Source organism: Paenibacillus sp. LHD-117 (genome assembly GCF_030929555.1).
In the GTDB taxonomy this organism is placed as follows: domain Bacteria; phylum Bacillota; class Bacilli; order Paenibacillales; family Paenibacillaceae; genus Pristimantibacillus.
The window spans coordinates 1-57,671 of record NZ_JAVFVT010000010.1; the positions used below are offsets into that span (position 1 = coordinate 1).

At 49.6% G+C, this 57,671-nt stretch carries 31 protein-coding genes and 2 pseudogenes; 3 read left to right on the forward strand and 30 right to left on the reverse strand.

Annotated features, from left to right (window positions below):
• Positions 1 to 380: 380 nt before the first annotated feature.
• From RB620_RS09505 to RB620_RS09570, 13 genes and pseudogenes are all read right to left on the reverse strand, one after another.
• Positions 381 to 3,455 (reverse strand): CBM35 domain-containing protein, encoded by a 3,075-nt coding sequence (locus tag RB620_RS09505; protein ID WP_308093785.1) that lies wholly within the window; start codon positions 3,453 to 3,455, stop codon positions 381 to 383.
• Positions 3,456 to 3,661: 206 nt separating this feature from the next.
• On the reverse strand, positions 3,662 to 4,927 hold the full coding sequence (locus RB620_RS09510) for an ABC transporter substrate-binding protein (RefSeq protein WP_308093787.1): 1,266 nt from the start codon (positions 4,925 to 4,927) through the stop codon (positions 3,662 to 3,664).
• A 29-nt stretch (positions 4,928 to 4,956) separates the two neighbouring features.
• A complete protein-coding gene (locus RB620_RS09515) occupies positions 4,957 to 6,534 on the reverse strand; it encodes a response regulator (protein WP_308093789.1) in 1,578 nt (525 codons plus the stop codon).
• Positions 6,509 to 7,993 (reverse strand): sensor histidine kinase, encoded by a 1,485-nt coding sequence (locus tag RB620_RS09520; RefSeq protein WP_308093791.1) that lies wholly within the window; start codon positions 7,991 to 7,993, stop codon positions 6,509 to 6,511. The genes RB620_RS09515 and RB620_RS09520 overlap by 26 nt, the downstream gene beginning before the upstream one ends.
• Positions 7,990 to 8,988, reverse strand: a complete 999-nt coding sequence (locus RB620_RS09525; protein ID WP_308093793.1) for a sugar-binding protein — start codon at positions 8,986 to 8,988, stop codon at positions 7,990 to 7,992. The genes RB620_RS09520 and RB620_RS09525 overlap by 4 nt, the downstream gene beginning before the upstream one ends.
• A gap of 207 nt (positions 8,989 to 9,195) precedes the next feature.
• Positions 9,196 to 13,827 (reverse strand): glycoside hydrolase family 3 N-terminal domain-containing protein, encoded by a 4,632-nt coding sequence (locus tag RB620_RS09530; protein ID WP_308093795.1) that lies wholly within the window; start codon positions 13,825 to 13,827, stop codon positions 9,196 to 9,198.
• Positions 13,828 to 14,084: 257 nt separating this feature from the next.
• A complete protein-coding gene (locus tag RB620_RS09535) occupies positions 14,085 to 15,578 on the reverse strand; it encodes a DHA2 family efflux MFS transporter permease subunit (protein ID WP_308093796.1) in 1,494 nt (497 codons plus the stop codon).
• Positions 15,579 to 15,613: 35 nt separating this feature from the next.
• Positions 15,614 to 18,022, reverse strand: a pseudogene (helD, locus tag RB620_RS09545) (RNA polymerase recycling motor HelD).
• Between the two features lie 1,149 nt (positions 18,023 to 19,171).
• The gene (locus tag RB620_RS09550; RefSeq protein ID WP_308093801.1) at positions 19,172 to 21,034 is read right to left on the reverse strand and encodes a right-handed parallel beta-helix repeat-containing protein; all 1,863 of its coding nucleotides are present in this window, start codon (positions 21,032 to 21,034) and stop codon (positions 19,172 to 19,174) included.
• 42 nt (positions 21,035 to 21,076) lie between these two features.
• On the reverse strand, positions 21,077 to 22,033 hold the full coding sequence (locus RB620_RS09555) for a SurA N-terminal domain-containing protein (protein WP_308093802.1): 957 nt from the start codon (positions 22,031 to 22,033) through the stop codon (positions 21,077 to 21,079).
• 400 nt (positions 22,034 to 22,433) lie between these two features.
• Positions 22,434 to 23,876, reverse strand: coding sequence for a beta-galactosidase (locus RB620_RS09560; protein ID WP_308093803.1), 1,443 nt, complete (start codon positions 23,874 to 23,876; stop codon positions 22,434 to 22,436).
• 562 nt (positions 23,877 to 24,438) lie between these two features.
• On the reverse strand, positions 24,439 to 25,317 hold the full coding sequence (locus RB620_RS09565; protein ID WP_308093805.1) for a carbohydrate ABC transporter permease: 879 nt from the start codon (positions 25,315 to 25,317) through the stop codon (positions 24,439 to 24,441).
• 18 nt (positions 25,318 to 25,335) lie between these two features.
• Positions 25,336 to 26,295: an ABC transporter permease gene (locus RB620_RS09570; RefSeq protein WP_308093807.1), complete on the reverse strand. Its 960-nt coding sequence runs from the start codon at positions 26,293 to 26,295 to the stop codon at positions 25,336 to 25,338.
• 157 nt (positions 26,296 to 26,452) lie between these two features.
• Between RB620_RS09570 and RB620_RS09575 the strand changes: the two genes are divergently transcribed.
• A complete protein-coding gene (locus RB620_RS09575; RefSeq protein WP_308093809.1) occupies positions 26,453 to 28,201 on the forward strand; it encodes a sensor histidine kinase in 1,749 nt (582 codons plus the stop codon).
• On the forward strand, positions 28,182 to 29,792 hold the full coding sequence (locus RB620_RS09580; RefSeq protein ID WP_308093811.1) for a response regulator: 1,611 nt from the start codon (positions 28,182 to 28,184) through the stop codon (positions 29,790 to 29,792). Before RB620_RS09575 ends, RB620_RS09580 begins: the two co-directional genes overlap by 20 nt.
• 53 nt (positions 29,793 to 29,845) lie before the next feature.
• Here RB620_RS09580 and RB620_RS09585 read toward each other — a convergent pair whose 3' ends face one another.
• The 5 genes and pseudogenes from RB620_RS09585 to RB620_RS09605 all read right to left on the reverse strand — a co-directional run bounded on the left by RB620_RS09585 (position 29,846) and on the right by RB620_RS09605 (position 39,383).
• On the reverse strand, positions 29,846 to 31,540 hold the full coding sequence (locus RB620_RS09585; RefSeq protein ID WP_308093812.1) for an extracellular solute-binding protein: 1,695 nt from the start codon (positions 31,538 to 31,540) through the stop codon (positions 29,846 to 29,848).
• A 548-nt stretch (positions 31,541 to 32,088) separates the two neighbouring features.
• Positions 32,089 to 32,457: pseudogene (locus RB620_RS09590) on the reverse strand (ABC transporter permease family protein); the annotation flags it as partial.
• Between the two features lie 197 nt (positions 32,458 to 32,654).
• Positions 32,655 to 36,347: an S-layer homology domain-containing protein gene (locus RB620_RS09595; RefSeq protein ID WP_308093813.1), complete on the reverse strand. Its 3,693-nt coding sequence runs from the start codon at positions 36,345 to 36,347 to the stop codon at positions 32,655 to 32,657.
• A gap of 296 nt (positions 36,348 to 36,643) precedes the next feature.
• Positions 36,644 to 37,447 (reverse strand): acyltransferase domain-containing protein, encoded by an 804-nt coding sequence (locus RB620_RS09600; protein WP_308093814.1) that lies wholly within the window; start codon positions 37,445 to 37,447, stop codon positions 36,644 to 36,646.
• Positions 37,448 to 37,622: 175 nt separating this feature from the next.
• Complete coding sequence (locus RB620_RS09605; RefSeq protein ID WP_308093815.1) at positions 37,623 to 39,383, reverse strand: DUF4091 domain-containing protein; 1,761 nt, start codon at positions 39,381 to 39,383, stop codon at positions 37,623 to 37,625.
• Between the two features lie 154 nt (positions 39,384 to 39,537).
• Between RB620_RS09605 and RB620_RS09610 the strand changes: the two genes are divergently transcribed.
• Positions 39,538 to 40,389 carry an AraC family transcriptional regulator gene (locus RB620_RS09610; RefSeq protein WP_308093816.1) on the forward strand — a complete coding sequence of 284 codons (852 nt, stop codon included), beginning with the start codon at positions 39,538 to 39,540 and terminating at the stop codon, positions 40,387 to 40,389.
• Positions 40,390 to 40,863: 474 nt separating this feature from the next.
• Here the strand turns inward: RB620_RS09610 and RB620_RS09615 are convergent, their stop codons facing one another.
• The 12 genes from RB620_RS09615 to RB620_RS09670 form a co-directional block, all read right to left on the reverse strand.
• Complete coding sequence (locus tag RB620_RS09615; RefSeq protein WP_308093818.1) at positions 40,864 to 44,262, reverse strand: S-layer homology domain-containing protein; 3,399 nt, start codon at positions 44,260 to 44,262, stop codon at positions 40,864 to 40,866.
• Between the two features lie 110 nt (positions 44,263 to 44,372).
• Positions 44,373 to 44,648, reverse strand: a complete 276-nt coding sequence (locus tag RB620_RS09620; protein ID WP_308093820.1) for a hypothetical protein — start codon at positions 44,646 to 44,648, stop codon at positions 44,373 to 44,375.
• A gap of 235 nt (positions 44,649 to 44,883) precedes the next feature.
• Positions 44,884 to 46,269: a hypothetical protein gene (locus RB620_RS09625; protein WP_308093822.1), complete on the reverse strand. Its 1,386-nt coding sequence runs from the start codon at positions 46,267 to 46,269 to the stop codon at positions 44,884 to 44,886.
• 18 nt (positions 46,270 to 46,287) lie between these two features.
• Entirely contained in the window at positions 46,288 to 47,955 is a 1,668-nt protein-coding gene (locus RB620_RS09630; protein ID WP_308093824.1) for a DUF4091 domain-containing protein, read from the reverse strand.
• Between the two features lie 27 nt (positions 47,956 to 47,982).
• Positions 47,983 to 49,512 (reverse strand): glycoside hydrolase family 31 protein, encoded by a 1,530-nt coding sequence (locus tag RB620_RS09635; RefSeq protein ID WP_308093825.1) that lies wholly within the window; start codon positions 49,510 to 49,512, stop codon positions 47,983 to 47,985.
• Positions 49,513 to 49,547: 35 nt separating this feature from the next.
• Entirely contained in the window at positions 49,548 to 50,432 is an 885-nt protein-coding gene (locus RB620_RS09640) for a carbohydrate ABC transporter permease (protein ID WP_308093826.1), read from the reverse strand.
• Between the two features lie 17 nt (positions 50,433 to 50,449).
• Positions 50,450 to 51,361, reverse strand: coding sequence for an ABC transporter permease (locus RB620_RS09645; protein ID WP_308093827.1), 912 nt, complete (start codon positions 51,359 to 51,361; stop codon positions 50,450 to 50,452).
• A gap of 74 nt (positions 51,362 to 51,435) precedes the next feature.
• Positions 51,436 to 53,118, reverse strand: coding sequence for an extracellular solute-binding protein (locus tag RB620_RS09650; RefSeq protein WP_308093828.1), 1,683 nt, complete (start codon positions 53,116 to 53,118; stop codon positions 51,436 to 51,438).
• A 188-nt stretch (positions 53,119 to 53,306) separates the two neighbouring features.
• The gene (locus RB620_RS09655; RefSeq protein ID WP_308093829.1) at positions 53,307 to 54,980 is read right to left on the reverse strand and encodes a response regulator transcription factor; all 1,674 of its coding nucleotides are present in this window, start codon (positions 54,978 to 54,980) and stop codon (positions 53,307 to 53,309) included.
• Entirely contained in the window at positions 54,973 to 56,703 is a 1,731-nt protein-coding gene (locus RB620_RS09660) for a sensor histidine kinase (protein WP_308093830.1), read from the reverse strand. Before RB620_RS09660 ends, RB620_RS09655 begins: the two co-directional genes overlap by 8 nt.
• A 98-nt stretch (positions 56,704 to 56,801) precedes the next feature.
• Positions 56,802 to 57,170: a hypothetical protein gene (locus RB620_RS09665; RefSeq protein ID WP_308093831.1), complete on the reverse strand. Its 369-nt coding sequence runs from the start codon at positions 57,168 to 57,170 to the stop codon at positions 56,802 to 56,804.
• An 18-nt stretch (positions 57,171 to 57,188) separates the two neighbouring features.
• Entirely contained in the window at positions 57,189 to 57,338 is a 150-nt protein-coding gene (locus RB620_RS09670; protein ID WP_308093832.1) for a hypothetical protein, read from the reverse strand.
• Positions 57,339 to 57,671: the final 333 nt, after the last annotated feature.

The window sequence follows — 57,671 nt, forward strand, 5'->3', positions numbered from 1 at the left end:
CTGCATAGTAACAGCTCCTTTTGCTATGTAGCTCTGAAAATGGTTGTGTTCTTACTTCCCATTTTTAACCTACGACGTGAAGCACATACGGGGCTGTTTTTACGTTCATCATAGCTAGAAAGATCGAATGGTTACGCTCCTTTCGGAGCGATCTACGATGTCCTTAAGAATACGAAGCAGACTGGCAAGCTGAAAAACGATCATTGAAGCGATTGGAAATAATAATCGACAGTCTCCCAGAGTCCGTTAGACCGATTAACACAGCCGCTGCCAACATCGCGCGGCAGCAAAAAACGCCAGTCCGCCGGATCGTCCGGTTGGCTGGCGTTTTTTTCGCTGCGAGCATGTTATGCTTTGGTTATTGCCGTTATGCTGCTTCGCTATTTCTTGAGCTTCACCTTGTACAGCTTCGATTGGCCGGCTTCGAGCGTTACGTCCAGCGTGCCGCTCGCTTCCGATTTGGCGCCGGTCCAGACGTCGGTCAACTCGGCCTTGATTCCCGCTTTGACGCCGAAGGCCCTGCCGAGGTCGACTTGTTTCGCCGCGGGTTCGTTCGTATAGTTGAACACGGCCAAGTAAACGTCCTTCTTGTCCTGCAGAACGAATACGTCGGCTGCCGACGTTCCCGTATTGCCTTCCACGGGACGGAACGCTTCGCCGAGCAGCGCGACTTCGTTCACGTTTTTGTTCGTGAGCAGGGATTTCATGAGCTGCTGCGCCTCGGGATTGAACACGTCATCCGAACTCATGAAGACGGTGCCTGAGATGGCTGCCGCATTCACCCGCGTCTGAGCCGCGTTGTACGAACCGCCTTTGATGAGCGTCATGTAATCCGGGTCGGTGTAACGGTAAATCGTGCCATTCTGCCAGAAGCCATACGTTAGATTGTTCAGCTGATATTCCGTTCGGCCGAGCGATCCGTCGATGTCGCAGGAGATCCGTCTCGCGTGCGCGTACTGGCTCGGGAACAGCGGCGCGATCGACGCGCTGATGAACATGCGCCCTTTCAGCGTTTGGTTGATGTGCGCCATGCCTTGATTGTAAGCCTGGATGCCCGTCGTCGCTTGCGGGTCGTAATGGACGCCCTCGAAGGAGCCGTGGCTCAGGAAGTCGATTTTGATATATTCGAAGCCATAATCGAGAAACTTCTTGAACACGTATTCCACGCGCTGCTTGGAGCCGGGATGCGTCGGATCGATCGCGTAGGCTCCGTCCACCTTCGGCAGCGGATTGCCCGAGGAGTCCCGCAAAATAATGTCGCCGTACGTGTACTTCCCGTCCGTGCCTTCTACCGGCTGCGCCATATTGTCGCCCCAGTACACGAACGGCCCGTAATAGATGCCCGCCTTCTGGCCGTTCTTCCGGATTTTCTTGACCGCATCGCGAAGCTGCTGATCGGTTAGGTTGTCCCAATAAGAGTCCATGTTGATGTAGACGTTGCCTTTGTTGTTGAACGTTTTTTGCAGATTGGCTTTGACGAAATCGGACACGGCCACGACTTTATCGTAGCTGAGCGAGCTCTCGTAGGCGCCCCAGCTGTTCCAGCCGACCGGCACGCCGGAAGGAACGCCGCGGCCGAATTCGAGCGGCGGGGCGACGGCTGCGTTGGCTTCGCCATAGCCCTCCAGCCCGTCACGATAATCGTCGTAATAACCGATCATAATTTGCGGCGACGTTAGTGTCGTCCCCTCAACGTAGCCATGCGCGATCGTGTCATGCGTCGAAGTTTGGGACGTAAAGCCGCCAAATACTTTCAGTTTGTTTAATCTGTCGTTCGATCCGCTCCAATAAATACCCGTTTTCCATACGTCATGAGTAACGGAACCGATGACCAGACCCGCGCGGCTATCGTTGTCGTACACCGCCGTCATCTCGGAGCTGATGTAATTATTGTTATTCAGGGACGTATTGATCGTCCGTGCTTGGTATCGCGACCACATATCGTTATCGAACGGCGTGATGAGCACGCGCTTGTCTCCGTAGCTGCCGATATCGACGCCTCCGCTGGCATGCACCGCCAGCGGCGCCATGTCGTTCGAGCGGATGGCCGAATCGCTGACAAGCTGCTGCGACACGAGGACATACGGCTGATCATCGTACAGGTGGTAGACCTGCTTCATCGTCGGCAGTCCTTCTTCGCGGTTCTCGACGGTGACGCGGATGCCTTTGCCGTGATTGTCTTTGATTTTGACCACGTCATGCAGACTGAACCGGTGTTCTCCGTACTTCCGGCTGTCTAGGAGCGTGCCATCGTCAAGCTGCGCGCTGGCGTAAGCGCCTTTGATGACCGTCTTGCCGTCGTTCCAGGCGATCGCGGACAAGCCGGATTCCGTGTTGAACGTAATGCCATAGCTACGGGTGGCGAACGTGGCCCCTTTCTCGTGTTCGGTTACGCGGATCGAGCCGAACTTCTCCGACCGGACGGCTTCGCCGATGAGGCCGATATCGTCAACCGGACCCGGATCCTCGCCGGAATCGCCGCTCGCGACAACCTCGATCTTGTCGATGTCCGGTGACCAGCCGCCGTCGTCATCGAAGGTAATCGTGTTCGCTCCTTGATTCAGTTCGACTTCAACGGCGAAGACGCCAAGCGTGTCCCAATTATCGGTTTTCGGAAACGCGTAATTTTCCGGCGTTCCTCCGTTGACGGAGATCGATATCGGGCGCGGGTCTCCGGATACGTAAGAGATCTTCAGCTGGTAAACGCCGACCTTCCGGGCCGTGACATCGCGGAATTGCAGCATCGAGCCGCCCCACAGATTGCCTACCTTTTGGCCGCCCGAGCAGCCGGTCGCCGCTTGGCAGCCGGATACGGCTGCATTGCCCGTCAGGACGTTTGCCGACGCTTCCGCTTCGTAAACCGTTCCCGCAGGCGGGTTGCCCGGTTCATCCGGACCGGTCAGACGAAGCTCGATCCGATCGATGTCCGGGGAGTAGCCGCCGCCATCGCTGAACGCGATAACGTTGGCGCCGGCTTGCAGCTCAAGCTGAAGCTCGTACGCGCCGAGCGTTTCCCAATTCGCTGTGGCGGGAGGGCTGTACTGATCGCTGCCGCCGCCGTTCACGCTCAGCGCGAAGGGACGTGGATCGCCGGATATATAATGCACGGTCATCGTATAGACGCCCGCTTCCTCGACGACAACCTCGTTGAAAGTCAAGGACGAACCTCCCCATAAGCCGCCGACCAGCTTCCCGCCCGAGCAGCCCGTGGCTTCCTGGCAATTCTTGATTTCCGCCTTCCCGGCGAGCGCGTTGACAAGCGCCTCCGCCTCGAACGAATACGTCGCGGTTTCCGCTGCCGCAGCCTCCGCTTCCGCCGTCGTAGCAGATACATGCTCGACGTCCCGGATCGGCTGCACCGGCGAGAAAAACGACGCCAAAATAAGTATTGCGGCCGCCAGGATCAGCAGCGCATTTTTGCTTTTGCCGGATCGTAATCCATGAATGACTCTCATTACTCCTTGCCTCCCATTCGTTTCTGTTCGATTGAACGCTCAAACACTGAAGCGCTTACAATCGTACCTACAATGTAAGACAAGGAAGAGAAGCGAACAATCCAAATATTTAATAAACTATACGGCAAACCGCCGAACCTCAAAATTGCCGCTTAACGCGAAAACCCGACAAGCAATGGAGCTTTTCGGGTTTTTGCAAGCAAACGTTATGAATCAATCTTTTTGGCTTCTAAATAGCCTTGATACACTTGCCTTCCGACCGATTTAAAAATCAGGCGGGAATGCTTCAGGCTCTCTTTGAAATCCTTGATCGTTTGTTGGCCATAAGCGTCGTATTTGGCTGAATCGGTATCGATTCGGGAAGGAATCGATCCTTTGAGCGGATTAAACGTATCCTGGCCTTCAACCGAACCTAATAGCTTAAGCCATTCCTTCGTCGTTTCTGGATTTTTAGAGGCTTTTGGCAATCCGAAGGTGTCCATTGTAGCAAGGAACGTCCCCTTCGTTCCCGGGAACGTCACCCATCCGTAATCTTCTCCCGGTATCATTTCCTGAATGAAGCTTAAATTGCCCTTAACCCAATCCCCCATCGAGAGCATTGCCGTTTGGCCTTCCCCGAACAATTTGGCCTCTTCAGACCATGAAAGATTTCCATGATCGGCATTGACGTAGCTCATGAGTTCCTTCATATTCTCATAAACTTTCGTCAATATGCTATCGTCGTACAAGGCCTCGTCTCGGGTCAGTTCCAAATAACGATCCGTTCCGATCGTTCCAAGAATAACGTTGTTTAATAAAGAGATTTCCGTCTTGTCTCCGGAAGCTAACGGAACGATTCCCGCATCCCTAATCCGTCTGCATAACTCCAATAACTCTTCGAAAGTGCCGGGCGGCTCAAGATCTAGCTGCTTGAATATTTTTTTGTTGTACCACAACACGTTAGTTCGATGAATATTGAGGGGGATCGCATAAATGTTTCCGTCCAACGTCAGCTCGTCGATGATTTCCTTCGGGAATTTATCCTTCCAGCCCTCTTCGTCGAAAAGATCGTTCAAACTTGCCAATTGCCCTTGCGACGCCGATCGGATAATGGTCTCTTCATTTGCTTGGTACGTATCCGGCGGATTGCCCTCCTCCATTCGGCGCTTCAGCACGTCCCTGGCATTGACTCCAGCGCCGCCTTCCACCGCGGCGGAAAACAAATAGATGTCAGGGTGCTCTTGCTTGAACAGTTGCAGTAAAGCTCTAAACCCGGCTTCGTCTCCGGCTCCGGTCCACCAAGTTAATATTTCGATCTGGTTCTTAATGTCGGGTCGCGCGACCGGAGTGACATTGATATTGGGGAAAGAGCGAACGGATCCTTCAGGAGCGTTGCCCGGATCGTCGCCGACTCCCGATTCCGTACAGCCCGAAACAACCAAGCACGATATTACGAGGAGAGAGACGATTACGTATCGAGAATTACGCTGCATGATTGGCCGCCTTTCCTTTCGCTAGTGGTTTATCCGATGCGACTCGTAAGCCGAAACTCCGTAGGCGATTGACCGGTCCATTTCTTAAATACCCGGCTGAAATAATTCGGATCGCGGTACCCGACTTGGCTGCTTATATCTTTTAAGCTTTGTCCTGGATCGGACAACAATTCCTTCGCCTTGGCGATTCGGATCTGCGTGAGGAAATCGACGAAAGTGGAGCCGCACCGCTCATGAAACAATTTACTAAAATAGTAGGGGTTAAGCTGTACGATGTCGGCCACGTGCTCAAGGGAAAGGTCGCTGGCGTAATGGTCCGCAATGTAGGCTTTCGCTTTCTCCATGTTCCCTCTCGTATCGTTCGCATACCATTGGACTAGCTTATCGATCAATATCTTCATTTGATATTTGACCAGTTCCTTGATCAGCTTCTCCGAATGAAAAGCATCCATGCCCTCGAAGCTAACCGTATTGAAACCGCTTTCTCCTAACATTTGAGCGATAACGGAAAATAATTTCCCCAACTCGTGCTTCACGACTTGAAGCTCGTATTTGGACGCCTGAAAAAGCTCGTCCAAGTATCGATCAAAAACATCTAGCGCCGCTTCTTTATCGGCTTTGCGTATGGCGAGCAGCAACGCCTTCTCCGTGTCTCTCGGATACAACCGGAACGGGTCGGATTCCGCTTCCCGTAAATCTTCGAAATATTTAATTCGCGAAGGCAGATTCGGATCCCGGGAAGCGAGAAGTGCCTCGTGATAGGACATGACGTAACGCTCCCGTTCCGGATAAGGCGTACCGATCCCGATGAATACCCGTACATTGGAATCGTGGTTGTCGATCGAACGGGTCAACTTACGGGCGAATTGCATTGCATGGGCCCGGGGCGATAATTTAGAGCCGGAAGAAGCGTCCGGAAAGACGAACAAAGGGATTTGACTTCCCGACATCGGACCGACGAGACAATGCTCCAATTGCTTGCACGCCATCCTTAACTCAGCGTATATTTTCATTTTCTCAACCTTGTCAAGTTCTCTTCCCAAAGCGCTAAGCGTGATTACGACGGCATAAGCTTGTCCGGCTTTAAAGCCGATTTTGTCATCCCAATCCGATAGATCCACGTCTTGGATATAGTTCATCAGAATCGCCGACACGGACTCTGCTTCGATGACCGAAAGGGTCTGATGAACTTTGTTTTCCAGTTCATTCAGTTTACGTTTTCGATCTTGATCCGAATGGATTTCGTCTATCATCCTCCGGATCGATTCTATTGTTTTTTCTTTTTTGCATGGCTTGACCAAATATTCTTTCACGCCGTTGCGCATGACTTTTCGCGCGTATTCGAACGTATCGAAAGCGGAAACCATTATGAACCGAATGTCCGGGTATTTCTCGTGGATCGTCTGAACCGCTTCCACCCCGTCGATTCCGGGCATCTTGATGTCCATCGTAATGAGATCGGGTTGAACCGTATCCGTCATCTCGATTGCCATCCGGCCGTTTTCCGATTCTCCTACAACCTCGATCTCTGGAAAATATCTTTCGATAATCATGCGGAGAGCTTTGCGCTCGATCTCTTCGTCATCCACTATAAGCAGCCTGCACATGTACGATGCTCCCTTTCTGTCCATCCTCGCAAGGCAATAACAAACGGACGATCGTTCCTTCGCCCGGAACGGATTCAATGACCATCACGTCATCGTATTGATAAAAGAGTTGAAGCCGCCGTCTGACATTTCGCAAGGCTATGCCGTTGGAATCTTTCGATCGTTCGAGGTTTCCAATCGTATCGGGGTCTTCCGGTTGCAGCAAGGCACGTAATTGAACCTCCGTCATCCCGATGCCGTTATCCTTCACTTCGACGATGACCCGGCCACCCGACCGAAATACGTTAACGCCGATTTCCGCTCCCTTCTCATAGGATTCGACGCCGTGAGTAAAAGCGTTTTCAACCAGTGGCTGAAGGGTTAACGGAGGAATCGGGCAGTCCAGCGCATGCTCCGATATCTGCTCGACAACATTTATCCTTTTGCCGAAACGCATCTTTTGAATAAAAAAATATTCTTTAACAATTTCGAGTTCGTCGCGCAGCATCACGGTATGATTAAGTTTGCTTAAATTGTAACGAAGCAACGTAGACACCGATTCAACGGCTTCGCTCGTTTTTTCCGCGCCTTCGAGAAAAGCCATTTTTGCGACCATATTAAACGTATTAAACAAGAAATGCGGATTGATCTGATTTTGCAGGCTTTTAATTTCCATTTTCTTCATGAGTTGGTCTAACTCCGATTTCGTTTCGATTTCGGCGATCAATCGTCTTATGTTTTTGCACATATGGTTAAAAGTATCGGTCAAAAACATCAGTTCGTCCTTCGTTCTTACTTTAACCTTTTTAATATCGAAGTTTCCTCGAGAGATTTGCTTGGCGGCGACCGTCAACAACTGGATCGGTCTCGTAATTCCTTTGGAGAACCAAAACGTGAACATGATGCAAATAACGAGAGTAGACAGGAAGATATAAATTCCCATCGACCGGAAATAGTCGTTTTTTTGATTCATTAACAAATAAAAGTGCTGGTAGTTCGTCAGTTCATTATTAATAAGAGATAATGTTGATTCCTGTATAAATTGCGATATTTTCCCCGTCTGGGTCAAATGATCGTAATAATCGTTGTAATTGCGGGCGTCGTATTGCTCGATAGTAAGGCTGCCTTCCTCCAAAAAACTATTGATCATATTGCCGTAGTTTTGAATCAGCATACGGTTTTGATCGTTGCCGACTTGTTCAGCGAGCTTGTTCTTGTTATCGCGAAGATCTGCCGATTGCGCCAAATACGCATTTTGGAGGCTTCTATCTTGAGTAGGAGACAAAACGTATGAATTGATCGCGGAATTAACGTTGATCGTCTTTTGATAAATATTGTTCAATAGAAAAAAACGATTCAGCATCGCATTGTATTGCTCGACGGAGTTAATGCTGTTCGTAAACAGCACGAGAGCCACCGCGTTTAAGAACATGACTAGAGCGATAATAAATACCATTAACTTCGTCTGTATTTTGATCATTGTTTCTCTCCCGTCCCGGTAAGGTCGGCTCGGCGCACAACTTTAGTATCCGTATTGAATACGGTTACAATTTTTTTGCCTTGAAGATATTCGAGCATCAGATTCACGCTTTCTTGTCCCATAATATAAGGTTGTTGTACCACTGTAGCCTCGATTACGCCCTGATCAATATAGGACAGCGTTTCCGGCAAGTCGTCGAAAGCGATAATCCGCGCCCTTCCCTTCACCAATTCATCTCCCGATTCCTTTAGCATCTGCACGATGCCGAGGCCGTCTAGCGCGCTAGTCCCGATGAACGTATCGACTTCGGGATATCGCTGGGCGATCGAATATGCGCTGGCTGCGGATTGAATCCTGCTGATGTTCGATTCGGTGACATCGAGCACCCGAATATTCGGATAAGCTTTCACGGCATCCTTGAAGCCTTGTACCCGGTCGATTTGATTGGATGCGGTAAAGCTGCCCGTAATAATGCCCACTCGGGCATTGCCGCCGGACTGTTGGATGAGCTCTTTACCGGCCATGTAACCCGCGGTGTAATTATCAGTGCCCACGTAGGCAACGCGCTGACTGTCCGGAGCGTCCGAATCGACGGTGATGACCGGGATGCCCAAACTCATTGCTTTATTGATGACTGGCGTAAACTCTTTCTCGTCCAAGCCTTGCGTGATGATTCCGTCAACCTTAGAAGCAATCACCATTTCGATAATTTTGATATGCTCTCGAACGTCCGCCTGCGTAGGCCCCAAATATTCGATTTCTACCCCTTTTAGTATCGCCATTTCCCTCGCGCCTTGCTGTATTAATCTCCAGTAGGGGTTATCGTATTCCTGCGATATAAGCACAAGATGGATAGCCGGGTTGTCCACGGTGATATCGGAAGTCAAGTTATTATTGATTTGCATCGCTTTCCAAGCATAAAAAACCGCGATGCCTGAGAACGCGAGCAACATGACAGCCATCGAGAAATAAAAAGTTTTGTGTGAGCGCAGCATCGTTGTTCCCTCATTGTCGAATTTTATTGGGTAATCGACTGTTTAATTATTATAACATTAGGATATTTAAATATCTTTAGTCATGTCGAAGGTACAATCTGGATTATATTGCGTTCAATCTGGATTTTTTTAAGGAAATCAAATGGATCTCTTGAAGTGAAAAAATGACTGAGCGGCTTACGTCGCTCAGTCCCTTTTGGATCATGCTTATTTAGTTTGTTCGGCGTTGTTCGGTTTTTGAAGATATTCGAGAACGCGATGGATGATGACGGCAGCTTCCGCGCGGGATGCGGTCGCTTTCGGATCGAAATCGCCGTCGTTGCGTCCTTGAACGACTCCAAGCGTTTTCAGAACGTATACCGCCTCTTTCGCGTAACCCGAGATATCATCGTCGTCCGTGAACGTTCCGGATACGACCTCCGGCAATTGCACGTTTTGAGCTTTGAGCGCGTTGTAGATCATGACGCTAAGATCCTGTCTCGTGATATCTTTTTTGGGTCCGAACTGGCCGTTGCCGATGCCGTTCGCAATGCCGTTCGATGAAGCGATATCGATAAACGATTTAAACCATGCGTTCTCGGGAACGTCATTGAATTCCGTCGGTTCGCCTTGCTCTTTGAAGCCGAACGCTCTGACGATCATCGTCAGCAGCTCCGCGCGCGTCACTTCCCCTGCTTGGTCGAAAGAACCGTCAGCCTTGCCGACAATAATGCCTTTTTCGGCGAGATTCGCGACCGCTTCCCGTGCCCAGCCAGGAATCAAGCTTGCGTCATTAAATTTTTCTTTCAGTATTTCGGAAGCCGAAGGCTGTTCCGGAGTAGTCTCCGGCTCCGTTGGTTGCTCAATTGCCGGTGGCGTAACACTTCCATTGCCGGAAGAAGCCGGCGTTCCGTATTCGAACGTAGCGGTAACGCCTTGTTTCCCCTCTTCATTCTCGATTACGAAATTGTTCGACGTATTGGAGACGATCACATTAAACTTGCTGCCCGGAGTTACGGTCCAGCCTGTACCGTTGCCATACACAACGTCGGAAGTCGTTTCCGTACCGGTCAACGTTCCTTCGAAGCCGTCGTCGTAGTATTGAAGATCGCTCAGCTTAATCGTAAACGTTACCGTAGTAGATGCTCCCGGCTCAAGCTCGACCTTTTGATAGCCGCGAAGGTCTTTCATCGGACGTCCTTCAGAAGCATGGTTTTGCATGCCGAGATACAGCTGCACGACTTCTTTTCCTTTGACGGAGCCTACGTTTTTGATCGTTACTGTCGCTTCGACCGTGTCATCCGGATTATTTTGATTAAATACCGACTTGTTAAGCGACAGATTACTGAACTCGAACTTGGTGTAACTCAAACCGTAACCGAAAGAATAAGCAACTTTGGCATCATACTCAGCTTTGGTGGAAAATTTCGTATCGAACCACTTATATCCGACAAGTACGCCTTCATCGTAATAAACCGGGTTCGTCCCCCATCCGCCGTTCGTTATTCCGGCGTTTGCCGCGTTGCCCGCATTCGCCAAATTCAATTGGCGGGCTGGCAACTCTTTGGATGCCGCGATCGACGGGCTGTCTTCGAAATGCTTCGTGAACGTTTGCGTAAGCTTGCCCGAAGGGTTCACTAAACCCGAAAGCACATCCGTAATTGCATGTCCGCCTTCTTGCCCCGGCAGCCATGAAATAAGAATGGCATCCGCATACTGGTCGATGACGGTCGTATCGAGCGCCGCTCCTATATTCAACAGGACGATCAGTTTTTTGCCTTGCGCATGGAAGGCGTCGGAATAGGCTTTAAGCGTTTTTTCTTCCTCGGTTGTTAAGTAATAACCGTCATTGCCAGTGAGCGCATTGTCGGCACCCTCTCCGGTCTGGCGGCTAACTACATAAATTCCGTAGTTTGAGCTAGCAGCCAGGGAAGCTGCCGATGCATCCAGCGTCGCTTGATCGAATGTTCCCGTATACGTCAAGTTGATGCCGGTTACTCGTCCGCTCGTGGACGTATAGCTCAAGTTTTTCGTATAACCGGCCGCTTGTTTAATATCTTTGACGTTGTCTGCGTTCGTGACCGTAAATTTCTCTTGAAGGGCGTCTTCCAGCGAGACGACGGAAGCATGCGTCGGGTCGAAGTAAACGCCGGCGCTGCCGCCTCCGCGGGATACGAAGTCAGACGACGTTATGGCGTTATCGCCGAATCCGCCGCGTCCTTTCAAATTAGAGCTTGTAATCAAACCTACGTTAGAACCTTCGGCAAGGGGAAGAAGATTATTGTTGTTCTTAAGCAGTACCATTGCGTCTGCCGCCGTTTTGCGGGCAAGCGAGTTCGACTCGTCGAACAAGTTGCTGCTATAAAACTCTTGCTCTTTTTGGACCAAATCGTATTGTTGTCCCCATGCTCCATACTCGCCTTTAAAGGTATTCGATTTGATGACCACGTTCAAGAGGTTCGTAACCGTTTGGTTCAAATAGGAAACGTCCAGTACGTTCATCTCGATCGCGGCTTTCAGTTCTGCCTTTTTGGCTGCGCTGAGGCTAGGTTCCGTCAAGTCCATTTGAGCCCGCACGGTATCCACGATCGATTGGGTCGCGCCCCAGTCTGACATCACGAAACCGTCGAAGCCGAAATCGCCGCGAAGCACATCAGTCAACAACCAGCCGTTTTCGCAAGCATAGATGCCATTCAAACGGTTGTAAGAACACATGATGGACCACGGTTTTGCCGTTGCCGCGATGTCGAACCCTTTCAAATACACTTCGCGGAGCGAACGCTCCGACGCGATCGTGTTGCCGCCTTGACGGTTCGTCTCTTGCTCGTTCCCGGCGTAATGCTTCAGCGTTACGCCGACGTTTTGCGATTGTACACCTTCGGTATATTCGCGAGCCACAACGCCGGACAAATAAGAATCTTCCGAAAAATATTCGAAGTTGCGTCCGCTTTGCGGGTTTCTCAAAATATTTTGGCCCGGCGACAGCATGATGTCGATACCGTAAAACTTCGCTTCTTTACCGGTTTGAATAGCGATGTCGTGCATAAGCTGTTCGTCCCACGATGAGGCGATGGCCGTCGGAGACGTCCAAGTCGTCGCCTTATATCCCATACGAACGCCCGCAGGCCCGTCCGAAAGCGTTATTGGCGCGATCCCCATGGACATCAGTCGAGGAGTGGTGTACGTACCGCCTGCAGCCCCGTTGTTCTTGATTGCGGTGCCATCGGCGGTTGAGCCCTTCGTTCCGCCGATTAAATTGATTTTCTCATCGAGCGTAAGCTGCGAGATCACCTGCTCGATTAATTGTTTCTTTTCTGAATCCGTCCATGATCCCGTTTTGAGGGCAAGCAACGATTTCAACGACGTATCCACTTTATAAGTAAGTTCAACGACATCACTTTTAACAACATTCGGAAGCGTAGCTCCAGTTGCTTTGGCGAAAGCTTTAATTCTCGTTGTCTGATTGGAATTGATGGGAATAGCCGCCGAATAAACGGAGGAAGCCTCGGTCGGAATCGCAGGCTCAGTGCCATCCGTAGTTAAAGTGTAGTAGATCGTGGAACCGGCAGTTCCTGAAAGTACAGCGGCGCTTGGAAAATAAGTATTGTTTGCAAAAGTACCGGCTTTGACATCCGTTGGCGCTGGCAGTTTAAATACGAATGTATGCGTGAAAACATTGGAATAAGATGTGCCGTCATACGAAACGACTTTCAATTGTACCGGAGACGGCAGATTCGCAGCTGGAGCAACCGTAATTCTTAAATTGCCAGGCAGGGCGGTTGAGCTTGTAGTCGGGTTTGTACCGTCAAGCGTAAAGTACTGAGTTGACCCGGAAGGGGCTGCTGTTGCGGTAACGCTTGCAGTCACTCCTAAAATTGTCGTAAGACCGCCATTAGAGTAGCCCGTAATCGTAGGCACTGTAAGTAAAGGATTCACGCTGGGCGGAATTTGAATGGAAGCAACCGCGCTCATGCCGACGATATTCTCGACGACGATATAGACCACTTTGCCCCCTGCGGTCAAGCCTGTCACATTGATCGTATTTTCGCCTGGAGCCACCTGGGTGCCCCCGGCATTCACCGCGCCGGATTTCACAGCCGAAGCTACTGGTGCCGCATCAGCGGTCGGCATGACGACATAATAATATTTGGTTCCGCTTACGGAATCGTTCGATGTAAATTTCACCGAAGCGGTCGTATCGCTGACGCGACTAACAAACGTTACTCCGCTCAAAACCGGGCTCGGAGTCAACATGGCGGGAGAAGAAGTCACGATCGATTGAGCCGCATAGCTGCCGTCGATGCCTGAAACGCGGTAAATATATTCAACGTTGGCGACAGCCGTAGCATCGTTATATGACGTGCCGTCATAGTTATTCGCGATCGTCTCGTACGTAGAGTCCGCGGAGCCATTCACTTTCCTTTCGACTTTGTAAGCGTCGACGGAAGGAACTGCATTCCATGTAACCGCGATATGAGTAGGATTATTAGTTACGGCGGTGACGCTCGTCGGAGCGTTCAACGACCACAAAGCATACAGAACCATATTGTCGTCCCCGGCAAACGTTCCGCTATAGCCGGCATTATAGTCCGAACCGGAGCCGTTAGCTGCGCTGTTCCATTTGACGAACGTGTGATTCGCATAAGTGAAAGCGGTCTCAGAATTAGACTTGATCGTATAAGGGTCAGCCGAACCATACCCGGAACCGCCGTTATAGTCAGCAAAATCGGCATCGGTTCCTCCGTTGGCTTTGTAAATAATACTGTACACCCCTGATGCGAATACGCTCGTAGGCGCTACAATTCCCAGCAGCATAATGACGCTTAGCAACAAGGATACGTATTTTTTGCTTTGTTTCATTTTCTTTTAGCCTCCATATGTGATGTTTTCGAATCCACAAATCGTTAAGAACGAGTCGCCTCCTTCCGCAAGGGGTTGCCACTCCTGCAATCCCCATTTCGTTTATATTGTAAATTCATTTCTGAAACCGCTTTACTGGATTGTTTTAAGTTGAACAGGATTATTATTGGATCGCGAAAAATAGAGCCTTGGCCGACGAACGGCCAAGGCTCAAGCTATTTGCATACAAGCGAATCGGAGCCGATCCGCGACTAGTGCTAGTGCTCCATCATCGCAGGGACCGGATTGTCCCCGCCGGCGGTTCCTTCTTCTTCCTGCATCTTAGGTTTACGCAGAAGGAGCGACAGCGCCACGCCCGCGGACACGAGACACGCGGATAGGAAAAACGTGTCGCCGTAACCCGCGACGACGGCGGTCAGCGGATTCGCGTCCGCTCCAGCGATTGCGGCTTGGGAAGCGATTTGCGAAGTGAGATAACCTGTCAGGCCCGCGACCGCAAACGAAACGACGACTTGCTGAGCTGCTGTTGTCAGCGGTGTAACGCGGCTCACCAGACGGCGAGGCGCAGCGTTCAGGACATGCGTGTTGAGCGGCATCATGGAGAAGCCCATGCCGATACCCATGATGCAGATACACAAGATGATAACCCATAGTGGTGTATCTACCGATATGCCAGACAAGATGAACAGGGCAATGGATACGACGGAAAGACCGGCGAAGGCGAGCGGGCGCGCGCCGATCTTGTCGAACAGCCGGCCGCTGATCGGCATGCCGATTCCCGCACATAGCGCATAAGGCATAAGGATCCAGCCCGTTTCAAGCGCGGTGTAGTGCATGACGCCTTGCAGGTACAGCGGCACGATCAGCATTGCGCCGAACAGCGCAAGCTGTACGATCCACGTCAAGATGATGCTGCGCGTAAAGTCGGACGACTTGAACACTTTCAGCTCCAGCAGCGGCTGCTTCTGCCGCAGTTCCACGAAGATGAAGAGGATCAGCGCTATGCCGCCGACGGTCAAGCCCGTGATCGTCGAAGCCGAGGACCAGCTGGTGCCGCCCTCGCTTACGCCGAACGCCAGCATGGAGAAGGCGATCGGAGCGAGGCACATGCCGATGACGTCCAGATGCGGCGCCGCATGGCGGTCCGCTTTCGGCAAATATTTATAACCGAGAATGAACGCGATAATGCCGATCGGCAGATTGATGATGAAAATCCAGTGCCAGCTGACAGTATCGACCAGCCAGCCGGATAACACCGGACCGAACGCCGGCGCCATCAGCATCGGGATGCCGAGTAGGCCCATAACGGATCCGCGGCGCTCCGGAGGAGCGAGCTTGAACACCATGGTCATCCCGATCGGGCCAACCATGCCGCCGCCTAGGCCTTGAATGATGCGGAAAATGATTAGCTGTTCCGGCGTTTGCGCGATGCCGCACAGCACGGAGCCGATCGTGAACAGGGCGATCGTAATCATGAAAATTTGCTTGGAGCCGAATTTATCGGTCATCCAGCCTGCAAGCGGGATAACGGCGGATAAGGCGAGCGTATAACCGGTGACGGTCCATTGGATCGTCTTTAGATCGGTGTCGAAGTAGTCAACGAGCTTCGGAATGGCATTATTGACGACGGTGCTGTCCAAAATAACCATGATCATGGCGACAATAATCGCCATGAGCGGCGGCAGAATGGCTTTCAGCGAGAAGTCGTCTCCGCCGGCTGACCTCGGTTTTGTTTGCATAGGAGCTGACATGAGTCCCTGCTTTCTGCTCATCGAGCGTTGATTGGTCAATAGGTTGCTTTCTCGTACAAATTCGCGGGCAATGCCTGCACGAACGGCGACCAATCGCCCGTCGTATAAAGATGAAGCCGGTGCATGGCCCGCGTACACGCCGTATAAAGAAGCTTGCGTTCGTTGTCCCGGCTGTAAGCTTCGGGCGAAGCATCATAGACCAAAACTGCATCGAACTCGACACCCTTGGCGAGATATACGGGAATGACCATGACTCCCTTTTCAAAGCCAAGCGTCTCCTTCGTAATGAGCTGCAGAGCTTCGCCTCCTTGAAGCCGTAACGACTCATGGGCCTCCCGGCTTTCGGCTGCGGTCTTCGTAATGACGGCGATGGAATCGAAGCCCTCGGCCTTTAGTGCCGCTATGTCTGCAAGAATTTGCCCATCGCGCTTCTCCCCGTCGTCCCTCCTCGTCAGAAGGGGCCTCCGGCCTCTCCGGTCAAACGGCGCAATTTCTTCCCCGCCTGGAATCATCGATTTCGTAAATTCCACAATTTCCCTCGTTGAACGATAGCTGCGCAACAGGCGAACAATGCTAGTTTCATCTTCGCCGTAAAGGCGGACCAGCGGCGAATCAGGTGCGTCCAAACTTATAGCCTGCATGAAAATCGCTTGCCCGAAATCGCCAAGCACCGTCATCCGGGCACGGGGAAACAGCTTTTTCAAATATTCAAATTGGAACGGCGAATAATCTTGCCCCTCGTCAATGAAGACATGCCGAATCTCCGTGTTGGTCCGAACGCCTTCGATCAGTTCTTTTAAATACAAATATGGAGTCGCATCCTCATAAAATAATTTTGCCGATCCAGCCTTTCTTTGGTTTGCTTGCAGATCTCAGGCCAAAAGCTCTTCCCTATTTGTCCTCTTCCGATAAGCGGCTTCGCCCTCGAACAGTTGGCCATATATGCCTTTGACATCCACAAACGAGAACTTTTTAATTCCTTTCCTTAGCGGTTTAAAGCTTTCTTTCACAACCCTTCGGAGGAGCAGTTCTTCCTCTTTCGAAGCGAAATCAAAGTCGCTTTCATCTGCCTGGCGCTTGTTGCTTAGCTTCTCGCGAACGGAGGTGAAATGCTCCGTAAGGTCGAATAGCTCCTTCTCTTTATGCAGCATTCCGAAGACTTCCCCATACTGATCGGAGTCCAGATAATTCAACTCTTCCTCTACCCAAGGCGCTTCCCGTTCCTTGCGCTCCAGCGAAGCCAGTTCATTCAGCAGCCATTCCTGCAAAAGAGCGACCCGATTGAACAAAGGCAGGGAACGATCATACTCGTAAAACTTCGCTCGCATTTGCTCTGCGGTAATCAAATTGCGGTTCCGAAAACGAATGCCGTTGAAGCGCATGCCTTTCTGCCCCAGCCACATTCCATAGTTTTGCAGGTCTTGCAGGAAAGCCTCGGACGACTTGTATTTCATCCCTTGAAGACGGGCCACATACCCTTGCTCTCCTTGCGCGGTCAATACATATTCCATCTGATCAAAGGGATCCTCCGGCTGTAGCGAGGAACCCAACCAATAGTCGAGATATTCCTGAAACGTCGTCTGCTGCATGTTCTCTTCGCCGAGCTCCGGAAGAACGGTGGAGATATAACTGGCAAACATCGTATTCGGCGAGAAAAGAACGATCTGATCGGCCTTTATCGTTTGGCGGTGTTTGTACAGCAGGTACGCCACCCGCTGCAATGCCGCTGAAGTCTTGCCGCTGCCGGCCGCCCCTTGTACGATAAGCATCCGGCTTTTGTCATTGCGGATGATGGCGTTTTGCTCCTTCTGGATCGTGGCCACGATACTCTTCATCTGCGAGTCTGCGCCTTTGCCGAACACTTGCTGCAGCAATTCATCCCCGATCGTTTCGCTCGCGTCAAACATGTTGCGGATTTGCCCATTTTGAATCTGATACTGCCGTTTGAGCTCCATCGTCCCTTCGATTTCTCCGGATGGCGTCACATAAGACGCCGGACCGGGAGAGCAGTCGTAGTACATGCTCGCGATTGGCGTACGCCAGTCATAGATCAAAAAGCTCAATCCGTCTTCGTCAACGAATGAAGAAACGCCGATATAGATTTGTTCCTTCAGGCCAAGTCCATCCTCCTGAAAGTCGATGCGTCCGAAGTAAGGAGACGGAAGCAGACGGTTCATGTTTTTCCATTGCTGCATCAACAGCTTGTGGCCGCGCTCCCGTTCGGCCAATATCGCAGACTGCTGGTTAATCGAGTAAAAGCTCTCTTCGAAATCTTCGTACGTGCTTGTATTAATCGTCACTTCTTCCCAAAACCGCTTGCGGATATCCGTAGCCTGACCGCTCAGTCCGGCAACCTCCGGCTCCAGTTCGGCGATTCTCGCTTGCAGCTTGTTCCCGACCCGCTCCAGCCGTTCCAGTTCCTGCCGCCAATCCTTCGCTTCCATCTCTTTTGAACACACTCCTTTTTCCGTTTTCTGGGACAAGGTGAAACGGCTGACGCCGTCCTTTGGCGGCGCAGCGCGTTTCATTCCGAGAAATATAAGAAAGTATAAATGAAACTTATACTTTCTTATATTATTAAAAAGAGCATTGACAAATCAAAGTTCCAGATGTACAATTAAAGTGGGGATAAAACTGCACTGGCTATTACTTTTAAATGTCGATAACGCTATTGATTATATCATAGCGTTATTTTTGTTCAATATGTTTTTTCACTGGCGTAACTGCGCGCTGATCCGGATTGTGGACAGTTGGTAAGAGAAAATAAAGTTGTTTAATCACGTCGTTGATTTGACGCGTTTTTTAATGCTCAAACTGACCCAAAATAAAAATAAAGTTCTTTAATGACCCAGACAACCCTATACAACATCGATGCATAAGTGAAAATAAAGTTCTTTAATCGTTGCATAAAATTCTTAGCTTCCCGGAATCTTCAAAAAACAAAAACGAGGTGATCTCTGTATGGAGATACCTCGTTTTGTATCAAAAAAGAATTGCGTAGCAAGCACCATTTTATCGCTGGCGAGCAGCTGTTTGTCACATTAGATCTGACCAGCAGGCTGGTCATAGCATAAACGTGATAATGATTATATTGTGTGAGGTACGGTTCCAGGAAGTATACCATCGCAACAGCTATGATCCAGGCAGAAATTGTGTAGGAATTTATTGCACAATCTATCGCTTAAAGGGGCTCACATCTCCGTGTATCAGTCCTATCTGTGTATTTTTCCAAGACTAACCTTCGTCCCGTACAGCTACCCGCAATCTAAATTTTCATTATACAAATGTTTCGAGCACACTAATCAGAAGAAAATGCCTCTTCAAATTAGTTAGGGATCTCTTCCAAAAAAACCGCCCTACCCATTTTGAGGAAAACTCAAGGGTTCTCCGTCCGGCGTGTCTGCATCATTCGTCTGTTAAGTAGATCCATGCTCATTACAGCATAAGCATCATTATTTTCAGAACGATATGAATGCAATCGTGCCAAGAAAAAATCAATGCTCAAAAAGCGACCCTCCTCAGTTATTAAGAAGGGTCGCTGTTTCTATGTCGCTCAGTTAGTAACAGGAATAATCGGGGCAGAAAATAAAATTTTATTTCGTTATCGAATCGCTGTTCTCGGTATTGGCACTGGATTCGTATGTTAACGTACCGTGCGTCACGTTATTTATAGTGAATGTATAGGTGCCTGAGCTGTTTTTGTTTTGTACCTGATTGGATTGAAGCGTTACTTTGCCGTCCGAACCGGTTACGCCAGAGTCGGAATCCGACGTTTTGCCGGACCATTGTCCGTTGACCGTCACATTCGCCACTGGATTCCCATTGCCGTCGACAATCAGGACTGTAGCCGTTGCCCGCGTTTGTCCTTGAGCAGTTTGCAGTCCCATGGTGATATTCTGAACATGAATGGCTGTGCTTACTGCAACTCCTGTACCATTGTAAGCCCCGCGATTGGGGGCATTGGAATCCGATACAAGGTTCCCCCAATAATCTCGACCTCCATTATTATTAATAACCATTCCTGTTCCTGACGCAGGAGAGTTCTGCAATAGTTTATATCCTTCCACCGACGTTCGGTTTACTCCGCTTCCCGGATACGCGAGCCCCGGGTTGGATGTCATCTTGTTCGGATCCGCCGGCTCACCGGATGTATGGACTCCGAAGATGGTATTGTATTTGAAGTTTAATGCTTGTATATTGGACAAACCTTGCCAACTGCCCGCCCCTTCTAGGTACCAAATATTGTTGTAGAACGATACGGACTTTGTATAACCGTCCCATGAGTTGACGTAAATCGGATAAGTTGTGCTGCCGGGCGGCGAATAGATGGTATTATTATAAACCATTGTATTCGTCGTCGGGCCTGCGAGTTGGAACACCCGCGTTCCATCGTTCTGGCTTATGTTATAGCGAACAACACCACCGTCATTCTTCGCTCCTCCTGGTTGGCAGATTAAAATAAACCCGCCGTCATTATCATGGCTGTAGTTATATTGAACGATCGTTCCCGTCTGTGCATAATCAATATCGAAGCCCTGTCCGTCCAGTGTGGTGTTTCCATTGAAAGCTTCATTATTCTGAATAATGGTGTGATCGGCATTCCATGCCCAAATCCCGGCGTTCACGGTCCCGGAGCGCATATTAAAACCATTGACCGTATTGTATTGAACAATTGCACCTTGTGTCGCCATCGGTACAATACCGTCCCCGCCTACATCGGATACGTAATTGTTTTCGATTACTACATTGGTGCTGGGATACCAGTTATATTCACCTGTACATCCAGAGTCCGGACGGCACCAATAATCCGAATTCACATCGATTCCGGTACGATCCACACGTGGTCCCACGGTGTTACCGTCGATTCTTACATCATTAAAATTAGAATCCACGCTTCCAGCGATCGTTCGAACTTTAATACCTGAACTACCGCTTGCATCCTTTACGTTGTCGCCATAGACATCGTGAACGTCGTTGCCGATAATGTAAATATGATCCATTGTGCCGGCATCCTGATTCACAACATAGATGCCCATACGCCTTGAGCTGGTGCCGTTATCATTCGTTATTTCGAGATTTCGTATCTCCCAGTATTCCTGATTATACAGATATACCGCCGATTCTTGACCGTTACCGTTGATAATAGGCATGTTCCCGCTTCCGTAAGTATCGACCTTGATGGGCGCAACATTCGTTCCGCTTCCCTTGGGCCAGAGTCTACCCGACCAAGTTTGCCCTCGCTTGAAATAAATCGTGTCCCCCGGCGCGAAGGTTGTACCGTTAACTTTACTCAATGTTTTCCACGCTGTTCCATTAGTGGTCCCGTTATTGGTATCACTGCCATTTGTTACATCGATGTAATAATCAGCTGCAGCAACAGATGCAGCGAATGAAATCGAAGCTACAAGAAAGAAGAACAAAGTCATAAAAATGCTTCTACACCATACCGAATTCATATTACTCCTCCTAAATAATTTTGAATTCGCCTGAGACTGAAGTTAATTAAGTACAATGTTTCCGAAATGTTCTGTCTTTTCAATCTTAGCCATGGTAACTAGGCGGTCAACATATTCGCCAAATCCTTGATCCAAGTACATCGTCATCACCTCCTCTCTTTTTTCGTTTAAATCGAATTCTCCCCCCGGTCTCCGTTGCATGCACATCACAATCATGTAGGATCCATTATTTTTGATGATGCTACTGATCTCTCCCTCGTTCAGTCCCAGTACAAGGTTATAGTATTCACTGCTGTACTTGGATATAGTCTTGTAGTTCCTCTCCTCAATAATTTCAACTTCGGTTAATTCTCCAGCAGCTTTTCGTGCATTAAACAACTCGATGAATGACTTAGTCTCCAATTGGGATTTCAATTGCTCCATCTTTTCCTGTGTTGGTTCTATTAACTTATAGATTGTAATCAAGTCATGTTTTTTTGCTAACTTCTCGCTATTTTCATCAAAGAAACGAAGTAATGAATCTTCTGAAACAGTTGGTTGTCGCTCCAACCACAAATATTTAAGTTTATTTAGAATATTTGCTTGCCTAAAGTCGAAATATGCCTGCACTGAATATTCTCTTGGTCCAAATATAACAACTTCGTTCTCAATCGCACTTTTACGCCTCTCATTCTCCTTCTTCCATTCATCCAAGAATGAGGAGTAGGTATCGTTCTCGATAATGCCTAAGCGAACAGCCTCCTGTTGTACGACCTTCGCACGTGTTAAATCTTGTAATGCATGTTGTTTGACCTGAGTAAAGCTATTTCCGCGATGTCTCATCATTTGGGTAAAAATTATAAGTTCTTCAGCCTCTATAGTACTGCCATTAATATAGGCGACGATGTTTTCGGGGGGATCATCGGAGTTTTTTTTATATGCAGCGAACGCAGTAAAGGAGATAACTAATAAACTAAGTACTGTGACTAAAACAATTGCTTGGCGTTGTTGGAGTTTCATAACCTATCACTTCCTCTACTTAAATGGAATCTGGACCCATTCTATGACCCAATTGTAACTTTAACACCCTAACGAAAACCTTTTGAAGCGCTTTCATTATTATAGTGAACACTGTTCTGCAGGCTTAAATCCTTTATGTTGTCATTGTCTTTTGTTCGGAATATCTACTCCCGCGGAAGCAACCGCCACGCCGTGCGCCGTCAGAACACTCGCCTCATCCTTCAACTGACCCGCTTTCTCCAAAAGGAATAGTAAAGAAGCAGCAAAAAATCACTGCTTCCCAACGGACCGTTATGTTCTACGAAACCACGGCAACCTTGAAAGGTGCACCTCAACCTCGATTTCTCACGGTCCAATCATCCTGATACCGTCCACTCCGAGCCGGGATTGGTAAACGTATTTAAAATCCTGTTTTCGGAATTTCGTTCGGGTAAACTCCGGTCGCATCAAGCCTTCCAGTACGGATGTCGTACATCCGGCCATGTGTAAGTTTCATCGCTTCCACGAACGAGTGGTAGGGCTGCTGGCAGACGTCCACAACCCCGATCTGATAGTTCTCGCCGTCAAAGCGTCCTAAAACAGGCTGATCATTGAGTTGGAAGTAATGCACCCCGATTAACTCTGGAATGGAGGCTGCCTGCTCGACAAAATACTGGTAGGCCGCTCCGCGGTCTTCCTGTGTGGCGACAGCACGGATACCGTACGCAGGCAGACCTGCGTTCGCCGCTCCGAAATGAAACTCGCCAATCATGAGTGGCTTGTTCAAACACTGGCTAATGTGCCGGATTTGCTCCCGGTTCGGCTCCATCTGGTAGCAATTAATGGAGAAGACATCAAAGGCTTCGCATCCTTCCAGCACATCGTCGCTGCCTACCCATGCGTAGCGCATCCCCAAATTCAGATGGTTTGGGTCAACCAGCTTGCAAAGTTTGGCCGGAACCTCAACATAACGCCGGATCATAATCCGGTTAAACGCATTGAAATCCGCTTTTCTGACAGGGCTGTCCGACCAGTCAGAGAAATTGAGACCGTGAAGCAAATCCTCAAAATGTTGCAAGTCACTTTTCCAAGCGAGATTTATGCCGGTAACGTCCCCATACTTTTCCTTCAGCCATTCCAGAAAATGTGTCTTGCTTACGAACTGGATCGGCGAACGAAGCATTTGCTCTGTCAAGTCCAGACCGTCGACGAACGCCCAGTGCGGCTCGTTGCGCATAAAATATCCAACCAGGCGACGGTCTTCACGCATCGCGTGCAGCTGTTCGGAGAACACCGTGGCATTGTTCTCGAATTCCGGGCTGAACACGTCCGGGAAGTCCCGAAAGATCGTTTGTGCCGTCATCGGGAAGCCCTCCATCGGATACACGTATGGTAGCTCCGAATGACGGATGAACTCAGGACTGGACCAGTTGCCGATTGTGTTCATTCCCCACAGCTTCATCCGGTATTCAGTTAGATCCGCCCACTTTTTGTGCCATTCATCTCCGAAGGCCAAGATAAGGTTAGCGATCCCGAAGCTGTACCCCCGGTCCCGCCAGGCGTCCCGGTATTCCCCCTCCCGTGTTGGAAGCTCCGGAAGCAGATGATCCATTCCGTCTACCCACATCGTCTCGGCGGGATGAATGCTATCCATCCCGGCACTGAACAAAGCATAACCGTCCGGATCGACAAACCACCACCGTTGTCCGTCATGCTCCGTTCTAAAAAAACCAGTTGAGACAAATTGCAGCCCCTTCCAACCACCGTAACGGCCGTATCCAGACGGGGCGATTTTCTCTTGTGCAAGCTGCCATTCCTTTCTGAGCGCGCGTACGAGAACGCTCGGCAATTTCGTTTTGTCCACCCATTCCTTTCCTGCCCATTGCCCTAGACAATCGACATACGGTGTATGCTCATACTGAAAGGATGGGATGGACTGGCTTAAAGTCAGCCTGGAGATCTCCAAGGTTCTCGGATTTAACGATGGGATTGTCGAGACCGAAAACCTCGCGATCCCGGCTCTGTCTACGAATGCGTCTCCGCGCAGCACGGATTGCATAACCCCGGGAAAGCGATCAAGAAATAGTTTTTCTCCGTTCAAAGCCTTTAATGGCAGGCAAATCCTCGTCTTTACACCGGGCAATATGCCATAATGAACCGAAATCGATCGGTCAACCCTATCGATAAATGAAAACAAAACGACGAGCACATCATGCGATTCATGATAAATGTCAGCTGATAAATATCCGTATTCTTTCCAGGCGATAGTCGTTATCGACTTCGCGTCCAATTGGACACTTCCCCCTTCCGGTGAAGCACGTATGCGAAATCCGTTTGCTTCCAGCAATTCTATCCTTGTGCTATCACTGCTATGAAAAAGCTTGGCCGGTAATTCGTAATTTTCCACGAACAAATCAGCTCCCTAATTATTCTTTCACTGCACCGAGCACAATACCTTTGACGAAATACTTCTGCAGGAACGGATACACCAGCAGGATCGGTAGCGCTCCGATGAAAATTTGCGACGCTTTAACCGTACGCTGGGACAGGTTTTCCATGTCCTTCGGATTGATGCTCATCTTACTGAAATCCTGTTGGACGACGACGGTTTGCAGAAATGTCGCAAGCGGATAATTTTTGGTATCTAGCATGTAGATAAGCCCGTCAAACCAGGAATTCCAATGGCCGACCAATGTGAAAAGCGTTATTGTCGCCAAAGCGGGCATGGAGACCGGCAAATGGACGCTGAATAAAATGCGGAAAAGCCCCGCTCCGTCGATTAGCGCCGCCTCCTCCAGTTCCACCGGGATTGTACGGAAGAAGTTCATTAGAAGGATCAGGTTGTAGACGCTCAAAGCTGCTGGAAGCACAAGCGCCCATATCGTATTAATGAGATTCAACTCCGAAATCAGAATATAGCCCGGCACCAACCCTCCAGAGAACAGCATCGTGAAGACGAAAAACCACATATATACATTGCGGGATTTGAATGCTGCGGTTCGCTTGGACAGTGAGTATCCCGCAAAAATGATAACAGCCATGCCGATCGCGGTTCCGAGCACCGTACGATATACGGAGTAAAACAACGCCCTGACAAACGCGGGATTGTCGATCGTTTTCTCATATGCTTCCAAAGTGAAATCTACGGGCCAAAGATTGATTATATTGGCACTCGCTGCTGATTTGCCGCTGAACGACACCGCCAGCACGTGTATAAGCGGTAGAATGCATAACAAGGACAGTACAATAAGAAACACATGGTTAAATATGCTGAACGTTCTATAGCCGGTTGTTTTAAAATACATATTCTATCCCCCTCAATCTTAGAAAATCCGATAGTTGCCCAATCGATACGCGAGCCGGTACGATACGATGATCAGGATAAAGCTGATAATGGATTTGAATAGCCCGACCGCTGTGGCAAAGCTGAAGTCACCCTTAAGCATAGCGGAACGATACACGAACGTATCGATGACATCTCCTTTGTTATAGACCAGAGGATTGTACAAGTTGAAAATTTGGTCGAAGCCAGCGTTGAGTACGTTCCCGAGTTGAAGCGTCGCCACCACGACGATAATCGGCAGCATAGCCGGCATCGTCACATTGATCGTTTGCTGCAGACGAGTTGCGCCGTCGACTTCAGCCGCCTCGTACAGCGACGGATTCACCCCTGCGATTGCTGCAAGATATATAATCATCGCAAACCCGAATTCCTTCCATATATCACTGACGACGACAACGAACCGGAACCAATCTCCATCGCCGAGGAAGAAGATCGGCTGCATGTCGAACCAATCGACAAGCATCCTATTGACAATACCGCCTTTCACGGACAAGAGATCGATCAGAATACCGCCCAAGATAACCCACGATAGAAAATGGGGAAGATAGACAAGCGTTTGAATGCTTCTTTTGATACCAGATTTTCGGATTTCATTGAGCAGCAGTGCGATGACAATCGGCACGAATAACCCGAATACGATCTTTAATACCGAGATGATCAGTGTATTCCATATGACCTGAACCGATTCGTCGAACATAAACAGTGACTCGAAATGCTTGAAGCCTACCCATTCCGATTGAAAAAATCCGAGCCATGGTTTATAGTCCTGAAAGGCCATAACTAGACCGAATATAGGCAAATAATGAAACACAATGGCGATAACTGTCGCTGGTAAAACGAGCAGGTGAAGCGGCCATGTTATCCTCAATCCCCTTCTCCATTTTGACTCTCGTTTGATCGCTGCAGGCTGCCCCAGCGATGCTTGAAGTCCGCTTTTCATACAAAAATACTCCTCTCTGCGATTACCGTAATTGCACTTTGGTCAGCTTCTGATACTATTATAGCAACGAGATTTCACCAGACCTATGATAAGGTTTTAACATCTATAACCCCAATGATAACCTCTTGCGGTAAACTCCTATTAGGTGGTGTTTGGCATGGTAAAATATAAAGTGTTCCAAAGACTGTTGCTTATGCTGGCTTTTTTGTTTGTCCCGGCCACAATCTTATTTGCCTTTGCAAACCAAACAAGTAAGGACGTAGTGACGAAAACGCTTGAAAACTCTGCCGCGAAGCAGATGGAATTTACGATGCAACAGATGGAGCAATCGCTTCGGCAGCTGGAGAAGCAGACACTCCTGCTAGCGAATGATACTACGATTAAATCTTATGCGAGCTCCTGGGAATTTCCCGAATACTTGAACCACTTACTGATGCGCAAGACGATTGAAGAAAAGCTTGAGCTGCAAAGCCAAGCTGAACCGCTCATCCATGAACTGACCGTCTATTGGCCTGTCATTCAAGAGGCGATATCGACCTCTAAAACGGTCAAATATAATCAGAACGAGTTGGTGAACAAACCGAAGAATCAATGGTATGCACAGAAAACCAACGGCCTTCTTACTTTTCATCTATTAATGACGAACCCGTCGATTATCGCCGCCGATTCCAGCCACATCACCTCGATAGTCGAGACAACTATTTCCAGTAAGTATTTGCGCTCCGTGCTTAAAGGGCTCGATAAGACCGGCAACGGCAATTCGTTTTTTTATTTCTCCGAGGGTGATCTGATCGGTAATGCGGATGTTGATCCGGCCTTATTTGAGCTTTTTCTGAATGAGGAGGAAAACGTGCTTGACGGAAACATTTCGGATCATCCAAAGCTGACCGTGTTTGAGATCGGAGGCGTCGAATATTTGGTGCAATCGATGAAAAGCCCTTCCCTTGGAGGCACGTTATTCAGTTATATTAAGCTCGGCGAATTTCTTAATCCGCTGCAGAAAGTAAATTTGCTCGTAAATGGCAGTCTGTTCTTCCTTCTAATATCGGGAATTACGATTTCCTTGATGTTCTACAGGCAATTTCGCATGCCCTTCGGCTATTTGATGCGTAAAATTGAAAATTTGGGGAGAGGCGATTACGGCAGCAGGGCCACGCTGAAGACAAAAACCGAATTCGATTATTTGTTCGACCGGTTCAACGAGATGGCTTCACGGATTCAGTCGTTGATCGAAAACGTATACGAGGAGAAAGTCCGAACGAGAGAAGCTGAATATAAGCATTTACAGTCACAGATCAATCCCCATTTTTTATATAACTGCTTGTTCTACATTGTCAGCATGGCGAATAAATCGCCTGGCGCCGTCATTTCCATGGCCAAAAATTTATCCGATTTCTACCGCTACATCACCCTCAAAGCGGGAGAAACCACGACATTGGCGGATGAGATCCGGTTGATCGAAAGCTATCTGGAGGTGCAGTCTCTGCGGAATACGCGATTAACCTACTCGATCGAAATTCCGACCGCTATGCTGGGACTGCCCGTTCCAAGTCTGCTTCTGCAGCCGATCGTGGAAAACGCAGTTGTGCACGGCATCGAGCAGAAACGAGATGCAGGAAAGATTCATATCCACGGAGCGATCAACGGCAGCCAATACATCATCAACATCGATGATGATGGAGAGGGGCTGTGTGAAGAGGATTTAAAATCGCTCTATGACCGCGTGCAGGCCAACTATCAGAATACCGATGAGATGGGCTGCGGACTTCGAAACGTCCATCACCGGCTGATGAATCGATACGGCAAGCCATCCGGGCTGTCTTTTTCCATTAACGAATGGGGCGGCTTCCGCGTTGCACTTCAAATTCTGAACAAGGAGAATTTCAATGAACGTATTACTGGTTGATGACGAGGACTACGTCCTCGATTATTTGGAGACCGAGATCCAGTGGAAGACCCTCGGCATATCAAACGTATACCGTGCCGGCTCGGCCAAGGAAGCGCTTGACGTCGTCAAAAAAGTCCCTGTCGCAATAGTCATAACGGATATTCGCATGCCCGAACGGAGCGGACTGGAGCTGCTCTCGTCGCTTCAGCGGCATCATCGGGACACGAAAGTGATCTTGTTATCCGGTCACTCCGACTTTTCGTACGCGGTGAAGGCGCTGCAGTTGGGTGCTTCCGACTATTTGTTGAAGCCCGTTACGGAAGACGAGGTGCTCCTCAGCTTGAAGAAGGTGTTCGCAAAAATCGAGGAGGAAAAGCGGCAGATACGGAGTCTGAAAGCTGCAAGCGACGTCTTGAATCTCGGGATTGGCCGAATGCGGGAGCATTTGTTGTTCGATCTTCTGCTCGGTAAGAAATATAACGCCGAGGAATTAAGGCGCCACCTTCAAGCCCTCCACCTGCAGTTCGAGCCGGAAACGGATTGCGTGCTTGCCTTGATTCGGATCGAGACGGGTACGGAAGATATGACGCGAGAGGATTATGAATTACTCAACTTTGCGTTGCTTAATGTGGCGGAAGAGATTTTTTTCGGGCGAATCGGGGACAAGCCTTCCATTTGGTCCTGCAAAGATGACAATCAATTCATCGTTGTATTACTGCCTTGTGATGTTGTAGTCGACCACAGGGAGCTTAACGTCCAAATCAATAAACTGAAGCAAGCGGTTCAAATCTATATGAAACGAACGGTCTCCATCTTGTTGTCAGAACCATTCGTGTTTCAGTACGAGCTTCACCGCCAATATTTGAAGGCTATCAACGTTTTCTGGCGGTCGGTGGGAACGCGCTATGGTGTGATGCTTGACATGAATGACTTGAGGAACCCTGAGCCGGGAGACTCAATAAAACCTCTAACAAGGCTTTACCAATCGCCGACCATGCTGCAGTTGATGGATTCCGACCGCTGGGAGGAAGTTAACGGCAAGCTCGATTACATCTTGGAAGAGCTAGATATGCCGGATTTCCGAACGCAGCATCATCTGATGGAAGCGGTTTATTATTTACTTAGCTGCTTCTCCTATATTGCGCACAAGCAGGGGGATTCATTTGCCGAAATGATCAATTCCTTTTCTTTGCAGCGCAAATCGTATTACTTCCAACGCACCGAGCAAATCAAGGAATGGGCTCTTCCGCTAATCGTACAGTTTAAGCGTTCGCTGCAGGAGATATCGCCGAACCGCAACCACATTATCCGGGAAATTCACGACTTTATCGAAGAGCACCTGCAGATGGATGTGTCTATGACACGCCTCGGGGAGCACGTCTACCTTCATCCGGTTTACCTCTCCCGCCTATATAAAAAAGAAACCGGTGAGAGCTTGTCTGCTTATATCTCCAGGATCCGAATGGAAAAAGCGGCGCGTCTACTCGAGACGACCAATATGAAGGTTGCTGACGTGGCTAAGGAGGTCGGGTACCAGAAAACACAGTATTTTATTTATATTTTTAAGGAATTTTACGGCTGCACGCCGAAAAACTTCCGCAATCGATAGAAAGGCAGCCGAGAATGCATTTCTGCACGCCCGGCTGCCTTGCTTTCCTTCCGTTACGGGTTTACGCTCTTATACCACTTATTTACTTCCTGATCGATTTTATCGCCGCCCTTACTCTTCCAATCGGTCACGAAGGTATCGAATTTATCCAGCGGTTCATTACCATATATGATTTTAACGAACGTCTCCAGTTCCATTGTTTTGAGATTGTCGCCATTACTCCGCATCGTTTCCGTCGGAGCGCCGAGGAATTCCGTCGGTGCGTTGATATCGCTCATCTGGTAATTCAAGGCCCCTGCGCGAATCTGCTCCGGATCTTGGATCGATATTCCTTTATGTGCCCTGCTCTTCACTTCATTGCCATTGAAGAGGTAATCATAGGTGGCAGATTCCTGGAATGGAATCTTTGGCGTGTTCCAGAATAGGTTGTACTTGTCCGGCGAAGGAGCTTTTTCAAGCGGTGTCGGGAATTTCGTCGAGTCATAGACCGGTTGGCCGTCCACGAGCGCATAGTCGTAGCCTTCGAAGAAACCGTTCTTGAAGTCTCCCGTTTCAAATTCAAGGTCGTAAATTTTATCGAAATAAGCGAAGAACGCATCCATATGTTTGAAATCTTTGTTAAACATCATGACTTTGCCTTCATTCACAAGCCCTGTGAAACGTGCTGACTTGCCATCCGGCCCCACAGGAAGTTTATACGCTCTAAGTTTAGCATTCGGATTTGTGGCCTTGGTATCTCCCAACGGCCAGCCATATGCCCAATACGGCGCAGCGATCATGCCGGATTTGCCCTGAATAAAGCTCTCGGTCGCTTTCACTTCATCAAGTACAGCCAGTTCCGGATCCAAATAGCCTTTCGAATACCACTCATGCAACTTTCCCAAGCCTGTCTTAATCTCAGGTTGTACGGAGCCATATTTTAACGTGCCATCTTCATCCTTCTGCCAAGTCCCAGGAATATATTTGCCGGTAAAGGCACCGAACACGAAGCTGGCGTCGGACATCCAGTTCGAGAAATTGTTACGGCCTGCAAAGCTGAAACCAAACGTATCTTTTTTGCCGTTGCCGTCTGGATCTTGATTTGTAAAGGCATCCATGACAGTTTCAAACTCTTCAATTGTCGTCGGCTCTTTTAAATTCAGCTTCTCGAGCCAATCCTGGCGCACCCATAGAAGAGGGTTCGTACCGTCTCCGGCAGCGAAAATCGGAAGTCCGAGCAATTGATCGCCTTTTCTCACTTGATTCATGGCATCGGAATTATCCGCATAAATTTTCTTTATTCGCTCGCTCGCATATTTTTCGAAATCCGCCCCGATGTCCTTTACCTTTCCGGATTGGATCAGGTCAGCGATCAGATTAATGTCCTGGACGATAAATACGTCAGGCAGCTGATCTGCCGTCGTTAACGAAAGCCGGAGCTTCGTATGGTAAGCGCCGTTGTCGGCAGTGTTCCAAAGGTCTTTGAACTCAATACCGAGCTTTTCCTTCGCCCATTTGTTGTGCACGTTATTATTGATGTCTTCTCCGTTAATGAACTTGTAGTCGGTTCCTACCGGGCGAGCAGTTGTGATCGTAACCGGCGGATCGAATTTGCCGTCGTCATTCTGCGCGGTTTGCTCCTTCTGTGCGGTATTGTCCGGCGTGTTCGTTGTCTCATCGGTTTTTGCATTACCACTCCCATTTGAACATCCGACAACGGTTGTCAGGACGAGCGCAAGCATCAGCGAAACCCATTTCTTTTTTTTCATTTTTTTTCCCCTCTCTTCAACTTATGCTACGGCTTTATCTTAACAAACGGCACGAATAGCGTACATGCCCCGATTTTAACAATCATAACCACGAAATTAGCGACTTTTACTAGGCTTTAGAATTTAAATCAATTCATCATCCTCGCCTAATATGACCGCAAACCATTCGGATCATCCCTCGGCAATCGTCCTATTTTGACTATCGTGCTAAAAAAAGGCTGCTGATACGATCCACAGTTGGAAATTAATGAAAAGACTATCAATCTAAGCTGATATATGTCTTAAGCAATTATGGTGGATTGAGAGCATCGTTCGAATTCAAATTCAATTTTTTCTATCGAAATCCTTATGAATCGGGTGCAATGCTCAGTCCAAGTTAATTCCACCTATAATTAGTAATCGACCATATGTAAGTATGTCATGTTAGTAAAAAGGCATTTAGTATGATCCGGAACCTTCCTCCGCCTAACTCCCGCATTTCCGTATGTTCGCCGCAACGAAACAAATCTGGCTTCATGTTCAACATGTCCACCATAATCCACTCCCTCCTATTCTTTTACGGCGCCAAGCACGATTCCCTTGACGAAATACTTTTGCAGGAACGGGTACACCAGCAGGATCGGCAGCGCGCCGATAAAAATTTGCGCCGCTTTGACCGTCCGCTGCGACAGGTTTTCCATATCCTCGGGGTTAATGCTCATTTTGCTGAAATCCTGCTGGACGACGACGGTCTGCAGGAACGTGGCGAGCGGATAGTTTTTTGTATCCATCATATAGATCAGCCCTTCGAACCAGGAATTCCAGCTCAGTGCGCCCGGCAGCACAAGCGTCCAGATCGAATCGATGAGATGCAGCTCGGTTATGAGAATATAGCCGGGCACCAAGCCGCCGTAGAACAGCATCGTAAAGACGAATAAAATCGACGGTTAACGGGTCATCGAACTGCTCAGCGAATGAATGGACGAAATGATCAAACTTTTGTCTGAAGACGGGATCCGTTAAATAAGGCGTCTTGAAATTGGCATTCGACTGCGGTGCATACCCCGCCGCACCTTCGGAATATTTGAAAGGGAGAAGTGACGGGACCGCCCCATCACTTCTCCCTCGAATAACGCTATTTGTTCATCAAGTTCCATATCGCTTGCGCAGCTTCCGCCCGCGTCAGAGTCCCAGACGGCGCGAAGCGCCCCTGTCCTCTGCCCTGCAGCAAGCCCGCTTCAAGCGCGCCGTTCACCGCATTTCTCGCCCATGGCGAGACGGTTGCTATATCGGCATAGGCTTGCATCGAATCGGATTCCGGAAGCGTTAAGCCGACTTTATAAATGTAGGCTCTTGCGAGAACAACCGCCATTTGCTCGCGCGTTATAGCTTCCTCGGGCATAAATTCGTTTGAGGATTTGCCTTGAACCAGGCCGGCCTCGTAAGCGGCCGCGACGGAATCCGCGTACCAGGCTTCCGCGTCGACATCAACGAACGGGCTTGCGGAACCGTCGCTCTCGAGCTTCAGCGCTCTTGCCGCCAAGCTCGCGAATTCGGCTCGCGTCACTGGGTCGCCGGGATTAAACATCCTCTCCGTCACGCCGTTCACGAGATGTTTGGCTGCCAAGATCTGAAGCGTGCGGAACGCCCAATGCTCGGAGGCTACGTCTACGAACGCTCGATTGAGCTCAAATGCCGCATAGGAGCTGAAATGATCCAATTCCGCGAGAAGCCCTCCATTCGTTCGGTCAATCTCCCCGCCGACGTACTCCCACGCCTTTGTTACTTCATTATGATAATAGAGTCCGAGCAGCTCTTCGTCCGTACCGGCTTCGTCATATTCGAATACGGCTTCTACCGGCTCACTGAAGGCCGTTAGCACATGCTCCTTGCCGTCCGCGGTTTTCAAGTATAGACGGAAATCGTATAGACCGCTCCTTGGCCGCATATCCTCGTCTACCTCCAGCGCTTCTTCCTGCTGTTCGACGCGGATATGGATTCTGGTCTCCGGAAGATCAAGATCTCCCGTAAGCTTCGCAGTCTCCTTTAACACCTTAGCCGGAATCGTCAAGGCGACGTCGGTTGCCTTGACAGTCAGCTCTTCTCCATTCAGAATGTCCGCAATATTCCGCGGCAGCGACATCTCGATTTTGCCTGGCTTCAAGGCTATCGTGACCTCTCCGTCCGCTCCTCGTTGCAGTTCCGCTGCGTTAACAAGCTGGATGGTCGGATTAGGTTTCGGCTCGTCGGTCACCGGACCCGGCACAGGCGGCTGCTCCGTAGTGGCCGCCGCGATTTTGACGTCCAGTTCGGCCATCTTGCCGCCATCCACGGAAGTCAATGTCAGCTTTGCGGCTCCAGCCGCCTTGGCCTTGACGGTCACCTTGCCGCCCTCTACCGTTACGTCGGCGATCGCCGGATCCGCTATTTCCGCGATCACGGACCGGTTAGCGATATTGAACGGGAGCACCACCGCATCGATCGTCTTCTGTTCGCCGATGCTGAGGTCAAGCTTCTGCTCGTCGACGTGGATGCCTACTGCATATTCGCTCAAGCTGAAGTCGTCGCAATAGACCGGAGCGTTGCCGTTCCAGCGGTAGCAGAACACGGCCGCGCTTGTGCTTTCCGGACCGGTCGTGAATTTGAACGTCGCTTCCGAGTAGTCCAGGCTGCCGATATTTCGGATGACCTGGCCCGCTCCGTAGTCCTTGACGCCGATATCCATCTTGTCGAGTGAATCTGTCACTTTGCCATAGGCCGTAAGCACGTAAGTCGTATTCGGACGCAAATTCGATACCTTCTGCTCGAGAGAGCCTTCTAAGCTGTCCACTTGACCGGCCTTCTCCCCGGATCTGGCATGCTCGGTCGTCTCCGCGCTTCCCGTCTTCCAGGAGCCCCACGGCGCTAGTTGCTCGTTCTCGAAGCCGGGATTCCCTATGTGTTTGTTCTCGTATTGGAACACCGGTACGACCTTCACTCGAATCATTTCCCGGAAGTCTCCATCGTTCGATGCGATCGTGAGCGACGCTTCTCCTTCTTCCATAGCTGTAATCCGAACGCTGCCGAAATCACCGGTTGTGTTTACAGCCATCTCATTGTCATTAATCAGCGTAAACGTCTTATCCGTGGCATTAGCCGGAAGGACCCGGATCGGAATTTCTGCGCTTTCGCCGATTTGCAGCACGACTCGCGAATGCTCCGCTTCAATGCCCTCGACTTCAACGACCGGAAGCTGAATGTCAATACCGATACCGTTATAAGCGCCGCGGTTAGGCAGCTCCGTGCCTGACAACGCATTGCCCCAATAATCCAATCCGCCGTTATTGGGAATCAAACGGCCCGTGCCAAGAACAGGCGAGTCTTCCGCCAGCATATAGCCGTCTACCGTATCTCGTCCCAGCGCTCCGCTGCCCGGCAGCGCCAATCTCGGATCCTCGACGCTCTTATTGGCATCCGCCGGCTCGCCGGCCGAATGAACGCCGAATATCGTGTTATGGTCGAATTCGAAGGAAGCGATATTGGACAAGCCCTGCCACTCACCCGCTCCCTCGAGATAAAACAGATTATTGTAGAACGCCGCCGATTTCGTGTAGCCGTCCCAGCTCGAAGCATAGATCGGCTTCGTCGTCGAACCATTCTCCAAATAAATCGTGTTGTTGTAAATTTGCGTATTCGTGGTTGGTCCGGCCAGCTGGAACACCCGCTCCTTGTCGTTCTGGCTAATGTTGTACCGCACGATGCCCCCGGCATTGATAGCTCCCGATGGCTGGCAGATCAGAATGAAGCCGCCGTCGTTGTCATGGCTGTAATTGTACTGCACGATTGTACCGGTCTGACCGTAGTCGATATCAAAGCCTTGGCCGTCGAGCGTCGTATGGCCGTTGTACGCCTCGTTGAACTGGATAATCGTGTTATCCGCGTTCCACGCCCATATGCCAGCATTCACCGTGCCCGAGCGCATATTGAAGCCGCCCACTGTGTTGTATTGCACGATAGCGCCTTCGGTTGCCATCGGGACGATGCCGTCTCCGCCGACGTCCTGCACGAAGTTGTTCTCGATCACCACGTTATGGCTCGGGTACCAATTCGGCGTCCCCGTACAGCCGCTGTCCGGTCTGCACCAATAATCCGAATTGATGTCGATGCCGGTTCGGTCTACCCGGGGGCCGACCGTATTCCCATCAATAAGGATATCGTCGTAGTTAGACGGCACGTCTCCCGCGATCGTCCGGACTTTGATGCCGCTGCTGCCGTTACCGTCCTTCGTGTTGTTGCCGTACACGTCATGCACGTTATTGCCGATGATGTAAATATGATTCAGCGTTCCGGCATCGTCATTAACGATGTAGATGCCATTCTTCTTCGTGCGGCTGTTGATGTCTTCCCGGCTGCCGTCGTCGTTCGTAATTTCCAGATTATGGATTTCCCAGTACTGCTGGTTATATAAATAGACTGCCGCTTCATTACCGTTGCCATTGATGAGCGGAGACGAGTCCGCTTGATCGCCGTAATAGTCGATAACGATGGGCTGATCGGCTTCGCCGTTGCCTTTGGGGTGAAGCGTTCCACTCCATGACTCGCCGCGTTTGAACAAGATCCGGTCACCGGGCTCGAAGGTTTTACTGTTCACTTTATCCAGCGTCTTCCAGGCCCCCCCTGTGCCTGTGCCTTCGCTTGCATCGTTTCCGTTTGATGCATCCACGTAATAATCGGTGCCTTGGTTCTGTGCTTCCCCATGCGCTACCTGACTTGTGCCATTGGTTGTGACTATAAGAATGACCAATAAGCACGCAAGTAAAGCCGAGATGATTCTCATAATACTCGTCATGTCCTCACGCTCCCTTGTTTATTTATTGAAAGCTGCGTATGACGGCAGCAGTTCAACCGCGGCTTTGCTTACCAACTTGTCTATATTGACTTTTTCACTAATATTTTAACGACTGCCTAGCATCTTTTCCCATGCCCCGATTTTAACTTTTACATCCCTTAGATAACCTCTTGTGGCATCACATTCATTGATGAAATAGAAAACGCCGGCACAATCGGCCGGCAGTCTGGTCAAAACCTATTATAATTCTGTACGATTTTCTTCATACCATTCAGATTGTTATACAAATACGGATATTAGAATATTACACCATATCCGTTCCCCAGCTGATTACCAGCCATTAGATAGGCCTTTGCACTTTGCTGTAATGACGTTCGCTCTTCATAAAGCGATGGGTCTTCGCACACGCGGTTGAATATGCGTTCCTCTGCTTGCTTTGCATCGTGGTCCACTTCATAGATGACGAAGTTCTTCTGGAACTTCAGGATGTTTGAAGTCGGCGGCAACACTTCGCTGAGCTGCGGATAGAGCAGCCACGAATGGCATACGAAAGTTGAAGAAATACCTCGGAAGAACGATTTCGCCATCTCGAACGATCGCTCCACGCTTTGCCCATCCAGCGATTCGCCTTCCGGAATATGAACGTTAAGCGCCAGTTCTCCCTTACTTAACTTTCTTCCTTCCGCCTTCACGTCTTGATCCAGCGATATAGGCTGGAATTGCAGCCGGCCTAACCGAAATAACCGTAGTTGAACATGCTCCTGCAGCCACCCGTATTCTTCGATACCATAGACACCGAAATCCTGGTAACATTTCTTGCACCATATTTGCAGATCGGAGAATGTGTCGTAATAAATATCGTCCGATATGCCTCGGCTCCTATATTCTTCATAGGCATCCACCGCAAATCTTGCGAAGAGGGCCAAGAACGTCTCGCGGTAAGAAGGCGATTCCTTCACGCTGTCAAAGAAGGCAAACCTATCGCTAATAAACTGCAGTTTTCGTTGATTATAGCTTTTATCATCGATATGAAACTGATTGATCGTCTGACGGGCTCCCTCATCCAACTGAATACCTTCGCACAATTGATACAAGTTCATTTTGCCGGTCTCCTTCTGATTATTGTATTAAAAGGGATATTAAACCACGTATTTCAATCAACCAAGCTACCATCGTACCGAGTTACAGAACGTATTCGTATTAGCAGATTCATTCGCTTTTAGGCACAGTAGTGCGCTAAGAAGACTCGAGTTCCGTATCCGATTATGCCAATTCTCATAGAGGGCCTCCTTGGACGATTTCTGTAAGAATTTCAGAAATAATATCCTCGTAGTCTTTATCTTCTAGTGAAAAGAGTTCTTCTCTGGTTTTTCTTGCGTTGGGATGAAGCTCATCTATGGATTTCCACAAGAATACTTTCCTCATCAACTGTTCAATCTTCTCCCTGTCTCCACCCTGGTTCAGGTACTTATGGATGATTTCGTAATCGCGAATCCCTTTCTGAAGCAGCTTATACCTCAGGGTGAGCATGGGCTTGCCATCCTTACCGGGATAGACAAAGTTGGTATCGCCTGCTGGATAAATCGGATAATGGTAAGAGATTTTCCGCAGAGGATCATTCGGCCACACCGTGTAATTCCATCGCAAGAAGCCATCCATATTCATGTAGAAGGCTAGCCACGGGATGAGCCTGCTTTCTAGCAAATGAGAGCGAATGAAGGTATTAGGCAACTCAGGTCCGCAGCAGACATAATAGGTCATCTTCCCGTTGATGTTATTTTTCAAGCTCTTAATTTTCTCAAATTCACCCGCGATACAATTCAGGATTGGAACGTAATCCAGAATGCCTTCAATTTCCTGTTCGATGAAAGACGAGTGATTAATGGCAGCTTTATATTTGAAGGAAGGCGCCATCTTCTTCAGCTCGTTAAGGCGTATCGTGAAGAGCTCAATATCAGAGGGCTCGTCTGCGATGACCCTTACTTTGTTGATCCAGCCTTTAGTAATGAAGTTATGCTCTAATGCACGAACATAGGTTTCTAAATCCTTCCTTCGTCTCATGTATTTGTAGACCTGGTTACGCTCATCCCAATATCTGATCCGTACGGCATCCTTGTAATCCTCTATGACTCCGCCGAAGCCGGCATCCTCCAGAACCCAAATATTGATCAGGCCGAACACTTCAATTTCCTGATTAATTCCATACTTCATGCCCAATTCAACATATCGATTCAGTGCTTCGAAATCGAAGGACCACTCGCCATTCTCCAACTTGTTAACTTTGACAATATTATATTCAAACAGGTTCGCGGGATCGATCCGGTCATAGCTGGAGAATTGCCCCGACCATGGGATTTCGGAAACAATAACAGTTAGAGCCTTTTGTCCTAGGTCGGCCAAAGAGGAAATATAGTGCTCCATAAGATCGAAGTGTTCATTGCTCCATAGGGCTAAATCATACTTCCTGGCGATATTGGAATTGTGTTGCCACAGATCCAGGTTAAACGAATAATCCTTTGCATCGCTGAGTGTGGTGTTCATTACCTGTATCTCGAACGTTAACTTTCTGATTAGTGACTCATCCTCGAACATGCGATGTCCGAGCACACTGATTTGAGGCAGATAACGGCCAGGCTCAACATCCTGATCGATCTCAACTTCAATCCAAATGGGCTGTACTCTTCTTCCTTCTACATGGATGAAGGGCTGCTTCAAAATAATATCGGACTTTAACTGCCGATCATCATCCTCCACAAGACCAATCAGATTCGCTGTGATGCTTCCTTTCTTCAAGCCTGGCACATCCACATCCACGCGTACGATGTCGATGGGGCCCCTCTCATAGAAGGCGGCATCCTCATTTACACATACCAGCATTTCCTGTTCGGAATAGACGAGCAACTGAACGGCAGCCCGATCGTTTCTTCCGCACACAAGTGAGATTTCCTTATACTCATCAAAAGGCAGCACGAATTTGTTTAAAACTCCATGAATGTACTTATAGCTAGCATTCTCTAATCCCAGTGAGATATTCATTGCGATCCCTCCAAAGCGTAAAAGTTAGTGACACTTGAATTATAGATCGCTCATGATCGGATCCATATGTATATTCTCCTTGTATATATGGATATTTCACGTATCCTTCTATTTAGCACTATTATGCTAAGATGAATCCGGGAGGATGAACGAGATGAAGTTTAGTAGCATGTACCGGGTGCCGGACGAAGATGACAATGGATGCGTGGACTTAAGTAGCTATTTGCTCGTAAACTCGGTTGGTTTCTATGCGTTTGAAGCCTTCTACAAAATGAGCCATCGCAAGGGAGGACGTAAGGATTTTTACCTTGTCTACAATTCATCAGGCCCCATGACGGTGCGCAGTAAAGGGCAAGATTACATTTTGCAACCGGGCAGTGTGTTCCTCTATCATCCGCACGAGGAGCAATATTTTGGTCATTATGAAGAACAGAAATTCCACTGTTACTGGGTACACTTTACCGGCCGAGGTGTCGCTGAGCTTCTTCAAAACGCCAATTTATTTGAAGAGCGCATTTTCTATATAGGCATTCATCTCGAGGTGGCTAATCTATTCGAAAATATGATGAATGAGGTCCGCGATAAGAAGGCTGGATTCGAGCTTGCTTCTGCCTCGCTTCTCTCTTATTTATGTTCGATGATATCAAGACTGATTCACCAGCGAACGGATATGTATTCCGACAAAAACAGAAAAGAGATTTATGAATCGATTAAGTACATCCACGAGCACTATGCCAAGGACATCTACGTGAAGAATCTTGCCGATATTGCTCATCTGAGCACGGACAGATATACCACTTTATTTAAGAGGATTACGGATACGACACCTCTCCAGTACTTGAACCGGTTCAGATTGCAGAAGGCATGTGATCTGATGAAGCATACCCGCTTGAATATCCAGCAAATCTCAAGCCTTGTGGGCTTCGAGGATCAGCTTTACTTCAGCAGAATGTTCAAAAAGACTTATAATATGTCGCCATCAGAATACCTTGCAAGCTTTAATTAGTATGGCTTCTGCTGACTTCTGTACGTTCAGCTTCCTCTCTCGAGCAAGGTTGCGAAGTTACTTCGCCTTCCGTACACTGCCTTCACCATTCGGGACTTGAACCCTAGAGATAGCGCCCATGCTGGGCGCACTGAAAATCCGGTAGAAGTATGTCGAGCGCATATACGGCAATCTGACCCGCGTAGAACTGGATGGCGATAATGAATAAGGGGCTTCCCGAAGTCATTAATGACTTTTGAGACAGCCCCTTCTCTCTATTCGAATAGTCCTCTTATTCCGTTTATCTATCGTTATCGTATCTCTTCACGAATAAAATCAATTTCCGAAATCAACAATTTGGCGAATGAAGGATCGATAGACCGTCCGGATTGATCTTCGATGAAATCGGCCAATTGGTTCAGCCGTACATCACCTGAGACTTTTTCAATGGCCTCCTTGTGTGGTGCTCTTTCGTTAAATCCTCGAAATTATTAATTATTGAATAATACGGTGAATGACTACGGCCGCCTCTGCTCTCGTCGTTCCTTCAAGCGGGTTAAAGTTGCCGTTTGGCAAACCTTTGATGAAGCCCGCCTCAAACACCGCTTGAACAGGCTCTTGCGCATAGGTCCGTATCGACGATTTATCCTTGAAAGATGAAGCGACGATTGCCGGTTTGCTCAATTTCAAAGCCCGATAGAGGATGACCACCATATCCTGACGGGTGATCTTATCGTTCACACCGAATGTGCCGTCACCCCTGCCATTGACAATGCCAAGCCGCTGCGCAGAATAGATGGCATTGGTATACCATTGGCCTACCATCACATCACTAAAAGTCGATTGCGGCTTGCCGCTATCCGTTGCAATTCCCAATGCATTCACCAGCATCGTTAGAAACTCCGCCCGAGTCACTTCGCCTTGCGGATTGAATAGCCCCTCTTTTACTCCCTTTATGATGTCGCGGGAAGCCAGCGCCTCAATACTATCTTTTGCCCATGCAAGGCTAGTAATGTCTGTGAATATGACTTTCCGGTGAGCGACTGCATAACGGCTAAAATGACTAGGGCTAAATATCATGCTTTCGGTTGCCTTATCGTACTTTCCGTTCTTTACGAGTTCCAATTCCCCTTTACTCGAGATGAAGTATATGATCATTTGACTCGGGTTTTCTCCCGCTTTCAACTTATACGGAATGCCTACCGTCACATCGCCTTTTTGCTTGAACTGACTAACGATAACGTCATCAACGCTCAGCGTGAAGTCGAATACCGGACGGCTGCCGATTTGATCGCGCTCGTCCTCCGACAAGTTTGAGATGTCTGCCTTGCTTACGGACATTTGCAGTTGCTTGCCGTCCTGCCCGATCTCTCGAGTTATCTGCTCTGCGGACAGCGTCACGGTAGCCAGTCCCGCGTTCAGTACTAGAGATTGGCTTTGGTCTCCCATCTTCCTCAATTGTCCTACCGGAAGCTTCATTGTAACGCTGTTCGGCGATGAAGCAGTAAGATGCTTCACAGTAACAACGACCGTCTTGCCGCCCGTACCTGCCGCCTCCTGCAGATCGGCCTCCGAAACCGTGATGGATGCGTTTCCTTTATCGTCTTGAACAGCCGTAACTGTGACTGTATTCCCCGATATCATAGTCTCCGTTGACGTTGGCGGCTTCTCCGGCGTTGTTGTCGGTGGAGTAGGTGGTGTTTCTGGCGTGCGGTCGGCCGGCGCTATACGAACATCGCTCAATTTGTACCATCCGCTATCCATTTGGATTCCTGTGACGGCCAATTGGATGGCCGGTTCATTCCTATTGGTACTGTCGACAATCGCCATTGCCAGCTCATAGTCGCCGGCGGGTACATTCTTTAAGTCCAGCATGCCGGTGTAATAATAGTTGTCGCCAGCGATCCAGTCGGACGGTTCCGCCGTATCGTCTATCTCGATATGAACCGGCGCGTGGGTTTCCCGGTCCAGCAGCGCCATCGCAACCTTGTATTTATGCTCCCAATTCAGCATATCGTTCGGCAATTTGCCGACCGCGGCATTGCTCCACGAATGATAGATCGGATACGATTGTCCGGCTGTCATCGAGCTCGGGTAAGCGACATCATTCAGAACCAACCGGTATCCGCCCTCAAGAGCGAACCGCTGCACCAGTTCAGGATGATTCGTTACCCATTCCTCGACGTCCTCCGGATGGCGCAAGTCAAGCGTATTGGCATGCGTGTATACGGCATCGTTCACAACCCGTGTCAACATGTCATGAATCGGTCTAGCCATGCTGTCGCAAGCCGTTGGCCGATATACGAAGCTCTGGTAACAGTTTTCGGCAAATACGGGAACGTCCGGCCAATGAGCGTTGATGCTATCCTTGTCCCCTTGCGGGAACCATACGGGGCTGCCATAGCTGTCTCGGCGAATCATATAACCTTTCTCGTTGATCGCCCATTCCTCAAGCTCGTCATCGAACACGTTGCCATACTGTCCGCCGAGCAGCACGCTTTTAAACTCCGAGCTATATAGATTGGTGATCCATTTAAACGTATCGTTCATTTCCTCTTTGTTCAAACCTTTTATATTATGCATTTCACCCCACCATCCGAGACCCTGCGCGTCAATGAAGTCGACCCTACTCGGATCGTCGTATTGGCGGGCGAAAGCGGCTACGAATCGTTCGAACTTCTCCCTGAAGACCGGGTCCGTCAGCTTCGGCGTTCGAAAGCTCGCGTTAGAGCTTGTCTCATAACCTTGAGCACCCGCATCGAACACAAACTGCGGTGTCGCCTGCATATGCACATCCTGGCTGTCCACAATGACGCGGAAAGCAAGCTTCAGATTCCGTTCCAAAGCCATGTCCACCAGTTTTTTGAAATTTTCGTCCTCGTTCCACGCATAATGGCCTTCCTCCGGCTCCATGCGGGACCACGGCACCCGGATATAGAGGATGCTCGCCGGTTCGATATAAGGATCGACGGCGCTCCAATACTCCTCAGCATCGATCAGCGGCTGAGGAAACTCTTCGACGTAGAGCACCCAACCCATCGCCGGGTTTTTTATGATGCTTGTTTTGTCTTCCAAGGGAGCAAACGTCGCGTAATCCGCAGGCGGAACGCCGGGCAACTCAACTTTGATGGGCGAAGTAACCGCCTTTGACTGGTCGGCTTTATTCGTAACCTCGAATACGAGAGTAACGGTCGCCGCGTTTTTCGACTGCGTTATTGTCCCGTCTAGGGCAATCCGATCTTCCCGGTCGGAGGACAGAATCCGAACATCAAAGCCGCTTCGTACGGCGGGCAGCGTCAGCCGCGTCTGACCTCTGTCCGGCTGATCGATGGCGGTTATCGATTGAGCCACCATATCCGCCGTCCATGCCAGCTCGCCCCATACCTTCAGCTCGATGATCGCAAAGCCGTCCCAAGCGAGATTCGCTTCCTCCACATGAAGACGAATTTTAGTCGTTTCTATTTCGGGAATGGCGATATCAATCGCTTCCGCTAGTTGCTCGTTCTTCTTCCAGTCGATCGTAACGTCCGCTCTCGCCGTCTTCCAATCCGTCCCGTCGAAATACTCAACGTCCAGCTTGGTAATGCCTTGACCCGGACCGTAGTTGGTTAGCAGCGTTAATTTGTTTGTTTTCACTTTCTTATCGCCCCAGTCCAGCACGACGTCTTGAGGCAGCGCATGATTGCCGGTCGTCCATCCGAACCCATCGCTTCCGTCGATAATATTGCTGATATCGTTTTGACCGGTGACGCCCGTCGTGCTCGCCGTCGCTTGCAGCGCCACATTCGTAGCTTCCACAGTCTCGACGGCTTCTACTTTAGAACCGTACGACAAACCCAACAAATCCAACAGCAGCATGGCGCAAACCAGCATAACCAAAATAGACTTTTTCATCTTCGTTCCTCCTCAAAATCTCATTCTTCGTTAGCAATCGTTATAGCCTGTACAGTTGATTAATCTCGGCGGCGGACGCCCATCCGCCATTCCCGTTAAGCGCTTCCAACTTACGTCGCGGTGAAAACCGCCGTCTTTTCCGTCGCATCGTTAGCCCATGCGCCGGCGGCCGCTTGCGTGTAATTTACCCCGTCAAACTTTTGGGGGGAGAAATTGACCGAATTTTCAAACTTTTGTTTGCATACGGGATCGGTCAAATAAGGCGTTTTGAAGCCCGCATTCGACTGAGGGGCGTATCCCTGGGCTCCGGCTTCGAATACGAACTTCGGCGTCGCCTGCATGTGCACGTCCTGGCTGTCTTCAAAGACTCGAAACGCCAACTTCAAGCCGCGATCCTTCGCAATCGAGTAAGCAGCTTAAAGTTGGCGTCTTCGTTCCATGCATAATGGCCTTCCGTCGGTTCCATCGCGACCATGGCACCCGAATATAGAGGATGCTCGCTTTCCCCATATTCGGATCCTGCTGGTTGGTTACGGTTTGCGCGTAAAATCCATGCTTCAAACACATCCAAGCCTTTGGCTTGCGGTGATCACCTCCCCTGCGTCTATTCCCTAGACCGCCCTATCGAACGGCCAGCCGGCCAAGGATATACCAGCCATCTGATGTCTTCTCGTTGTCGATCGCCAGTCCGATTTCGGGCTTGAACCCATTGTCACGATTCACGATCGCCGCCGCAAGGAAATATTTTCCGGCAGGAACACCCTCGAACGATACCGGTGTGCGGTAGCTGCAGCTTCGCCCTTGAAACCAGTCCGACGGTTCGGCGGTGTCGATTATCCGTAAGACCGGCGTATGGGTTGCCTCGTCCAACAAAGCAAATGCCGGTTTGTACTTGTAATCCCAATTGCGCAGACGATTCGGGATGATGCCTACTCCGCTGTTCTTCCAAACATGGGAAATCAAATAATCTTCTCCGGCGGCTGCTTCTTCCGGGTATTCAATTGACGAGAGGGCAAGCCGATAGCCGCCGTTCACAGCGAACCTCTGCACCAAATCCGGAGCGGTCTCCGTCCACAGCGTCGCATCCTCGGGGTACCGCAGATCGAGCGTATTGGCATGCAGCTCTTCGGCGTCGCTCACCACCTTCGCCATCATATCTCGTAACGTCGCAAATCCGTCTCCCTGGTACCATTCCGACCTTCCTGCGAAGCCATGATAGCAGTTCTCTGCGAATACGGGCACGTTCGGCCAGTGGCTTCTGATCTTGTCTTTATGTTCCTCTTGGAACCAAATCGGGCTTCCGAAGCTGTCACGGCGAATCATGTACCCTTTTTCCCTTAATGCCCAATCTTGCAGCGGCAATTCGAACGCATTTTCCCCGTATTGGGCCCCTAACAGCACCCGCTTGAAATTTGAGCTGTATACATTCGTAATCCACTCGAACACTTGCTTTCTCTGGGAGGCGGTCAAATAGCTGACGTTATGCATCTCTCCCCACCAGCCGAGTCCTTGAGCATCGATAAAATCAACGATGGAGGGATCGTCATACTGTCTTGCGAAAGCTTCAATAAACCGTGTCAGCTTCTCTTGGAACACCTGATCATATAAATAAGGCGTAAGGAATGAGGAGTGCTCCTCGTGGTTCGCGTACCCTTCAGCCCCTGCGTCGAATACATACTGAGGAGTCGCCTGAATAAAGGCGTTCCTGCTGTCCACATATACGCGGAATGCCAGCTTTAAGCCCCGTTCCAGCGCCATCTGAATGAGCAGCTTGAAGTTCGGGTCCTCATCCCATGCATACTTTCCTTCATGGGGTTCGACGATCGACCACGGTAGCCTGACGTAAAAAATGCTCGCTTTGGCCACATTGTTCTGCTGCAGCGCCCAATAAGCCCTCGCCTCGGGGAATCCTCCCTCGAAGGCATCAATGTATAGCACCCAGCCCATACAAGGATTGCGGATCAGATCGACCTTATTTTCAACCGGATATACGGTCACGTAAGCCATAACGGCACCTCCAGAATTTTAGCCAAGATGGGTATGCTCCTTCAAATTGCGGTTGATCCATTCACGCTTCGACAGCAGCCATGAAGCTTCCCGGGGATAACGGGTGAACGTGATGGGCTCGTCGAGTCCTTCTTCCAAAGCGTTCAACACGTAGGCTCTGCCGTAAATGTCCTCAAGCAGCTGCAGCGCCCGCAAATCTTGCAGCGCGTCATGCAGCACCTCCAGCCGAATCGATTCGATCGGACCGTCCTCGCCGGGATAGACCAAATAGGAATCGCCGGAAGCGAATGCGCGGTCCGCATCCGTGACACGATAAGGGTCGACGGCTTGCCGCGAATATTGCGAATACCAGAAATTGTAGCCCCAATGCAAAAACCCGGAGACGTTATATTTATAAAGCTGGATGCCCAATATCCGATTGCGCGCAGACGGCATGTTAAAGAATCGGTTGGAAACCTCCTTGTATTGCACGCAGCAATAATAAGTCCACAGGGGCGACACTCCATTCTCTACAAATGGAACCATATGGTTGTTGGCGGGAACGGGGTTTCTGACAAGCCCCTTCTCATAGAAGTCGTAATCGGACAAGGCGTCGATAATCGGGAAGCCGTCCAAATATTGCCGCACGATGCGGTTCGCATTACCGTAAGATTCCAAGTGGTCGATCGTCGGCTCGTCGGAAATATGAAAGAAGCTGCACTGCTCCAGGTCATTCTCTTGAATCCAACGGGTCAGCGCCGGCAGCAATTGCGACAGGAATCGGCCGTACGCTTCTCCCGACGCATCCGTCTCCCATCCGAATATCCGCTTGTATTCGCTTTGCTCCGTCGCCATCACTTTCGGCGCATGCTTCGCGCCCCATTGGGTGAACAGATGGGAAAACTCGAAATATTCGATTCCCCGGCTCCGGCACAAGTCTACCCATCGTTTCAGCCGGTCGAAGCCGTACAAATACGTATGGGGAGCGGTCACCTCAATGTCGAGCAGTTGAACCGTCGGCCGTTCCCCGCCTACCTGCGTATCGAGCGGAGGGGTCAGTATTGGCGTCAGGATCATGTTGATCCCGTGACGGACCGCCGTTTGCAAATAACGGTCGATAAGCTCCCAATGCTTCTCTCCGTAGATCTCCACCTCGTAATACGTCGCCAGGCAATCGACATAGAACCATTCCGTATGCATCAGCCTTTGCTTCGGCAAATGCGCAGCAATGATCTCCAGCTCAAATGTCTCCTCCCCAAGCCGCTCTCCCTCAACTGACTCGAACGCCAGGCTGATGACATGCTGGCCGGGCTTTGCATTCGCCCCCGGCTCTACGGATATCCATAACGACCGCCATTGTCCGGGCAGCGCGGTCACCCCATCGATCTCCGTCAGTGGATACAACGGATCGGGATATAGTCCGGGCGTAGCGCGAAGTACATGCTCGTCATGATCATGGTACGCCGGAAGCTCCGACGGGACGAGGCCGACGCTTCGGACCGCGATCCACTCTGCGATAGCCGATTCGACTTTCACGCGTATCCCTTTCCGAAGCCGGTCCGATCGGTATGCCACTTGATAGGAATAGGTCTCGTTCGCTAACATGGATCCTTTCGCATACGTAGCTTCGGTTAACGGCACATCGGGAAATACTTTCGCCAGCGAACTGACGGAACGGGTCTCGAACTTCTCTAACGGATGCTTCATACAGCAACTCACCTCCTGTGTCTTAAACTAAGCTTCCCTCCTATACCAAGGCAATCGCGATAAAGGAGCCTTTACCATCGTTTCGCACGGTCCCTGTACGACGCTTCCGTCGTCGCCGCACCATATTCCGACGGGGAAACGGATCGTTCTTTCTTCCGCTCCCTTCGTAATGACTGGCGCAACCAGCACTTCGCGTCCGAGCATGAATTGGTCGTTAACCTCTTCGAAGTTTCCATCCGCAAACTCATAAGCCATATGCCGCATGATCGGTTCGCCCGTCATAGCCGCATGATTGGCTAGCTCCACGATGAGGGTTCCGAATTCAGTATGCAGCTTCGCAGCTTCTACGCAATAACCGAAATGCTCCTTGTTCAGCACCCTCCAAGGCGCTGCAGAGAACTGCATCATCGGAAACAAGGCGGCGCATTGGGCGTACCGGACGAACAACTCCTCGTCCAAATGATCCGAGTTGGCAAGGAAATTCATATATTCGCCGCCTCCGATCATATCGGGACATGTGAAGGCGTAACCCATCAAGCCTTGAGACAATCCGTTCGGAATAAGGGAGGCGAGTCCGTCTTCGCCCCAGCTATGCGCTTTGTCGCACAATCGTTGGGCCAGCGGTTCTCCGGCCAGCTTCCAGCATGCCCGGTACTCGTTCAGCGGGTACTTTAATCCGATCCTCGCATAGGCTTCGCAATGTCCGTTCGCGGTCGTCCGCGCGGCGCATTGATCCGAGTCACGGTAGTACATCGGATCCCCTCCGTCGAACTTGAAGCCGTCAATGCCGTATTGATCTTTCAGTCGATTCAATTGTGCTTCGAACCACTCGTTCGCGGCCAGATTCGTCAAATCCAATAAGGCGCTAAAGCCGTTCCACCACTCCCGGATTGCAACGGTACCGTCTTCGTTTTTGATCAAATAGCCTAGTCGCGACAGCTCGCGAAACACGGCGCTGTCCGGGCTGACGAACGGGCACGTCCACAGCATCACTTTAAAGCCCAATTCATGAAGGCGCTCGACCATCCTCCGGGGATTCTCGAACCTTCCCGGATGGAAATCCCACGCCCCGTAGTCTTCCTGCCAGTTATCGTCGATCATGAGCAGTCCAGGAGGCATTCCGTTCGAAACGATCGACTCGGCATACTTGATGATCCGATGCTGTTCCTGATCGTACATAAGCTCGATCCACGTATTGTACTGGGGATGCGTAAACATCGATTCGTCCGGAATTTGTCCCTTGGCCGGGAACTTCTTCGCTTGAATGGCCCTGTACGCTCCGCGCAAGCTTTCGTAACCGTCCTCGATTTCAATATCCGCCGCCCCGCCTTCAAGAAACAGCGAATCGTCTTTGAATTCGAACCTTAGCCGATCTTCCGACCAAGCAAATCTGCCTTTGCTCGAGATCAATATTGGCGCAGCTTGGTTGGGAGTCAGATTCGGATTCAGCTCTCTGGCGAACGTCTCCGTTCCGAACGGCATATATATGCCGTCGGATACCGCGCCTCCCCACCAATATTCGCCTTCAACCATTTTCAATTCCGTTACTCGTTTCATCTCCGCCCTCCTTCAATTTGTGAACGGATTTTTCGTTATTCCTTCACGCTGCCAATCGTGATGCCTTTCGTAAAATGCTTCTGTAAAAACGGATAGACGAGCATGATCGGGAGCGCGCCCAAAAAGATTTGAGCCGTCCGCAACGTCTGTTCGCTCAAATTTTGCAAGTCGTTCAAATCGTCGACTCCGATCATCGTCTTGTTGATCGATGTGACGAGCGTCGATAAATACGTTTGCAGCGGGTATTGCTCCGGCGAGTTCAAGTAAAGAATGCCGTCGAACCACGAATTCCAATGCCCGACGATCGTAAAGAGCAGAATCGTGGCGATGGCCGGCTTGGATATCGGCAAGTAGATGCTCCATAGAAGCCGCCAATGGCTGGCGCCGTCGATCAGAGCCGCCTCCTGCAAATCCTTCGATATGCCTCGAAAGAAGTTAAGCAGCATAATCATGTTCCATACGCTAAGCGCACCCGGTATAATAAGCGCCCATATCGAATTCATAAGTCCCGTTTCTTTCACGACGATATAGGACGGGATCAGTCCGCCGCCAAAAAAAATCGTAAATACAAAAAACCATACGTAAATCGTTCTGGATCGGAATTGCCTTACTTCCTTCGACAGCGGGTAAGCCGTGAGAATCGTAAGCAGCATGTTAATGAAAGTGCCGAGCACGACCCTCTGCAGCGAAACGCCAAGCGACCGGATAAACTCAACCTTCTGACCGAGGAAGCGATAAGCCTCCAGCGTAAATCCTTTGGGCCATAACGTTACTTCTCCCGCCGACACGGCGATATTGGAGCTCAGCGAAACGGCGAGCAGATGAATAAATGGTATAATGCCAAGCAGCGTAACGACAGCTAACAGCACGTAATTGAAGATGACGAACGCTCTTCTAGAAAGCGATTCTTTGTAAAACAAGCCCTCTCACCACCCTGTCAAAAAATTCGGTAATTGCTGAACCGGAAAGCCATCCAATAAGACACGCCGACGAGCACGGTCGATATGACGGACTTGAACAATCCAATGGCAGCAGCCGGTCCATATAACTGATCGAATATGCCCATGCGGTAGACGAACGTATCGATGACGTCGGAGCTTTCATAAACCGTCGGATGATATAAAATCAAAATTTGATCAAACCCGGCATTTAATAAACCACCCAAACTAAGTGTCGTGAGCAATATAATGATCGGCGCCATGCCTGGCAGCGTAATATGCAGCATTTGCTTCCACTTGCCGGCCCCGTCCACTTCGGCCGCTTCGTACAGGCTAGGATTAATGGACGTGATGGCCGCGAGGAAAATAATCATGTTATACCCCATGCCCTTCCACACGTCGGATCCTACCAATATCGCCCGGAACCAGCCGTTGCTGCCCATAAACATGATGGGCTCTACGCCGAACGCTCCGATCAGGCCGTTAATCGGCCCCTTGAGCGAAAAAATCTCGAACAGAACGCCTCCCAGTACGGTCCAGGATAAGAAAAAGGGGAGAAAAACGCTGGTTTGCATCATGCGTTGAAACCATACTTTTCGAATCTCGTTCACAAGTAGAGCCAAGGCAAGCGGAACGATAAGCCCAAATATAACTTTTAATAAAGCGATAATAAACGTGTTCCAAATGACTTGAAGCGTATCTGGCAAGTTGAACACATATTCGAAATTGTCGAAGCCAATCCACTTGGATTCAAAAAAACCTAAAGTCGGCCTAAACTTCTGAAAGGCCATCACAATGCCAGCCATCGGGCCGTACGCATAGATCAACGTAACGATCACGCCCGGGATCAACATCAGATGCAGAGGAAACGCCACTTTGACCCGCTTGAATTTCATCACTCTTTCATTCATGGAATACCTCCGATTAAAATTGGGACGGACGGTTAATAGAAACGGGGAGAAACTCTCCCCGTCCGCCTTAGCCCCTATTTCGCTGCGCTTTCCGCATACCATTCATTGACTTCATCCGAGATGTCGTTGCCACCGAGCTTCTTCCAACTCTCCACATATTTATCGAATTCGCTGATCGGCTTGCCGACAATAATTTCAATGAACGTTTCGTCCGTTAATTTATCGAGTGAAGCGCCTTTCTCTACCTGTGTCGGAGTAGGAGAACCTGCAAATTCATTGAAAACGACCGGCATTTCTTTTACTTTTTCGGTCGTTGCCCAACCGCCGTTTTCGTCAACGCGGCTCGTATACGTCCCCCAGGAGGATTGATCGCCGTCTAGATATTTTTTGGCTGTATCGTATGCTTTTAGGTATTGGGGGTCGAGTGAATCCGCGTTCCCGGCTTTCAACGCTTCGTTGACCGCCATATAACCGTCGGCAATAGCGGTCGGATTAAAGAAGCGAGGATCGTACCAGCTGTAGACGAAGCCGTCTTCCGGCTTTACCACGTCTTTATATTTCGGATCTTCCAATTCGAGAAAGAAATTCGCCATCTTCACCATTGCCTCGGGATTTTTCATCTCCTTATTGGCAACGAAGACTTTGGTCAACCTCACCTTCGGAATCATAGGCATGCTGGGCTTGCCCTCGTAGGAAGGAAGCACGAAAGCTTTCCAATCCGCCTTCGGATCGTTGTCCCGGTTCAAATTAAGCGGCCATTCCGGGTACCACCATTCGCCGAAAGTGATGCCGACCTTGCCGGCTACCACGTCTTCTACCACTTTATTGATATCTTTATAAGCAAACTCTTTATCGAGCAGGCCGTTCGTGTACCAAGACTGCAGCTTTTCGAGCGCTTTTTTGGTCTCTGGCTGCACCTCGCCGGCCACGAGCTTGCCGTCCGCGCCTTTCACCCAAGCCTTCGGATAAGCGCCCATCGTATGGAACAATCCTCTGGCATCGAAGCCCCAAGTGACCAAATCTTTGTTCATCGCAATACCGAACGTATCGTCCTTGCCGTTCTGGTCCGGATCTTGCTTGACGAACGCCTCCGCCACTTGCTCAAGCTCTTCCAGAGACTCAGGAACTTCCAATTTCAAATTGGCCAGCCAGTCGCCCCGAATCCATAAAATTTGCGATGACATATAGGGATCCTCGAAATTCGGCAATCCGAGAATACGGCCTTCCTTATCTTTGAACATGCTAAGCGTAGCGCCGCCGTCTTGCTCCACGTATTGCTTCAAACGCGGGGACGCGTAGTTATTGTAAGCATCCGTCAAGTCCGCGAGCAGTCCGTCTTCCTTAAACTTCTCGAAGTCGGTTGTGCCGATGGACATGATGTCGGGCAGATCTCCCGACGCGACGGATAACGAAAACTTTTGCTCAAATTGGTCCGATGGCACGGTCCACAAATATTTCAAGTCGATGTTCAGCATCTCCTTCAATTTGAGAACATAACCGTTCGTTTCCGGCGTTGTGGATGCCGGCGTCTTCCCATCCTGGGGAGGAGAGAAGCCAAGTACTTGCGTTACTGTAACAGTCTCGGGATATTTCTCGAGCGGGTCGGCCGGCTTATTGGAACCGCCCGTATTTTCCGTCTGATTGCTCTGTGCCGGCGGATCGTTATTCGGTTGATTCTGATTCGAACAGGCCGATGCAAGCATCATGCTCATCGCAAGTGAAGAAGCGAGAACGATTGTACCGTATTTTTTTTTCATTTCGATTGCCCCCTTCTAGAATGTGTGTAGGTCCCTACACGTTTCATTCTAGTTTCTTGTAAAAGCGCTTTCCATCTCTTTATTTTTACATTCTTTTAATTGGTTTACTTCTATATTTTTAGCGACGAAATAAAATAAAAGCTCTTTGCGATTGGTATCCGCGATGAGCTTTTATTATGACCGAACTGTTAACCTGCGTACCGATCCCTGTATTCCTGCGGGGTCATGCCGGTCATTTTTTTGAAAAAGATAGAGAAATACGAAGGGGACGTAAAGCCCAAACGGCTCGCGATGTCTTGTATTCTCAGCTTGGCGTTCTGAAGCATCGTCTGGGCCGCGCCGAGCTTGGAATCCTGAATGTAGGCGGAGACGTTGCGGCCCGTCTGCTGCTTATAGTACCTGGAGAAATAGGACGGATTCATATAGACGACATCCGCAAGCTTGATCAGCGATAGATCTTCGCTTAGATTGGCGTCGATGAACTGATGGACTTTTCCGATCAGCTCGTGCATCCCTTTCTCCTGCCGGCTATGGCTTTGATCGCATATCAATCGCCCGATCGATACTAAATACTTCTCCTCGTTTTCCCAATCCTCGGGCATGTCGAGGCGGAACAATCGGGTTAAATCCATATCCTCGTTTACTTTCAACGATAATTCCATCTCCAGAACATAGGACATGAATAGCAGCAGCAAATTCAAATATTTCCTCATGCCGTCCGCATAGCTGAACGCGATGTCTTGCTTGATGAATCGAAGCAATTGGCCGCATGACTGCTGCGCCTGATCTCCGTCGCCGTCTCGGAATGCAAGCTCCAGACGATGAAGCAGCCGTTCGTAATGCTCGTTGTCGGAAAGACGCTTCAGTGTCGGATTGAACAAGCTCGGATCGGCGGCGACGCTTAAATCGATGATTGTCATATCGGGCGCAATCCAGTTCTGCATTTCCGTATAGGATCGCATAAATTCAAACTCGCGGTGCACGTCTTCCCACGCGGACGCGCCTCTGGAGATGTAGAAGGTGAGATCGACGCCGAGTGTATCCTGGCATGTATTCTGCACATATTCGAGCATGCCTTTCAAATATTCCGTGACGGCTTTCCAATCCGTCTTATGTTCCTCTTGAAGCAGCCGCTCCGCTGTGCCCGCCTGAATGAACCAAACGAGCTGGCTGCGGTCGTAAATAACTTCTTCGGCGGCTAGTAGAGGAGTAAGCGTTGAACGGAATAAATTTTGGACCGCAAAATGAATCTCCAGCTTTCTTGCGTATGTCGTCTCGCGCGGCCAATTCCGAATATGACCGGTCAGCAGCAAAACGGGCGTATTCATGTTGACTTGCAAGGTGTGTGGATAAAGTCCCGCATACTGCGCCAGACCGTCGGTTGGTTCCCCGGCCAAAATACCTTCGAAATATTGTTTGCGAAGATAAGGCCGGTACGCCTCCACTTCGTTCATAGCTTCTTCCAGTAGATGCAGCTTGCGTTTCTCCTCGTCTAGCTTTCGGATAACGGCTTCCACAGCCTCGATTAACGTCTGATCATCCTCATCCTTCAGCAGATAATTTTCCACGTTTTTTTGAAATGCGCTGTACGCGTAATCGAATTCGCTGTATCCCGTCAAAAAAATAATTTTGCATGAAGGCCAAAATGCCAATAGCTCGTCAATGAGCTGAAGCCCGTTTTTCCCCGGCATGCGAATATCGCTGAGCACCAAATCCAATTTCATCTTCCGGGCCGTTTCGATCGCTTCCTGCGCGGAAGTCGCCTGCCATATATCGAGCTCCAGATGCTCGCATTGTTCAAAGAGCAGCGCCAGTCCTTCTACAATGGCCGGTTCATCGTCGACGATAAGCAGTCTATACATCCGTATTCCCCCCGTTCATGTCCATGATCATTTCGACCCGAAGCCCGCCAAGCGGGCTTCGGGATACGAATATGCCGCTATTGCTGCCGTATTTCAGCCGGATTCGTTGATTGACGTTCAGCACCCCGGTTTTTTCTATGTTTCCCGAAGGGTCCATAAGCCGCTCTTGCAACTGAACAATCCCCTTATCCTCGAGATTGGCTCCGCTGTCTTCTACCGTAATGTGGAGGCGGTCGTCGTACTTCACTCGGATGTGCAGCGTCCCGCCTTTCGAGCTATGCTCGAAGGCATGCTCGAAAGCGTTCTCGATCACCGGCTGAATCATCAGGCGGGGCACCATTATATGGCGTAACTGTTCCGGGAGTTCATCGCATTGTATGTCGATCCGGTTCGAGAATCGAATGCCTTGTATGGTGCAATAATCGAGCGCGTTCTGGTATTCCATTTGCAATTGGACTTGATCGGAGCCGCTCCGCGTAATGAAGCGGTAGTAGCTGGCCAGCTTCTGTGCGAGCGTCGCTGCATTCTCATGATGGCCTGACTTGCTTAGCCGATAAATATTATAAAACCCATTATACAAAAAATGAGGATTGATTTGCGATTGCAGATGTTTGAGCTCAAATTCCTGCAAGGCGATTCGCTGCTCGTAGTTTTCCCTAATCGATGTTTTTAATTTATCGAGCATGTTGCCGTAGCTTTCGTAAAGATAATCGAACTCGTTGTTGTTGCTCGGCGAATTGAAGGCATGAAGGTAGTCAATCTCCGTCCTTCTGAACGATTGCATCAATTTGTTTAATGGGACGTGAATCATGCGATTGACGGAAAAGGCAAAGATGACGATGACAACGACCGAAATGATCGATAATATAAAAAACCATGCGCTATATTTTTTTAACGGCCCCGTCAATTCCTCTTCCGAAATATACGTGCACAGCGTCCAGTCAAAAAACTGAAGCTTTGTCACCGTTGCCATAAATGTCTGGCCATTCGCCTTGATAGACATGTTGACGGGCTTATCCAGCAAATCAAGAGTGCCGAGCCTATTGGACACGGATTGTATTAAGGAGAGGTTGGTCTTGTCGTATACGACCGGCGTGTTGTCGGCGATAATGGCCGTTCCCGGATGGCTGTTCTGCAGGGTGAGCTGCTGCAGCATTTGATTAAAGCGATCGACCGACAATTCGATATAGGAGATCAGGTTTTCGTTGTTGGACGATTTGAGAAGAATCATTTTTTGCTCGGAATAATAGACGGCTTTTCCCGAATCGCCGCCCATCATGGTTTTGATTTCATCCCATTCGCGATTCGGAAGCGCCGTGACATAACTGCCGGTCGATATCGTTTTTTGGAAGGAGTCGATGTATACGCCTACATTGACGATTAACGGGCTCGCGTTTTGGATCGTGAGGAGATGTTCGTTTATCTTTTTTACGATCTGGATTTCTTCCGACGTTTCGAGAGAATCGGATTGGAAGCCAAGCTTCTGCAGGTCCGAATCGTTCAACAGATCGAGCTGGCGGATGCGGATGAAATCGAACTGGTTCTCCAGCTGCTTGGAATAAAAGTCCGCATTCGATAAAGTCGAATCTATGATTTGCTCTTTCGCATACGAGAAGCTCAAGTAGTTGATGCCCATATTTACCGCGTACACCGGAATAATGAGCACGAAAAAAACGATGATGACTTTGTGATATACGAATAGTTTTTTCTGTTTGAGTCTCATTGCTTCTACGCCCCCGCCCATTCGAATCTATAAATCATTTTCTAAATCATAGTTGAAAAGCCTTCATCTCGTAAAGATGAAGGCTTTTGGGTCGTCACTCATTTATTGTATTTCACTTTCGGGCAAGTCGAGTTGCATAATCTGATTAATGCTTCATGTCCCTCACCGTATGCCTCCCTTAGCGCCGCCATCAGGCGAAAAATAGACGAACGCAAATAAGCGGCAACGGTGGCCTCGGAAACAACGGTTCGGGATGGCGTTCGCAAATAACGTAAGAACAGTTTGGGAACACGACCGGAGTAGCGCAAAGCGATCAGTTGGAGGATTCCCATGGCAATGCATTGGCACATGACGAAACCCTCCATAGCCTGAAGGGCCAAGCGAATCCGATGTTTGACATGTTCGTCTTTCACGTCTTCCAGTGGATGAGCTTCTCCCTTTCTCAAATACCGGTTCAGCTTCGGCATAGATTTGCTCCAGAAGTGTTAGCCAAAAGTACCAACCACTTGTTTCATCTCCCGAAAGGTGCATTCGATCTTGAATCGATAGCTGTACAAACGGATGATGTCGGTGGCCGCAAGCGTAAGATCGGTGCTGACGAGAATGGAGCATTGATCGCCACGTTGCACGAGCACGAAGCGCAGTTCCTGATAGAACCCCACCCGTAAATGGTTTTTATCCCATCTTGCAGATTCATAAACAAGGGCAAGCAGAACCATTTTTGCGCCGTGCCAGCTAGAATCCCGATGGCGCCGAACAAATGACCGAAGACGTATTCGCCCTTAGATGAGTTTTCCGATTCCTGATGGAGCTTTTTAACACCCGGCATCCGACGACCTTCTTTGGCTTGCTTCATCCCATCACCGACGAGTACAACTCGGTCGTTCACAACAAGAAGAGGCGCCATTTTGCGAACCACCTGGATCCAGGTATTTCGCAACGATTCCAACGACCAGGCAGATGATCGG

Bases quoted from the DNA above. Each gene is read 5' to 3' on its own strand.
- RB620_RS09580 (WP_308093811.1), top strand. From the start codon at position 28,182: ATGAACGTATTACTGGTTGATGACGAGGACTACGTCCTCGATTATTTG.
- RB620_RS09520 (WP_308093791.1), bottom strand. From the start codon at position 7,993: ATGATCAAAATACAGACGAAGTTAATGGTATTTATTATCGCTCTAGTC.
- RB620_RS09660 (WP_308093830.1), bottom strand. From the start codon at position 56,703: ATGAGACTCAAACAGAAAAAACTATTCGTATATCACAAAGTCATCATC.
- RB620_RS09610 (WP_308093816.1), top strand. From the start codon at position 39,538: ATGAAGTTTAGTAGCATGTACCGGGTGCCGGACGAAGATGACAATGGA.
- RB620_RS09595 (WP_308093813.1), bottom strand. From the start codon at position 36,347: ATGACGAGTATTATGAGAATCATCTCGGCTTTACTTGCGTGCTTATTG.
- RB620_RS09525 (WP_308093793.1), bottom strand. From the start codon at position 8,988: ATGCTGCGCTCACACAAAACTTTTTATTTCTCGATGGCTGTCATGTTG.
- RB620_RS09510 (WP_308093787.1), bottom strand. From the start codon at position 4,927: ATGCAGCGTAATTCTCGATACGTAATCGTCTCTCTCCTCGTAATATCG.
- RB620_RS09605 (WP_308093815.1), bottom strand. From the start codon at position 39,383: ATGAATATCTCACTGGGATTAGAGAATGCTAGCTATAAGTACATTCAT.
- RB620_RS09655 (WP_308093829.1), bottom strand. From the start codon at position 54,980: ATGTATAGACTGCTTATCGTCGACGATGAACCGGCCATTGTAGAAGGA.
- RB620_RS09565 (WP_308093805.1), bottom strand. From the start codon at position 25,317: ATGTATTTTAAAACAACCGGCTATAGAACGTTCAGCATATTTAACCAT.
- RB620_RS09665 (WP_308093831.1), bottom strand. From the start codon at position 57,170: ATGCCGAAGCTGAACCGGTATTTGAGAAAGGGAGAAGCTCATCCACTG.
- RB620_RS09585 (WP_308093812.1), bottom strand. From the start codon at position 31,540: ATGAAAAAAAAGAAATGGGTTTCGCTGATGCTTGCGCTCGTCCTGACA.
- RB620_RS09505 (WP_308093785.1), bottom strand. From the start codon at position 3,455: ATGAGAGTCATTCATGGATTACGATCCGGCAAAAGCAAAAATGCGCTG.
- RB620_RS09570 (WP_308093807.1), bottom strand. From the start codon at position 26,295: ATGAAAAGCGGACTTCAAGCATCGCTGGGGCAGCCTGCAGCGATCAAA.
- RB620_RS09575 (WP_308093809.1), top strand. From the start codon at position 26,453: ATGGTAAAATATAAAGTGTTCCAAAGACTGTTGCTTATGCTGGCTTTT.
- RB620_RS09550 (WP_308093801.1), bottom strand. From the start codon at position 21,034: ATGAATTCGGTATGGTGTAGAAGCATTTTTATGACTTTGTTCTTCTTT.
- RB620_RS09515 (WP_308093789.1), bottom strand. From the start codon at position 6,534: ATGTGCAGGCTGCTTATAGTGGATGACGAAGAGATCGAGCGCAAAGCT.
- RB620_RS09635 (WP_308093825.1), bottom strand. From the start codon at position 49,512: ATGAAACGAGTAACGGAATTGAAAATGGTTGAAGGCGAATATTGGTGG.
- RB620_RS09625 (WP_308093822.1), bottom strand. From the start codon at position 46,269: ATGGCTTACGTGACCGTATATCCGGTTGAAAATAAGGTCGATCTGATC.
- RB620_RS09650 (WP_308093828.1), bottom strand. From the start codon at position 53,118: ATGAAAAAAAAATACGGTACAATCGTTCTCGCTTCTTCACTTGCGATG.
- RB620_RS09600 (WP_308093814.1), bottom strand. From the start codon at position 37,447: ATGAACTTGTATCAATTGTGCGAAGGTATTCAGTTGGATGAGGGAGCC.
- RB620_RS09615 (WP_308093818.1), bottom strand. From the start codon at position 44,262: ATGAAAAAGTCTATTTTGGTTATGCTGGTTTGCGCCATGCTGCTGTTG.
- RB620_RS09530 (WP_308093795.1), bottom strand. From the start codon at position 13,827: ATGAAACAAAGCAAAAAATACGTATCCTTGTTGCTAAGCGTCATTATG.
- RB620_RS09555 (WP_308093802.1), bottom strand. From the start codon at position 22,033: ATGAAACTCCAACAACGCCAAGCAATTGTTTTAGTCACAGTACTTAGT.
- RB620_RS09645 (WP_308093827.1), bottom strand. From the start codon at position 51,361: ATGAATGAAAGAGTGATGAAATTCAAGCGGGTCAAAGTGGCGTTTCCT.
- RB620_RS09630 (WP_308093824.1), bottom strand. From the start codon at position 47,955: ATGAAGCATCCGTTAGAGAAGTTCGAGACCCGTTCCGTCAGTTCGCTG.
- RB620_RS09535 (WP_308093796.1), bottom strand. From the start codon at position 15,578: ATGTCAGCTCCTATGCAAACAAAACCGAGGTCAGCCGGCGGAGACGAC.